The organism is Blautia sp. OF09-25XD, from assembly GCF_003482095.1.
In the GTDB taxonomy this organism is placed as follows: Bacteria; Bacillota; Clostridia; order Lachnospirales; family Lachnospiraceae; genus Fusicatenibacter; species Fusicatenibacter saccharivorans.
Genome location: NZ_QUMG01000010.1, coordinates 1 through 57,671, shown reverse-complemented (window position 1 = coordinate 57,671; position 57,671 = coordinate 1). Strand labels below are relative to the sequence as shown.

37 protein-coding genes, 1 tRNA gene and 6 pseudogenes (1 of these 44 running past the window's edge) are annotated in these 57,671 nt (G+C 45.7%); 6 read left to right on the top strand and 38 right to left on the bottom strand.

Annotation, left to right across the window (positions count from 1 at the left end; genetic code table 11):
• Positions 1-639 carry the 5' portion of a phospho-sugar mutase gene (locus DXA93_RS09770; RefSeq protein ID WP_055218946.1) on the bottom strand. It extends 1,044 nt beyond the left edge of the window, so only the first 639 of its 1,683 coding nucleotides appear in the window; it begins with the start codon at positions 637-639; its stop codon lies off the left edge, out of view.
• A gap of 397 nt (positions 640-1,036) precedes the next feature.
• Between DXA93_RS09770 and DXA93_RS20915 the strand changes: the two genes are divergently transcribed.
• The gene (locus tag DXA93_RS20915; protein WP_368249205.1) at positions 1,037-1,111 is read left to right on the top strand and encodes a DUF6783 domain-containing protein; all 75 of its coding nucleotides are present in this window, start codon (positions 1,037-1,039) and stop codon (positions 1,109-1,111) included.
• Here DXA93_RS20915 and DXA93_RS09765 read toward each other — a convergent pair.
• The 6 genes and pseudogenes from DXA93_RS09765 to DXA93_RS09740 all read right to left on the bottom strand — a co-directional run bounded on the left by DXA93_RS09765 (position 1,090) and on the right by DXA93_RS09740 (position 7,247).
• On the bottom strand, positions 1,090-1,758 hold the full coding sequence (locus DXA93_RS09765; RefSeq protein WP_119208175.1) for an SGNH/GDSL hydrolase family protein: 669 nt from the start codon (positions 1,756-1,758) through the stop codon (positions 1,090-1,092). The two genes, DXA93_RS20915 and DXA93_RS09765, sit on opposite strands and share 22 nt — an antisense overlap.
• 328 nt (positions 1,759-2,086) lie before the next feature.
• Positions 2,087-3,121, bottom strand: coding sequence for a TRAP transporter substrate-binding protein (locus DXA93_RS09760; protein ID WP_243109195.1), 1,035 nt, complete (start codon positions 3,119-3,121; stop codon positions 2,087-2,089).
• Between the two features lie 16 nt (positions 3,122-3,137).
• Entirely contained in the window at positions 3,138-4,427 is a 1,290-nt protein-coding gene (locus DXA93_RS09755) for a TRAP transporter large permease (protein WP_119208173.1), read from the bottom strand.
• The gene (locus DXA93_RS09750; RefSeq protein WP_117510066.1) at positions 4,427-5,059 is read right to left on the bottom strand and encodes a TRAP transporter small permease; all 633 of its coding nucleotides are present in this window, start codon (positions 5,057-5,059) and stop codon (positions 4,427-4,429) included. The genes DXA93_RS09755 and DXA93_RS09750 overlap by 1 nt, the downstream gene beginning before the upstream one ends.
• Positions 5,060-5,163: 104 nt before the next feature.
• On the bottom strand, positions 5,164-5,925 hold the full coding sequence (gene aroD / locus DXA93_RS09745) for a type I 3-dehydroquinate dehydratase (protein ID WP_055226275.1): 762 nt from the start codon (positions 5,923-5,925) through the stop codon (positions 5,164-5,166).
• A 108-nt stretch (positions 5,926-6,033) separates the two neighbouring features.
• A pseudogene (locus DXA93_RS09740) lies at positions 6,034-7,247 on the bottom strand (MFS transporter).
• Between the two features lie 279 nt (positions 7,248-7,526).
• Between DXA93_RS09740 and DXA93_RS09735 the strand changes: the two are divergent.
• The 4 genes from DXA93_RS09735 to aroE all read left to right on the top strand — a co-directional run bounded on the left by DXA93_RS09735 (position 7,527) and on the right by aroE (position 12,753).
• Positions 7,527-8,474, top strand: coding sequence for a LysR family transcriptional regulator (locus DXA93_RS09735; RefSeq protein WP_119208171.1), 948 nt, complete (start codon positions 7,527-7,529; stop codon positions 8,472-8,474).
• 71 nt (positions 8,475-8,545) lie between these two features.
• Positions 8,546-10,567: an oxidoreductase gene (locus DXA93_RS09730; protein WP_119208169.1), complete on the top strand. Its 2,022-nt coding sequence runs from the start codon at positions 8,546-8,548 to the stop codon at positions 10,565-10,567.
• Between the two features lie 220 nt (positions 10,568-10,787).
• On the top strand, positions 10,788-11,678 hold the full coding sequence (locus DXA93_RS09725; RefSeq protein WP_334291836.1) for a quinate/shikimate dehydrogenase: 891 nt from the start codon (positions 10,788-10,790) through the stop codon (positions 11,676-11,678).
• 202 nt (positions 11,679-11,880) lie between these two features.
• Positions 11,881-12,753, top strand: coding sequence for a shikimate dehydrogenase (gene aroE / locus DXA93_RS09720; protein ID WP_119208167.1), 873 nt, complete (start codon positions 11,881-11,883; stop codon positions 12,751-12,753).
• A 159-nt stretch (positions 12,754-12,912) separates the two neighbouring features.
• Here aroE and DXA93_RS09715 read toward each other — a convergent pair whose 3' ends face one another.
• Together DXA93_RS09715 and DXA93_RS09710 are read right to left on the bottom strand one after the other, a co-directional pair.
• Positions 12,913-14,700, bottom strand: a complete 1,788-nt coding sequence (locus DXA93_RS09715) for an ABC transporter ATP-binding protein (protein WP_055267792.1) — start codon at positions 14,698-14,700, stop codon at positions 12,913-12,915.
• Positions 14,701-14,711: 11 nt separating this feature from the next.
• Complete coding sequence (locus DXA93_RS09710; RefSeq protein ID WP_055267790.1) at positions 14,712-16,499, bottom strand: ABC transporter ATP-binding protein; 1,788 nt, start codon at positions 16,497-16,499, stop codon at positions 14,712-14,714.
• Positions 16,500-16,700: 201 nt separating this feature from the next.
• Here DXA93_RS09710 and DXA93_RS09705 point away from each other — a divergent pair, with 201 nt between their 5' ends.
• Positions 16,701-17,606: an AraC family transcriptional regulator gene (locus DXA93_RS09705; protein WP_055267788.1), complete on the top strand. Its 906-nt coding sequence runs from the start codon at positions 16,701-16,703 to the stop codon at positions 17,604-17,606.
• A 116-nt stretch (positions 17,607-17,722) separates the two neighbouring features.
• Here the strand turns inward: DXA93_RS09705 and DXA93_RS09700 are convergent, their stop codons facing one another.
• The 29 genes and pseudogenes from DXA93_RS09700 to DXA93_RS20585 all read right to left on the bottom strand — a co-directional run bounded on the left by DXA93_RS09700 (position 17,723) and on the right by DXA93_RS20585 (position 57,269).
• Positions 17,723-19,303, bottom strand: coding sequence for a glucose-6-phosphate isomerase (locus DXA93_RS09700; RefSeq protein ID WP_022462042.1), 1,581 nt, complete (start codon positions 19,301-19,303; stop codon positions 17,723-17,725).
• Between the two features lie 123 nt (positions 19,304-19,426).
• Positions 19,427-20,418, bottom strand: a pseudogene (gene pfkA / locus DXA93_RS09695) (6-phosphofructokinase).
• An 81-nt stretch (positions 20,419-20,499) separates the two neighbouring features.
• Complete coding sequence (locus tag DXA93_RS09690; protein WP_117813078.1) at positions 20,500-23,973, bottom strand: DNA polymerase III subunit alpha; 3,474 nt, start codon at positions 23,971-23,973, stop codon at positions 20,500-20,502.
• Between the two features lie 11 nt (positions 23,974-23,984).
• Positions 23,985-26,590, bottom strand: a pseudogene (locus DXA93_RS09685) (ATP-binding response regulator); the annotation flags it as partial.
• 747 nt (positions 26,591-27,337) lie between these two features.
• Positions 27,338-28,189 carry a CvfB family protein gene (locus DXA93_RS09680; protein WP_022462037.1) on the bottom strand — a complete coding sequence of 284 codons (852 nt, stop codon included), beginning with the start codon at positions 28,187-28,189 and terminating at the stop codon, positions 27,338-27,340.
• Between the two features lie 13 nt (positions 28,190-28,202).
• Entirely contained in the window at positions 28,203-29,672 is a 1,470-nt protein-coding gene (locus DXA93_RS09675) for a nicotinate phosphoribosyltransferase (RefSeq protein WP_055218976.1), read from the bottom strand.
• Between the two features lie 66 nt (positions 29,673-29,738).
• Complete coding sequence (locus DXA93_RS09670; RefSeq protein WP_055267769.1) at positions 29,739-30,443, bottom strand: acyl-[acyl-carrier-protein] thioesterase; 705 nt, start codon at positions 30,441-30,443, stop codon at positions 29,739-29,741.
• Positions 30,444-30,521: 78 nt separating this feature from the next.
• Positions 30,522-30,593, bottom strand: a tRNA-Gln gene (locus DXA93_RS09665).
• A gap of 135 nt (positions 30,594-30,728) precedes the next feature.
• Positions 30,729-31,907, bottom strand: coding sequence for a cation diffusion facilitator family transporter (locus DXA93_RS09660; RefSeq protein WP_117510056.1), 1,179 nt, complete (start codon positions 31,905-31,907; stop codon positions 30,729-30,731).
• A 337-nt stretch (positions 31,908-32,244) separates the two neighbouring features.
• On the bottom strand, positions 32,245-33,678 hold the full coding sequence (locus tag DXA93_RS09650) for an ABC transporter substrate-binding protein (protein ID WP_330422138.1): 1,434 nt from the start codon (positions 33,676-33,678) through the stop codon (positions 32,245-32,247).
• A 392-nt stretch (positions 33,679-34,070) separates the two neighbouring features.
• Positions 34,071-34,538 (bottom strand): Hsp20/alpha crystallin family protein, encoded by a 468-nt coding sequence (locus DXA93_RS09645; RefSeq protein ID WP_117801853.1) that lies wholly within the window; start codon positions 34,536-34,538, stop codon positions 34,071-34,073.
• Positions 34,539-35,009: 471 nt separating this feature from the next.
• Positions 35,010-35,543, bottom strand: coding sequence for a tyrosine-type recombinase/integrase (locus tag DXA93_RS09640; RefSeq protein ID WP_242857239.1), 534 nt, complete (start codon positions 35,541-35,543; stop codon positions 35,010-35,012).
• A 115-nt stretch (positions 35,544-35,658) separates the two neighbouring features.
• Positions 35,659-36,747, bottom strand: a complete 1,089-nt coding sequence (locus DXA93_RS09635; RefSeq protein ID WP_055268227.1) for a UvrD-helicase domain-containing protein — start codon at positions 36,745-36,747, stop codon at positions 35,659-35,661.
• Positions 36,740-38,380, bottom strand: coding sequence for an ATP-dependent nuclease (locus tag DXA93_RS09630; RefSeq protein ID WP_055268225.1), 1,641 nt, complete (start codon positions 38,378-38,380; stop codon positions 36,740-36,742). Before DXA93_RS09630 ends, DXA93_RS09635 begins: the two co-directional genes overlap by 8 nt.
• A 22-nt stretch (positions 38,381-38,402) precedes the next feature.
• The gene (gene brxL, locus DXA93_RS09625; protein ID WP_118601700.1) at positions 38,403-40,520 is read right to left on the bottom strand and encodes a protease Lon-related BREX system protein BrxL; all 2,118 of its coding nucleotides are present in this window, start codon (positions 40,518-40,520) and stop codon (positions 38,403-38,405) included.
• Between the two features lie 20 nt (positions 40,521-40,540).
• Positions 40,541-43,183 (bottom strand): BREX-1 system phosphatase PglZ type A, encoded by a 2,643-nt coding sequence (pglZ, locus tag DXA93_RS09620; RefSeq protein WP_118595775.1) that lies wholly within the window; start codon positions 43,181-43,183, stop codon positions 40,541-40,543.
• Positions 43,184-43,189: 6 nt separating this feature from the next.
• Positions 43,190-44,695 (bottom strand): RNA-binding domain-containing protein, encoded by a 1,506-nt coding sequence (locus DXA93_RS09615; RefSeq protein WP_118595776.1) that lies wholly within the window; start codon positions 44,693-44,695, stop codon positions 43,190-43,192.
• Between the two features lie 43 nt (positions 44,696-44,738).
• Positions 44,739-45,740, bottom strand: a complete 1,002-nt coding sequence (locus tag DXA93_RS09610) for a hypothetical protein (RefSeq protein WP_118595777.1) — start codon at positions 45,738-45,740, stop codon at positions 44,739-44,741.
• A 13-nt stretch (positions 45,741-45,753) separates the two neighbouring features.
• Positions 45,754-46,080 carry a DUF4357 domain-containing protein gene (locus DXA93_RS09605; RefSeq protein ID WP_118595778.1) on the bottom strand — a complete coding sequence of 109 codons (327 nt, stop codon included), beginning with the start codon at positions 46,078-46,080 and terminating at the stop codon, positions 45,754-45,756.
• A gap of 17 nt (positions 46,081-46,097) precedes the next feature.
• The gene (gene pglX / locus DXA93_RS09600) at positions 46,098-49,568 is read right to left on the bottom strand and encodes a BREX-1 system adenine-specific DNA-methyltransferase PglX (RefSeq protein ID WP_118595779.1); all 3,471 of its coding nucleotides are present in this window, start codon (positions 49,566-49,568) and stop codon (positions 46,098-46,100) included.
• Between the two features lie 15 nt (positions 49,569-49,583).
• Entirely contained in the window at positions 49,584-53,132 is a 3,549-nt protein-coding gene (brxC, locus tag DXA93_RS09595; RefSeq protein ID WP_055219000.1) for a BREX system P-loop protein BrxC, read from the bottom strand.
• 13 nt (positions 53,133-53,145) lie between these two features.
• Positions 53,146-53,706: a DUF1788 domain-containing protein gene (locus tag DXA93_RS09590; protein WP_055219002.1), complete on the bottom strand. Its 561-nt coding sequence runs from the start codon at positions 53,704-53,706 to the stop codon at positions 53,146-53,148.
• Between the two features lie 10 nt (positions 53,707-53,716).
• A pseudogene (locus tag DXA93_RS09585) lies at positions 53,717-54,261 on the bottom strand (DUF1819 family protein).
• A 74-nt stretch (positions 54,262-54,335) separates the two neighbouring features.
• Positions 54,336-54,554, bottom strand: coding sequence for a helix-turn-helix domain-containing protein (locus DXA93_RS09580; protein WP_002578407.1), 219 nt, complete (start codon positions 54,552-54,554; stop codon positions 54,336-54,338).
• A gap of 301 nt (positions 54,555-54,855) precedes the next feature.
• Positions 54,856-54,975: pseudogene (locus DXA93_RS09575) on the bottom strand (helix-turn-helix domain-containing protein); the annotation flags it as partial.
• A gap of 123 nt (positions 54,976-55,098) precedes the next feature.
• Complete coding sequence (locus DXA93_RS09570; RefSeq protein ID WP_118595780.1) at positions 55,099-55,467, bottom strand: TnpV protein; 369 nt, start codon at positions 55,465-55,467, stop codon at positions 55,099-55,101.
• Entirely contained in the window at positions 55,425-55,619 is a 195-nt protein-coding gene (locus DXA93_RS09565) for a hypothetical protein (RefSeq protein WP_118247149.1), read from the bottom strand. The genes DXA93_RS09570 and DXA93_RS09565 overlap by 43 nt, the downstream gene beginning before the upstream one ends.
• A 16-nt stretch (positions 55,620-55,635) precedes the next feature.
• The gene (locus DXA93_RS09560) at positions 55,636-56,331 is read right to left on the bottom strand and encodes a cobaltochelatase CobT-related protein (protein WP_118595781.1); all 696 of its coding nucleotides are present in this window, start codon (positions 56,329-56,331) and stop codon (positions 55,636-55,638) included.
• 6 nt (positions 56,332-56,337) lie between these two features.
• Positions 56,338-57,269 (bottom strand): annotated as a pseudogene (locus DXA93_RS20585) (AAA family ATPase).
• Between the last annotated feature and the right edge of the window lie 402 nt (positions 57,270-57,671).

Below are 57,671 nucleotides of genomic sequence, written 5' to 3'. Positions count from 1 at the left end.
GGATTCGATGGCTTCGTACAGTGCATTCTTGCAGTCATCGCCGACGAAACGGATCAGTCCCTCTTCTACTCCCTGTGCAAACGGCATATATTTTACGCCGGTCAGGATATCGGTTTTCTGAATCTCTGCGTATACGATTGCTGCAGCATCATCGGTCATCTGGCATCCGTCCGGGCCGTAGGCTTTGTAGCCGTTGTATTTTGCCGGGTTGTGGGATGCAGTTACCATGATACCTGCATTGCAGTTATAGTAACGGGTTGCAAAGGAAAGTGCCGGTACCGGCATCAGTGCATCGTAAATTCTAACTTTGATTCCGTTTGCAGCCAGAACGCCTGCTGCTGTTTTTGCGAAAACATCGCTCTTGATACGGCTGTCATAGCTGATGGCTACGGTCTGGTTTCCGCCCTGTGTTTTTACCCAGTTTGCAAGGCCCTGTGTTGCCTGACGCACTACATAGATATTCATACGGTTTGTTCCTGCGCCAAGTACACCACGAAGTCCTGCGGTTCCGAATTTCAGAGATACAGCAAAACGGTCCTTGATCTCCTCATCGTTTCCTTCAATCCGTGCCAGCTCCGGGTTCAGATCTGCGTCTTCCAGATCAGCTGCCAGCCATCTCTTATACTCTTCCAGATACATATCTTTTTTTCTCCTGTTCTATTCTTTATTTGTAACTATTCAGCGCCATGCGAAAGAGAAGAAAATCGTGAATCATGCTTGCATGAATGCGCGGTTTTCTGGAATTTCATATGGCGAGAAGCAACATCGAGATGCAGCGCAAGCGGAATCGAGATGGGGTTCTGAATAGTTACCTTTCTTTTATGTCTCACTCTTATGTCCCCATTCAGCGCCACATAAATGTATGTATAGTCATAATATACCATAACTGTCCCAAAACAGCAATTATTTTTGGTAATTTAAGCAAAATTTTACCGATTCTTTTTCTCTTTTTTCGACTCTGTCCGCCGTTTTCAGACAGAACAGGACAAAGAAAAAGCGAGGACCCCAATAACGATTCCCGCTTTTTGTCTGCCTTATGAGGGCAAGCCATACCGCAAAGTGGCGCTTTCAGATTGCGGAAATGGTTTTTCAAGCATGCTCCGGTCTGTGATTATAGTCGAATCCGCATTTTTCCAGAAATGCCCGTGCGATCACTGTAGCGCCGATCTGGTTCGGATGGATTCGATCCCAGGCGATGTAGGAGGAATGGCGGTACTGGAAGTAATCGTTGAAGACGGCCTGAAGGTCGATAAAGCGGCAGCCGTATTTCTCAGCCAGCTCGCTGCAGATCGCGCCGTAGGTGTCCATGCGTTTTCTCATCCAGTCCTCCCCATTTGGCTCCATGTAGTATGGGGTCATGAGGAAAATTCCTTTTACATTATCTTTTACGGAAAGAATCATCTTTTCGACGTTGGAACGGTACTCCTCCGGCGATACCTGCTCGTCCGGGATGGCCGGGCTGTCGAACTGTCTCCAGACGTCGTTGATGCCGATGCAGATGGATACCCAGTCTGGTTTTAATGATACGACATCGCGGTCGAAGCGCTGCAGCAGGTCACGGCTTGTGTTTCCGCCGATACCGGAGTTTGTCACGCGGAGATATACCTCCGGGTAGAATGCTGCAAGCATGTTTTCGACGATTCGGACATAACTCTTTCCGACATTTTCAAATAAACCTTCCCCCACCGGCTGTGCACTCTCCATATCCGTTACGGAATCTCCTGCAAATACAATCCGGTCCATGTGTTCAAAAATCATTTTTTTGCCTCCCTTGGTCATAATAATAGATCAAAAAAACCTTCCAAATCCCATTATAATCTTGTAATTTCGACGGTACAAGGCAGATTTTGTAAATTTAAAGCGATTTTAAAGCGATCCAGACAAAAAAAACGACTGCGAAGCACCGTTTTTCAGCGCCCCGCAGCCGGGAAATTTCTTTTTTTGCAACGATTCAGAGCCATGCGAAGCCGAAGAAAAATCGCGAAACACGCTTGCATGAATGAGCAATTTTTCCGGAGTTTCATATGGCGAAAAGCAACATCGAGATAAGGCTCTGAATCGTCACCATTTTTTTAGTGAATAACGCTCAGTTTTCAATTCCATCCATATACGCATTGTAAATCGCCGGATCAATATTCTCTTTGATCGACTCATACACGCTCTGGGATGCCTCGCGGATGTCAGCTCTTGTCTGGCCATCGAGTGTCAGAATCTTCGTTCCGCTCTCCTCGATTTTCGCGATCTTGTCGACAATACGGGCATCGGACTGCTCTCTTGCGTACTCGGTCGCAATCTTTGCGGCCTCGGTCATGATCTCCTGCTCGTCTGCAGGCAGATCCCGGAAGAAATCGTCGTTGACGATCAGGGAAATCAGATGCGGCAGATGGTTCGTCTCCACTACGTAATCCTGCTGCTCATACAGGTTATTCGAAACGATGACCTCGTATGGGTTCTCCTGCGCATCAATCGTGTGCTGCTGCAGGCCGATGTAAACCTCACTGAAGCTCATCGGCGTCGGGTTGGCACCGATGGCTTTCCAGAATGCCAGATGGTAGCTGTTCTCCATGGTACGGATCTTCTGACCCTTGAAATCCGAAAAGCTGTAAACCGGCTTATTCGTACTCATGACACGAAATCCCTGATCTGCCATACCGAGCAGGTGATAGCCTCCCTCCGTATAAACGTTGCTGATCAGCTCGTAAAACTCCGGATTATCAATCTTCTCACGGCATTCATCGAGAGAATCAAACACACACGGCAAATCAAACACGGCAAGATCCCCCATAAAAGAAACCTGCGGTGCCGTATTCTGCACGACAAACGGAATATCGCCGTCAGCACACGTTTCCAGCAGATCGCGGTCGCCGCCAAGCGTTGAGTTTGCGTAAACCTGAATTTTCATCCTTCCATCGCTCAGCTCTGAAATCTCTTCCGCAAACTTCTCAGCGAAGATCTGCGTTACCGTGTCCTCCGGGCTCGCCGTTGCCAGCGGCCAGGAATAGCGCTGTGTCGTCTCTTCTCCGGAAGAGCCGCAGCCGGCAAGCGATGCGCCAAGCGCAACGACAGCGGCAAGTGCCGTCACTTTTCGGAAAAGCTTTTTCTTTTTTGTCATCTTTTTCATTGTCCTTCGCTCCTCCCTATAAAATTCCAATCGAAATCGCCGGAATAAACGTAATCAGCAGCAGTGCCGCAAGGAAGAAACCGATCATCGGCATAGCCTTCTTTGCGATCTGCATGACCGGAACCTCGGTCAGGGAGCTTGCCACGAACAGGTTAACGCCGATCGGCGGTGTTACAAAACCGATCGCAAGGTTGACAACCATGATCACACCAAACTGAATCGGATCCATACCGATTGCCTGTACGATCGGCAGAAGGATCGGGGTCAGAATCAGGATTGCCGGTGTGGTATCCATCACCATTCCGACAATCAGCAGGAATACGTTGATGATCAGAAGGATCGCAACCGGGCTGTGGAAATTGTTCAAAATGAACTCACTGACCGTCTGCGGTACCTGCATCAGCGTCAGCACACGGGAGAATGCGGTCGATGCTGCCAGAATAAACAGGATCGGGGTGAAGGTACGAATCGCCTCAACCAGAATGGACCAGATGTCGCGGATGCGGATACTCCTGTACACAAAAAGGCTGATGATCAATGCATAGAATACGGAGATAACAGCCGCCTCAGTCGGGGAAGCGACACCGCTGTAGATACAGCCAAGGATGATCACCGGGCTGAGCAGTGCAAAAAAGCTCTCTTTTAAAACGCGAAGCAGGCCTTTGTCATGCAGCACTTTGACTTCTGCATGGATCTTCTCTTTGTCCTCCCCATACCGTTTGCAGTGATAAACGGCATAAACCATCAGCAGCAGACCGATCATCAGACCCGGTACAATTCCGGCAAGGAACAGGTCACTGACCGAAGCGCCGGAAGCCATACCGTACATGATGAACGGAATACTCGGGGGAATGATAACGCCAAGGCCGCCGGCAACTGCCACAATCGCTGTGGAGAATGTCAGATCATAACCAAGGGTAGTCAGAATCGGGATTGTCATGCTTCCGACAGCGGCAACGGTCGCCGGAGCGGAACCGGAAATCGCACCGTAAAAAAGGCAGGTGACGATAACGGCGCACGGCATACCTGCGGTGAATTTTCCGAGAAAATAGGCAAAGACATCAAACAGTTTTTTGGAGATGCCTCCCTTAGCCATGATGATACCGGAGAGGACGAACATCGGAACTGCCAGCAGAGGGAAGGAATCGAGTCCTCCGAACATGGCACGGATCAGATATTTGGCTCCTACCGTAAAAGACGGGTCAAACACCGACGGAAGCACAGATGTGATTCCAAGGGTAATCGATACCGGAACAGCGATGACCAGCAATGCAACAAAAATCAGAAATAATACTACGACTGGCATTAGCGTTCCTCCTCATTCGAATTTTTAATCGTATGGATGCGGTTGTCGATACCCGCGTTCAGGGCATTTTCTGTGGCGTTATCTGCTCCGGCATTTGCCTCGATGAAGGACTCCGGCGTATTTCGCTCCGGATGCGCCGGGTCGAAAACATTCTCACCGCGTGCCACACGGAACTCGATCATCCACCGCTGCAGAACGCGGAATGCAACCAGCACAAAGGAGACGAGCGGTGCTGCCTGGATAAAGTACATCGGAATTTTGCAGGCCGGGGAAAGCTGGCCGCTTTTAACTGACGACATCATATAGGAAAAAGCAAACGGAATCATATAGATGAAAAAAATCAGTTCAAATGTATGATTCACAATTTTGAAAATGGCTTTTCCTCTCCGCGGAAAAATCGCAACAAACTGCTCGATCTTGATGGAAAGGCATTTTTTGCTGCAGTAGCTGACGCTTAAAAAACCGCACCAGATAAAAATATATCTGGTCAGCTCTTCCGACCACGACAGCGACATGCCAAGGACGTAGCGGCAGAAAACCTGAATTCCCATGATCAGCGTCATGGCGATCAGACCGATCACAAGAAGAAATTCTTCCAAGTTTTCATCCAGCCAGTGAAATACTCTCTTCATAAAAGGCATACCTCCGTTAAATTTATAACAGAACAATAATACAAAAGGGACATCGGCATCAACAGCAAAGCTAAAAATACCGGTGTCCCATAAAGAAAAAACGGTTACATGGCTTTGTGAAGCAGATCCAGAACGGTGCTCAGATCATTCACACCCATCTGACCCGGTGCGGATGCTTTCTTTGCCGCGCCGAAGGTCATGGAAGAGCCAAACACCTCACCGCAAAGACGGCTGATCACGCCGGTGCCTGCCATCGACATGGTGATGATCGGTCTGTCCGCATAATTGGTGGTCATTTCCTCTGTTGCCGCAAGCAGGGTCAGAACGTCTTTCTTATTCTGCGGCATAACAGCGATCTTCGGAATGTCTGCGTTCATATCCTGCATCTTGCGCAGTCTGTAGATGATGTCTGCTTTTGCAGGAGTTTTGAAGAAATCATGGTTAGAGGCAACAACCTTTACGCCTGCAGCGTGTGCGCCGTCGATGATTTTCTTTACGATCTCATCTCCGGTGAAGATCTCAACGTCGATCAGATCAACGTATCCGGTCTGTGCTGCCTTGATGTTCAGCTCAGCGTATGCTTCCGGCTCGATAGCTTTCTCGCCGCCCTCTTTGGAGGTACGGAACGTCATCAGAATCGGAATATTGCCGAGTGCTGCACGAAGGTCTTTTAATGCATCTTCTACCTGTGCGAAGTCGAATACGCCTTCAAACCAGTCTACACGCCACTCTACAACGTCAACCGGAATCGAATGGAAGGTTTTTGCTTCTTCGATGATATCGTTTTTGGTAACTCCTACGATCGGAACGATGATCTTCGGTGCACCGGCACCGATTTCAATATCACGAACTTTTACTGTATTCATGTGTTTTTCCTTCTTTCTTCAATATTAACCCTGACTTTTCTTTTGCAGCTTTTCTTTTTCACGCCCGGATTACTTGGCTCTTCGTACTCCGCAATCCTTAATCTCATTTTAGTTGTCCTGCTGCGCAAGTTCAACCATTTTTTTATAGCGAATGTTTACAAACAGTCCAAGTGCAACGCCAACTGCGGTCAGAACGATGTTCATGGTCATAACGCCGGACGGCTGCATTTTAGATGCTGCGGTCAGGATCGTGTAGTTGCAAAGAGAAGATGCAATCATAACCAGTGCGGTTACGGTTCCTTTGATTTTCGGGAACAGCATGTTGCAAACGGAAGTTGCGATCTGAAGCAATCCGCCTGCGCCTGCCCATCCGATGATGAGGCACCGGCGATCATCAGCGGTTTGCTCTGTCCCATCAGGACTGCGATCATGGTTACAAGGCAGATTGCCGGGTAAACAACGATGAAACGAACGTCTTTGATTTTTCTGGTCAGGAATGCTGTTACGATCAGTGCCAGCATGGTTCCTGCAGAATAATAGGTCTGCATGATGGACGGATCAGCCCAGCCTACATTCTCTTTTGCAAAGTTCTGTGCACAGTTCAGCCACAGCTGGAATGTACCGGTGCAGGTGAATCCGATCAGGATCATGGCGATGGATTCGAAGGAGAAATGTGTATGTTTCAGACTGTCGATCAGACCCTCTTTTTTGCCGGATGCTTTCTGGTCAGCGTCTGGCAGCGGGAACAGGAATACCAGTACAAAAAGTACGATATAAGCGATTCCGCATCCGTAGAATAACGGATTGTAGGAGGTAAGGCCTGCTGCTGTAGAAGTAACAGCTACACCAAGAACAAATGGAAGCAGCATCTGAGCAATTGCGATGAAGAATTTGATTCCCATGGTAGCAACGCCAGGAGCTTTGTAAATAATCTCGGATACTGCCGGGTAAATACCGGTATCCAGGAAGGAGTTTGCGATACCGCCGATGATGGCGCATACGTAAGCGATGGTGTAACCGCCGTGTGTTCCTGCATTAAATGCAAGAGCAAGGCCGATCAGGTAAATTGCATAGGAAGCACTTCCGATTGCAGTGGAAATGCGGCGTCCGAGTTTGTCGGACAGAGGACCTGCAAATGGCAGTGCGATCAGACGGCCAAGACCGAGTGCTGCGGAAATTGCGGTAATTGCCATTGCTTCCACTCCCCAAGCTGCTGCCAGAGCCTCTTTGATGACTGCCTGGCCCAGGATGGAGCATCCAACACCGTGGATAAAGTAGTTCAAGTACAGAATTAATGCACTTGGCAGGTATTTCTTGTTCATGGTTTCTCTCCTTTTTAAATAGATTATGTTGAGGTCAAATTGTCTTTTTCCTCTGTTCGGTTCATCCTTTTGTTTTGTCACAAACAACAGATTACCAGTTTCGTGAATGTTAAAAAAATAACATTTGCCTTTATTTTAACAGTGAAAACGTGTACGGTCTAATGCTTTTAAGGGAAAAAACCAATGCATTGAATGCATTGATGTGGTATACTTGAGTTATCATAATAAGAGGAAGCAAAGACTTTCTTACGGAATCATTTTTTCAGGAGGAAAAACCACATGACACTGAATCAGATTCTCTATTTCCGAAAGGTTGCCCGGCTGGAAAATTATCACCAGGCAGCGGAGGAGCTTTATATTTCCCAGCCATCCCTGAGCCGTTCCATGGCCGCCCTTGAAAGCGAGCTTGGGATCACGCTGTTTGAAAAGAAAGGGCGCGGTGTTGTCCTTACCAATGCCGGCCGCCTTTTTCTGGAGCATGCAGACCGGATCGCAGGTGACTGTGATATTGCGGCAGGCAAGATGAAAGAGCTCGCCTCCGGTGGCGGCAAAATCAACATCGGTTATATTTTTCCACTTGCCGGACATTATATTCCGCACAATGTCCGCACCTTTCTGGACAAAGAAGAAAACAAAAACGTTGCCTTTAGCTTCTGGCAGAACCATACCCCGGCCATTGCACAGAAGGTGAAATCCGGTGAACTCGATCTTGGGTTTGGCGGCTTTTTAAAGCGCGATGACATGGAGTTTTTTCCGTTGATCCAGCAGCCGCTTGTCATCGTATCCCCGGAACAGCATCCGATTGCCGATGAACCTGAGGTTCCGCTTGTAAAACTTACCCGTTATCCGGTGATCGGCTACGACCGCGCCTCCTGGATGGGAGCTTACACCGGTCATCTCTACCGGAAATATCAGCTTCATCCGAATATTATCATGGAATGCCCGGATGAATATTCGATTGTGGCACTGGTACGCGAAAACTTCGGCATCGCGCTCATGCCGCGAACCGATATTCTGGAACAGGCAGACGGTATCCGCATCCACACACTGAAAGGTCTCGAGATTTATCATCAGACCTTTATGTTCTGGATGAAGAACCGCTACCGGCTTCCGGCTGTCGAACGGTTTACCGAATATATGAAACAGCACGCTGACATTATTGAAGAGACCGAAAATGATAGCGAAAACGTATCGAAAGTTTATCTGAAAGATATTGTTAATTTTTAGTCGAAAGAGTTATGATGGATTTGTCACAAACAGAGGATTACCGCTCATGTAATGAATAAGGAGAAATTTTCATGAAGAGTGCTTACCCAAAAATTTTCGAGCCAATTACCATCAAACGAACAACGATTAAAAACCGTATTGCAATGACCCCGATGGGAACCAACTACGGTGAGACAAGCGGTGAAATGAGTAACCGTCATATGAACTACTACTCTCTCCGCGCAAAAGGCGGCGTTGGTCTTATTATTCTGGAGAACGCCAACATCGAGTACCCGGTCGGTTCCAACGGAACCAGCCAGATCCGTATCGACCACGACAGCTTTATGCCGCGCTACTATCAGTTAGTCGAAAACCTTCATAAAAACGGTGCTACCGTAGCGATCCAGATCAACCACGCCGGAGCTTCCGCATCTTCCGCAAGAACCGGTATGGAAACCGTTTCTTCTTCCAACATCCCGACAAAAGCCGGCGGAGAAACCCCTCGCCCGATGACAAAAGAAGAAATCATGACAACCGTGAAAAAATACGGCGAGGCCGCAAAACGTGTGCAGGCCATCGGCTTTGATGCCATTGAAATCCACTGCGGCCACTCCTACCTGATGAGCCAGTTCATCTCCCCGTATTACAATAAAAGAACCGACGAGTTCGGCGGTTCTGTAGAAAACCGTCTGCGTTTCCCGCGTATGGTACTGGAAGAAGTACGGAAAAACGTCGGACCGTGGTTCCCGATCATCGTTCGTATCTCTGCCGAGGAGCGTGTTCCGGGTGGAAATACGCTGGAAGATACGCTCGAGTACCTGGAGTACCTGGATGAGTTCGTAGATATGTACGACGTATCCTGCGGTCTGAACCCATCTCTTCAGTATCAGATCGACTCCAACTTCCTGCCGGATGGATGGCGTTCCTACATGGCAAGAGCCGTAAAAAATAAATTCAAAAAACCGGTTATCAATGCTGGTAACTACCGTGACCCGAAGGTCGTTGAAAAAGTTCTCGAGAGCGGCGATGTAGATATCGTCGGAATGGGACGCGGCCTGATCGCTGAGCCGAACTGGGTGAAAAAAGTTGAGAACGGCGAGGAAGATATCCTTCGGAAATGCATCTCCTGTAACGTCGGATGTGCCGGAAACCGTATCGGCGTCAACCGCCCGATCCGCTGTACCGTAAACCCGGCTGTTCCGGAAGGCGATGTTTACAAAGCACTGAAAGTAAATAAAAACTGTAACGTTGTTGTTGTCGGCGCCGGTACTGCCGGTATGGAAGCAGCCTGCACCGCAGCAGAAGTCGGATGCAACGTTTTCGTACTTGAGAAAAACGATCACATCGGCGGTCTTTCCACTTTCATCTCCGATCTTCCAAGCAAGACCCGTATGAAAGACTTCCCGAAATACCTTGAGGCAAGAGCCGCCAGACTGAAAAACCTGTATATTTTCCTCAACACCGAAGCTACGGTGGATAAGATCAAACAGTTCAAACCGGACATCATTGTAAACTCCACCGGTTCCGTTCCGCTTGTTCCGCCGATCAAAGGCCTGAAAGAGAACATCGATGCCGGAAACGTAAATACCATCTTTGGTATGATCAACAATGTAAACGCCGGAAAATATCCGGAAGAAGCCTGTCAGGGCAAGAAAGTCGTTGTAGTCGGCGGCGGTTCCGTAGGACTTGACGTTATTGAATACTTTGCACCGAGAGGCGCCGAGTGTACCATCATCGATATGCTGCCGCAGATCGGTATGCTTGCAGACCCGATCACCAAATGCTCCATGCGTGAGACACACGACAAATACGGTGTAAAAGAATATGTCAACACCGCTCTTCAGGAAGTAAAAGAAAACGCATTCACTGTAAAGCTTCCGGACGGAACCATCCAGGATCTCACCTTCGATTATGGATTCAACTGCCTTGGAATGCGCTCCAACAACCCGATTCTTCCGGAGCTTCAGGAAGCATTCGCCGATACCCATACTTATATTTATACCATCGGCGATTCCGTACGCGCACGCCGCATCATGGAAGGTACCATGGAAGGCCGTGCGATCCTGAATGTACTGGAGTCCCAGGGATACCTGCATCTGGAGCCGCTTGAGTAATCCCCAGCATCGCTTCTTACCCAGCGAAATAACAAGTGCTTCACTGCATAAGGGAACGATAACGATTCCACTACTTTAAGCAGCCCGACAAAAACTGTATATCATCTGCTACGCTGTTTCTTTTTCAAAATGACAAGATACCAGGGTCAAAAGGTCAAAAAACCTTTTGACTCCAACATCAATGACAACAGCGCAGCATAAAAAAAGAAAAGAGGAAAATATCATGCCAAATATTACAGGACATACCGAATTAGTTGGATTAATGGCTTACCCGATCCGTCACACCCAGTCTCCGACAACCCACAACCTTGCATACGACAAAAACGGAGATGACGTCATTCAGCTTGCTTTCGAAGTTGATAACGATTCTTTAAAAGATGCTGTGCAGAGTATCCGCGCGCTGAAAATGCTCGGTTCCAATATTTCCATGCCAAACAAAACTGTTGTCCACAAATATCTGGACGAGGTAGATGAAGCAGCTAAGTTATGCGGCGCTATCAACACCGTAGTCAACCTCCGCGACGAAAACGGTCAGGTAACCGGCAAACTGAAAGGCTACAACACCGATGGTATGGGATACTGGCAGGCACTGACCGAAGAGGGCATCGATTTCAAGGGAATGAAGATGGTCCTGATCGGAACCGGCGGTGCTGCTACTGCAATTGCAGTGCGCGGTGCTCTGGATGGAGTTGCAGAAATTGAAATCTTCAACATCAAAGACAAATTCTACAGCCGTGGAGAGGAAATTGTTGATCTGATCAATAAGAACACCAACTGCAAGGCTACCATGAACGATCTGGCAGACAAAGACCTCCTGAAAGAAAAAATGCACGCAGCTGACCTGTTCTGCGATGCTACCGGCGTAGGAATGCATCCACTCGAAGACCTTTCCAACATTCCTGATCCTTCCTTCTTTAAAAAAGATCTCATCGTAACGGATACCGTTTACGCTCCGCGCGAAACCGTTATGATGAAACAGGCAAAAGAAGCAGGATGTGAGAAAGTATTCAACGGCATGGGCATGATGCTGTTCCAGGCACTCATCGCAATCAAGCTGTACACCGGAAAAGATACTCCGGTTGACTACATGAAAGAGAAACTTGGAATCTGATTTCCGGGCGAATCTTTTCCATCTTAAACCTTAATCAAAAACCAACACGAAAAGAGGAAATGAACTTTGCGTCATTTCCTCTTTTTTTTCTTGCTTTCTTTCGGCATCTGGAGTATAATTCACTTCATATAGTAGCAGTTTAAAGTGCTACAGCACGATTTATCATCATGCGGAAATACGAGGAGAGAGAGGATTTCAAACTATGTCAAAACACATCACAGGACACACCGGATTATTATGTTTACTCGGAAGCCCGGTTGCACACAGTGTTTCTCCGGAAATGCACAACGAAGCATGCGACCAGCTCGGCCTTGATTATAGCTACCTTGCCTTTGATGTACCGGAAGACAAAATGCCGCAGGCAGTCGAAGGACTCCGCACCATGGGTGCAAGAGGCTGGAACATCACCATGCCTGGCAAAAATATCATGTGCAAATTGGCAGACAAGGTTTCTCCTGCTTCGGAGATCTCCGGCGCATGTAATACCATCGTCAACGACAACGGCGTTCTCACCGCTTACACCACCGACGGTGTCGGCTTCATGAGAGCAGTTGCAGAAAACGGCGTAGACATCATCAGCAAAAAGATGACTCTGCTCGGTGCCGGCGGCGCTGCTACCGCAATCCTGGTACAGGCAGCCCTCGACGGCGTAGCCGAGATCAACGTATTCAACGTCAGAGACAACTTCTTCGGAAGAGCAGAAGAAATCGTTGCAAAACTCAATGAGCGTACTTCCTGCAAGGTTACCCTGCACGACTTCTCCGATCCGGAAGTCCTTCGCGCATCCATCGCAGACAGCGCCATTCTTGTCAATGGAACTTCCGTCGGAATGGCTCCAAAAACCGAGAACACCATCATCACCGACACAACGATGTTCCACAAAGACCTCTTCGTTTTCGATGTGATCTACAATCCGCAGGAAACCCGCCTGCTGCGTGAGGCAAAAGAGGCTGGATGCAAGACCGGAAACGGCATGTACATGCTGTTATACCAGGGAGCTGCTTCCTTTAAGCTGTGGACCGGTGAAGATATGCCGGTTGAAATCATCAAAGAGAAATATTTCTCCGGAAAATAAGAAGAACTCCTGCTTTGCCGAATTTTCCGCCTGCGGCGGGTCGCTTCGGCGACACGCGCAAAAAGCGACACGAACAAGAAACGGCAAAAGGCTTCTGCCACGGATTTTTATCCGCTGGCAGAAGCCTTTTTTATAATCTTTTTTATGATCTTTTTTTGATCAGCCCGCTTTCTGTACTTCATCAAGCTGTGCTGTATACAGTTTATAATAATGGCCTTTCTTTGCCATCAGCTCATCATGTGTTCCGCTCTCCATAATACCGCCGTTATCGATATACATAATCTTATCGCAGTTGCGGATCGTAGACAGACGATGCGCAATGATAAATGAGGTTCTGCCCTTCAGCATGGCATTGAGTCCCGTCTGCAGTGCTTTTTCGGTCTGTACGTCAATGCTTGAGGTCGCCTCATCGAGAATCAGAATGGCCGGATCGGAAAGCAGGGTACGCGCAAACGAAATGAGCTGCTTTTGTCCCTGGCTCAGCATGGAACCACGCTCCCTTACCTCCGTCTGATAGCGATCCGGCATTTTGCTGATAAACTCGTCCGCACAGACAGTTCTGCTCGCCTTCACAATCTCCTCATGTGTTGCGTCAAGCTTTCCGTAACGGATATTATCCTCAATATCTCCCGAGAAAATAAAGCTGTCCTGCATCATAATACCCATCTGCTCACGCAGGGAATGAATGGTCACCTGCGAGATATCCTGTCCATCGATCAGGACGCGACCGCCATTGACATTGTAAAACCGTGAAATCAGATTGACAATCGTACTCTTTCCGGCTCCGGTCGGTCCGACAAGCGCCACACTCTCACCCGGTTTTACCGTAAACGAAACATCGTTTAAGATCTGTTTTGACGCATCGTACGAGAAATTTACGTGATCGAAGGTCACCTCACCGCGGATTTTTGGCATTTCAACGGCATCTTTTGCATCCTTTACCGTCACCGGCTCATCCATCGTCTCAAAGATACGTTCCAGATACGCAATGTTGTTGATAAAGTTATTGAAGATGTTTCCAAGGTTCATGATCGGCTGCCAGAAATACGATGCATAGCTCGAAATCGCTACAATCGTACCAACCGACTTATTTCCCTGCCCGAAAAGGATCAGACCGGACAGAAAAATGGCAGCACGCACGCAGACGGAAATTGAATCGATACCCGGCCATACCAGGTTGGAATAGCGAACTGCTGTATTCCATGTTCTGCGGCAATCCTTGGAAAGATCTTTGAAAATCTCCGCATTCTCATCCTCTCGTGCAAAGATCTGCGTAATGCGGGCTCCGACAATATTCTCCTGCAGATAGGCATTCAGGTTCGAGTTCTTGTTCGAAACTGCCTGCCATGCACGTCTCTGTTTATTCTTGATCCAGACCATGAAAACGCACAGCACCGGCACGCCGCAGAGCACGACAAATGCCATCTGCACATCAACCAGAAACATGAAAATCACGATAAACAGAAGGTTGAAGCTCTCCAGAACGATGTTGATCAGACCATTTGACAGCATATCCGATACCGAGTTGACGTAGTTGACAACCCGAATCAGGATCTTGCCGTGCGGGCGGTCATCGTAATACTGGAACGGCAGCTCCTGCAGATGTGCAAACAAATCTTTTCGGATATCATAGATGATACTCTGACTGACATCCACCATAATGCGGCTTCGGATTGTTGTGAAGATCACGCTCACCAGATAGATGCCGACCAGCATTCCCACAAGAGAAAATAAAAGCCTCTCGTTTTTCTCCGGAATTGCAAGGTCCAGCGCCCGCTGGATAATCATCGGCGCCACATAGCCGGACGCACCGCCGATGCCACTCAAAAGGATCGCAAAAACCATCCGTTTTGCATATTTTTTGATATAGGATGAAGCTCTGAGCAGATGCTTGATGTCAAACGGCTCTTCGAGCACTTCATCCTGCTTGTATGTATTTTTTGCCATTGCTTCCCCTCCTACAGTTCATCCACACCGGTCTGCAGCTTCACCAGTTCATAATAGTAACCCTTCTTCTCCATCAGTTCCTCATGTGTTCCCATTTCTTCAATATAGCCATTTTGCAGAACAATAATCTTGTCCGCTGTTTTCGTTGTCGAAATTCGCTGTGCAATCACAATCTTGGTACATGGAAAATCAAGCTCCCGTAAGGACTGCTGAATCTGTTTCTCTGTTTCCATATCAACCGCCGATGTTGTATCGTCAAGAATCAGAACCGATGGACGGATCGCCAGTGCTCTTGCCAGAGAAATTCTCTGCTTCTGGCCTCCGGAAAGACCAACACCGCGCTCTCCGACCAGGGTATCGTAGCCCTCCGGCATCTTTGAAATGAAATCTGCCGCAGCGGAATACCTTGCAAACTTGACAACCTCGTTCATCTTGATCGAATCATCGCCGTAGGCAATGTTTCCCTCGATCGTGTCAGAATACAGCAGAACATCCTGCGTGGCAAGTCCGATCTGTTTTCGGAGATCATACAGCTTCAGCTGTTCTACAGGAATTCCGTCAATCCGGATCTGTCCTTCTGTCGGCTCATAAAACCGCGGGATCAGATTGATCAGCGATGTCTTGCCGCAGCCGGTCTCGCCCATGATCGCAACCGTCTCGTTCGGATGGGCCGTGAAGGAAATATTGTGCAGAACCGGCAAATCACCATCCTCGTATTGGAAGGAAACGTTATCAAACTCGATTTTGCCTTCAAACCGCTCCGGATGGGAAACGGCATTTTCTTCGTCCCTGATTTTCGGTTCGGAGTAATACAGCTCCATGACCTTTTTCGACGCTGCTGAGAACCGCTGAAATTCGTTCATGATATTTCCCATCTGACGCATCGGATTGGCGATTGCCCAGATGAGGCCTGAAAATGCCACATAGTCTCCCATAGTAAGCTGTCCTCTGATCATAAAAACACCGCCGACTGCGAGCAGGACAACCGGCATCAGGTTCGCAATACTCTCGACAATCGGGAAAAATTTCAGCCATACCATTCCGGTTGCCTTATTCGTCTCCGCATAGTCGGTATTGGCACGGTCGAATTTCTCGATTTCGTAATCTTCTCTTGCAAACGCTTTGACAACGCGGTTTCCGGAAATATTCTCCTGTGCGCATGTATTCATCTGTGCCAGTTTTTCACGCAGCGCCGCATGCATCGGGGCAACGCGGTTCCGGAACAGATAGATAATCCAGAATACAAACGGTGAAATCACAAGAACGCACAGTGCCAGCTTCCAGTTCGTATACAGGAAGAAAACGGCCGCTGCAGCAAACAGAGAAAATGACTCAACCACCATTCGTACAACCCATGCAACCATGTGACGCACCGCATCCAGGTCTCCTGTCTGCCGTGTCATCAGATCTCCTGTCCGATAGGTACTGTAAAACGTCATATCCTGACGCTGAAGCTTGTCGTACAGATAATTCCGCACCCGGTACAGAACACTCTGCGACACCGTCTCATAGATCATACAGCTGCCATAAACAACGATAACACGCAGGAACGTAAAGCCGACCATCGCAAACAGCAAGCGGTAAAGCAGGTCACGGTGTACCTGAAGATTTGTCGCCGCGTTCTCCCCCGTTAAAAACAGATCCACAATTTTTCCCGAAAAATAGGGAATCGTAAGCTGCAGAATATTGTACAAAACGGTTCCGAGAATACCGACAAAGTACAGCGCCCGTTTTCCCTCCATGTTTTCCCACAGCCACGCAATTTTGTTTTTCGGGAATTGTTTCGTGTTGCTTTTCATGTTTTCATATCCCCCCTTATCTTAGGAAATTGAGTTACCAAATTCAGCATTAATTTTCTTTCAAATGCTTTCGCCATTGTATCAATTTTCATTTGGATATGATATAATGCGACTGTACAAAAATAGAATGTTTCTATTTTTCCGAAACTGATATTCCCAGAAAAATACTGAATATTTTTTACCTGAAGGGGGACTTTTCCGTTGAAGAATCTTTTTGAATACAGTGACATCCTGCACTCGCCGATTGAAGCCTTTTCCTGCTGCTCCGACAGTTTTTCCATGCCGGTCAAATCCCACTGGCACTATTTTACGGAGGTTCTTTATCTGCAGGAAGGTTCTCTTCTCGTGAGCTGCAACGATTCCGTCTACCACATAAAACCGGGCTCTTTCATCCTGTTTCCTCCACAGACGGTCCACGCACTTGCCGCAGACCAGGATCGGCCATTCCGCTATTTCTGTATCAAATTCAACCTGAACCGCATCCAGCTCACCGGAAGCTACCTTCCGAACCTGAGCTTTGCTTTCCATAAAATCGCCACGATGACCTATCCTTCGCTTTTGTTTACGCAGGAAGATCTCTCAGAGCTGAATCTCCATGATTTTTTTGTAACCCTTGAGAGGGAGGCTCTTGAAAAGAAATACGGTTATGATGCCTATATCTATTCTCTCTTTTCCACACTGTTTCTCCGGCTTCTGCGTATCTGGCACTGCCAGGGAATCTGTTTCAATCCCGAATCGATTTCCGAGAGTGAGGAACAGAGTATGCAGGATATCCTCGTCTATCTCGACCGCCATTCCCAGGAAAACATCAATATCGAGGCACTGGCACATAAATACAACATGAGCTACTCCTATTTTGCCAAACTTTTTCTGAAGCATTACGGGCAGAGCTGTAAGCAGTATATCGAGTTTATCCGCCTGAACAAGGTTGAAAACCTGCTTCTTTTTACCGACTATGACCTGAACTATATTGCAGCCGAGACCGGCTTTGCGGACTGCAGTCATCTGATCCGCACCTTTAAAAAGCGGTACCAGATCACCCCGCGGCAATTCCGTCAAAAGCACCAGACCACGGTTTCCTCGTCTCTCCCGGCGAAGCTGGGATAATCTGAAAATGAAAAAACCCTGCAAAAGCAGGGCTTTGTCTATAGTCTGAAATCTCCCGGAGTTTTTCCGGGAGATTTTTTTCACAGGACGCCTTTTCTGATCAGAAAATAACGCTTTTAGATATTGAGCAGATCACTGAATACCTTCAGTGCTCCGTCTGTCTCGTGAGCCAGAACGCGTTTTGCAAGGACTTTACCAAGCTGTACGCCTTCCTGGTCGAAGCTGTTTACGTTCCACAGGAATCCCTGGAACATGATCTTATTCTCGAAGTGTGCAAGCAGTGCTCCCAGCGTCTTCGGATTTACCTGATCTCCGATAATGATGCTGGACGGACGGCCGCCTTCGAAGTTTTTGTTTTTATTCTCATCTGCTTTACCGCAGGCAAATGCAACGATCTGAGCTGCTACGTTTGCGCAGAGTTTCTGCTGGCTGGTGCTGCCCTGGATGTCGACATCGGTCTCCATCTGGTTATTGCGGAATCCTACAAACTGCAGCGGAACGATATCAGTTCCCTGATGCAGCAGCTGATAGAAGGAATGCTGTCCATTGGTACCTGGCTCGCCGAAGAGAACCGGACCGGTCGGGTAATTGACCGGCTCGCCGAAGCGGTTGACCGATTTACCGTTGGACTCCATATCTACCTGCTGTAAGTGAGCCGGGAAACGGTTCAGTGCCTGGGAGTACGGAAGAACTGCAGTGCTTGGATAGCCAAGAACGTTTCTCTCGTAAACACCGATCAGCGCATCGAGCATCTCCGGGTTCTGTAATACGTCTTTGTTTGCAGAAAGTTTATCTTCTGCTGCAGCGCCCTCGAGGAATGCTGCGAATACTTCCGGTCCGAAAGCCAGGGACAGAACAGCGCCGCCGACTGCGGATGTGGAAGAATAACGGCCTCCGATATAGTCATCCATGAAGAATGCTGCCAGATAGTCGTCGCTCTTTGCCAGCGGAGAAGTCTCACTGGTAACGGCGATCATATGCTTGGATGCATCCAGGCCTGCATTTTTCAGAGCGTCTTTTACGAAGGACTCATTGGTCAGAGTCTCCAGTGTGGTTCCGGATTTGGATACCAGAACGAAGATGGAATGTGCTACGTCGATCGAATTCAGAACAGCTGCTGCGTCATCCGGGTCAACGTTGCTGATGAATTTTGCTTCCATTTTGAAGCAGCCGTTTTTCTTTGCCCAGTTTTCCAGAGCCAGATACATCGCACGCGGGCCAAGGTCGCTTCCGCCGATACCGATCTGCACAACGGTGGTGAATTTTTCACCTGCTGCGTTGGTGATCTCACCTGCATGTACTTTGTTCGCAAACTCTGCGATGCGGTTCTGCTGCTCTACGTAGAAAGCACGTTTGTCTACGCCGTCTGCCGTAACGGTGTTTCCGAGCTGGCCGCGGGTCAGCTGATGAAGCACGAGACGGTTCTCTCCGGTGTTGATGACAGCACCGTTGTAAAGCTCCTCAAATTTTTCAGAAAGCTGTGCCTCTTCTGCCAGTTTTACGAGTGCGGCAAGGACATCCTCATTCACCTGTTTTGCTGCGTAGTTATACGCAAGTCCTTCTGCCATCGGAACGCTGTAAGATTTTACGCGCTCTGCTCCGTTTTCGCCGGACATCACCTCGGCAAGATTGACACGCTCCACTTTTTTCAGCTCCTCAAAAGAAGCCAGTTTATCAAGATTGTTCCAGGTAACCATTGTTAAGTTCCTCCTGTTTTTTTATTTTGTCTCTCTATTCCGTCCGCGGAAACATTTTTATTCCCGCTATTATACCAATGAAACAGACTGCTTGCTAAAAACAGTCTGTTTCGTGATACTTTTTTATTTCGTATAGTTATAAGAAAGAGCTCTTGCGATCTCCCACTGATATTCCGGCAGAGTCTTTGTCATGGACAGTGCCTCATCGATATCGTAATCTACATACTCACCGTTCTTGTATGCAACAACGCGGTCTGTTTTGCCTTCCAGAAGAAGGTCAACTGCGTAAGCACCCATGATGGACGCATATACACGGTCTTTACATGTCGGGCTTCCTCCACGCTGCATATGTCCAAGGATCGTTGCACGGGTCTCGATGCCGGTTGCAGCTTCGATTCTGCGCGCCATGCTGGTGGAATGGCCGATGCCCTCAGCATTTACGATGATATGATGTTTTTTGCCTTTTCTACGGTTCTCGATGATGTTGTTGATGATCTTCTGCTCATCGTAATCGTATTTCTCCGGAAGAAGAATATCCTCTGCGCCGTTTGCGATACCGCACCAAAGAGCGATATATCCGGCATTACGTCCCATAACCTCGATGATCGAGCATCTCTCATGGGAAGTGGAAGTATCTCTTACTTTATCAATGGCTTCCATTGCAGTGTTTACCGCGGTATCAAACCGATGGTATATTCTGTGCAGGCGATATCCAGGTCGATGGTTCCCGGTACACCTACGGTGTTAATTCCAAGAGCTGCCAGTTTCTGCGCTCCTGCAAAAGATCCGTCTCCGCCGATAACTACCAGTCCGTCGATGCCGTGTTTTCTGCAGACATCTGCAGCACGTTTCTGGCCTTCCAGTGTACGCATCTCTGCGCAGCGGGCGGTATAAAGGATGGTACCTCCGCGCTCGATGGTGTCGGATACATCGCGGGCTGTCATGTCGATGATTTCTTCGTTCATCAGTCCGTCGTAGCCTTTCAGGATACCTTTCATCTGAACGCCCTTCTGCAGACCTCTTCTTACGGCTGCACGGATCGCTGCGTTCATACCTGGTGCATCACCACCGCTGGTAAGCACTCCGATTGTCTTTACCTTGTTAGTCGTTGCCATATGAATTCCTCCATCTCATCACACACATTAATAAACGAGTAGTTTTATTTATTAATCACACACAGTTTTATTTTAAAGCATTCAGGCCCTTTTTTCAATACTCTTTTCTACAACTTTCACGTTTCCGGTACCGAATTTTGCCTGAAGTGACGCCACCAGACGGGCATCTGCCTGCACATTGCGGCTCGGCGGCAGTTTTTTCATCGCTTTGATCGATTTGATGTAGAGAATCACGCTGTCCTTGCCGTCGGATTCATGCAGCATCTGGTACAGATCCGCCACTTCTCTCTCGTACGTTTCCTTGTCCGGGAACTGGATCCAGAGCTCTTTCGGGATGCCAGCAAACGGGAAAATTTTCTCGCAGATCAGCTTGCTCGGCTTATCATCCTCCGCGGAAACACGGCCCTGGATGAAGACACGCGCATCGGTCTGCATCATCGGTGCGTTTTTCTCGTAATCGCGCGGGAATACGACGATTTCCATACTGCCGACGAGGTCCTCGAGTGTGAGAAATGCCATTGTCTTGTTATTCTTTGTATATTTGATTTTTTTATCCGTGATAATGCCGCCGACAATCTCTTTCGCGCCGTCGGTGACGGATGGGAAACCCGTCTCCTCATCCGGCTGGAAGTCTGTCGTTACCGCGGAAATGTTCTTCCGCCAGCACTCCTCCTGCTCCTCGAGCGGATGACCGCTGACGTAGATGCCGAGCACCTCTTTTTCGAGCGCCAAAAGATCACTCTTTTCGTATTCTCCGACATCCGGGTACACCGTTTCATACGACCGTTTGGTCGTCTCATCTACGAAGTCAAACAGACTCATCTGGCCGCTTAACGAATCTTTTTTCTCGCGCGCCACATCATCGAGCACATTGGCGTAGACGAACATGAGCTGCTTTCTCGTCACGCCGAAGCAGTCGAATGCGCCCGCCTTGATAAAGTTCTCGACGGTCCGCTTGTTGACTTCTTTTCCGCTCAGGCGCTCCGCGAAATCCTTTAACGAGCGGAACGGTCCGTTTGCACTCCGCTCCTCCACGATCGCCTCCATGACCGGCTTTCCGATGCCTTTGACCGCCGCCATGCCATAGCGGATCGCCTGGCCGTCTACCGTGAATTTTCCTTCGCTTCGGTTGATGTCCGGCGGCAGAATGGAAATGCCCATCTGCCGGGAACTCAAGATATACTCTGCGACTTTTCCCGGGTTATCGATGCAGGAGGTCATCAGAGCCGCCATGAACTCAACCGGGTAATAGTATTTCAGCCATGCCGTCTGGTACGATACGAACGCGTACGCCGCCGCATGGGATTTGTTGAAGGCGTATTTCGCGAAGTCGATCATCTCGTCGTAGATCTTGTTCGCTGTCTTCTCATCAATGCCGTTTTTGATACAGCCCGGCACGCCCTCGGCCTCGTTTCCATAAACGAAATTCTGGCGCTCTTTTTCCATGACAGATGCCTTTTTCTTCGACATCGCACGGCGCACCAGATCGGCCCGTCCAAGCGAATAGCCCGCCAGTGCCTGTACGATCTGCATAACCTGTTCCTGGTAGACGATACAGCCGTACGTCGGCTCCAGAATCGGTTTTAAGAGCGGTGTATCGTACGTAACGGATTCCGGGTTGTTTTTTCCTTTGATGTACTGCGGAATAAAATCCATCGGGCCCGGACGGTACAGGGAAATTCCGGCGATGATATCCTCGAGGCTCTGCGGTTTTAACTCCTTCATGAAGTTTTTCATTCCCGCACTCTCGAGCTGGAACACACCGACCGTTTTCGATGCGCCGATCATACCGAGCACTTTCGGATCGTTGTAATCGATGTGAAGCAGATCAATTTTCTTATTGCTGTAACGCTCTGCGAGCTTTGTCGCATTCTGAATGACGGTCAGGGTCCGAAGTCCTAAGAAGTCCATTTTCAGAAGTCCCAGTTCCTCGAGCGTCGTCATCGTGAACTGCGTGACGATCGTTCCGTCGCTTCCTCGCGAGAGCGGCACAAATTCCACCAGCGGACGCGAGCCGATGACAACACCGGCGGCGTGCATCGACGTGTGGCGCGGCAGACCTTCAAGTCTCCGTGACATGTCGATCAGATGTGCAACCTCTTCATTGCCCTGATACAGCTCCCGCAGCTCGTGGTTCATCTGCAGTGCCTTGTCGATCGTGATATTCAGCTCATTCGGAATCATCTTCGCAATCGAATCGACCTGTGCATACGGCATATCCAGCACACGGCCGACATCGCGGATGACACCGCGCGCCGCCAGTGTACCGAATGTGACGATCTGTACAACGCGGTCCTTGCCGTATTTTCTCGTTACATAGTCGATGACCTCCGGGCGGCGTTCGAAGCAGAAATCCACGTCGATATCAGGCATGGTAACTCGTTCCGGGTTCAGGAAACGCTCGAACAGGAGCTGGTACCGCATCGGGTCCAGCTGTGTGATGCCAAGGGTGTAGGAAACAATACTTCCGGCCGCCGATCCTCGTCCCGGTCCGACCATGATGTCGTGGTCGCGCGCAAATTTGATGAAATCCCACACGATCAGGAAGTAATCGACGTAACCCATCGTTTTGATCGTATCAAGCTCGTATTTCAGCCGCGCCTTCAGTTCATCTGTCGCCGGGTGATACCGTTCCTCGAGGCCGTCGTAGCAGAGCTTATTTAAGTATTCCCAGGAAGTGTATCCCTCCGGCACATCGAATTTCGGAAGTTTTGTGACACCAAATTCGATCTCCACATTACACCGGTCTGCAATTTTCTGTGTATTTTCGATTGCCTGCGGTGCATACGGGAAGAGCGATGCCATCTCCGCCTCGGATTTCACGAAATACTGTCCGCCCTCGTAGCGCATGCGGTCCTCATCCGTGATCTTCTTTCCGGTCTGCAGGCACAGAAGAATATCGTGGGAATCCGCATCTTCTGCGTACGTGTAGTGAATATCATTCGTCGCCACCAGCTCGATGCCGGTTTCTGCCGAGAGGCGCATCAGCTGCTGATTGACCATCCGCTGCTCCGAGATGCCGTGATCCTGCAGTTCCAGGAAGAAATTGCCTTTTCCGAAAATCTTCTCATACCGCAGTGCGGCCTCTTTTCCCATCTCGTACTGGTTCCGCACCATCGCACGCGCCACCTCACCTGCAAGGCAGGCGGAAAGCGCGATAATGCCCTCGTGATACTTTTCCAGAATCTCCATGTCGACACGCGGCTTATAGTAAAATCCATCGATAAAGCCCGCCGAAACAATCTTCATCAGATTGGAATAGCCCGTATTATTTTCCGCCAGCAGAACCAGATGGTAGTACCGGTCCTCTCCGCGGCTGGTTTCGCGGTCGAAACGGGAACCCGGCGCCACGTAAACCTCACAGCCGAGGATCGGCTTGATGCCCTGCGCGCGGGCTTCTTTATAAAAATCGATACAGCCGAACATGACGCCGTGATCGGTGATCGCGGCGCTGTTCATGCCAAGCTCCTTGACTCTGGCAACGTACTCTTTGATCTTGTTCGATCCGTCCAGAAGGCTGTATTCGGTATGTACATGTAAATGCGTAAAACTCATCGTTTTCTCCTCTATTTTCCAAAGGCATGTTCCGCTGTCTCCAAGATCGTCTGCACCAGGCTGTCCGGCTCGATCGGCTTGGTCAGATGGCTGTTCATGCCCGCTGCGCGGCATCCCTCTTTACTCTCTTCGGAGGACTGCGCCGTCATCGGGATGATCGGGACTTGTTTTGCTTCCGGAAGCTCCATGGCGCGGATCTGCTGCGCTGCCTCAAGGCCGCCCATCACAGGCATCATCAGATCCATTAAAATCACATCAAATTTCTGCGGATTCGCCGCATACTTTTCGACCGCCTCGCGGCCGTTCCATGCCTCTTCCACCGTCGCACCGTGATCGGTCAGGTAAAACTCGGCGATTTCCATGTTGATCTCATTATCCTCGACAAGCAGAACGTGGAAGTGGACAAGCTCTTTTCCTGCGATCCGTGTCTTTACTTCCTGAATCCGCTGTCCCTCGCAGTCAATGTAAAACGGAAGCCGGAATACATACGTCGTTCCGACGCCCTGCTGGCTCGTTACCTCGATCGTGCCCTGCATTTTTTCGATCAGTTCTTTGACGATCGACATGCCAAGCCCGTTCCCTTGTACTGCGTTCTCGCACCGGACTTCTCCTGTGTGAACGGATGGAACAGCTCTTTTTCGATAAATTCGCTGCTCATTCCGATGCCGCTGTCCATGATGCGGAACTCGTAGACGACCCGGGTTCCGTCGCAGGAGACTTCGCCCGCATACGTATCGATCATTCCGCCTGGCTTGTTGTACTTGATTGCATTGCTGAAGAGATTCAGCATAATCTGCCGCAGGCGCAGCGGACTGCCGATCAGTCTCGTGTGCGTCAGCTCACCGCGGTGCGTACAGTGGGTAATGCCCATCTCCGTAATCTGCGCATTGACAAGGGATGCCACATCATCCATCAGATGCGTCAGGTCAAAAGAAACGCTCTCGATCGTCTCTTTTCCGGACTCCAGCTTATTCATATCGAGCACATCGTTGACGAGTGCCAGCAGATGGCTTGCGGAAAGATTGATTTTATCGAGGCAGTCGTCCACTTTTGCCTCATCCTGCCGGTTTTTGCGGATGATATCCAGCATGCCCATAATGCCATTGATCGGCGTGCGCACATCGTGGCTCATGCGGTTCATAAATTCTGTTTTTGCACGACTTGCACTGTCTGCAGCTCTAAAGGCATCCTGAAGCTGTATCTTCTCCCTCTCTTCCCGGCTGTGGAACTCTGACGTATCACGGAAAAGGATCATGCCGTGTACCACAACGCTCTCCCGCTTTGTCTTTCGGTCGTAGACGGTATCCTGTGACATAAGAACCGTCTTCTGCAACCATATTCTTCTGCCGGACTCATCTGTTTCCTGATACTCCACGACTACCTGCTTATCTCCGTTTTCAAAGCGCTGCAGCAGTTTCTTCGAGGAATCCACAATGCGGTATGATTCCAATGTCTCCTCCGCGACAAACGCACTGCATTCCCCGCAGTATTTCTCGTAGGAACACGGCAGATCTATATTGAGGTCAAATTTCTTCTGCCCGCTGTGGTAAAAAATCTGCTCCAGCGAATCATTCGTCAGATCAACGGCCAACACGGCCTCGGCCGTCTCGAGAAGTGCCTCGGCGTAGTGGCTGTTTTCAATGATCGACTGTTTCATCTGTTCATAGTATTGGTCGAGCTGTTCTTTTTCATTCCGAGCAGCTTCCTCATCGGAGCGGAACCGCTCAAAGCCCATCAGAAAATGGTGCAGTCCGCCGTCCTCGGCCGCGTCGTAGAACAGAATGGTGACTTTTCCCCGGCAGAGCGCTTCCCCTTCGCTGCCCTCCCGATACTCGCACAGAATTTCTACGCTCTCTTCTCCCTTCTGATAGCACTCCTTCAGATGGGTAAGATCCAGCATTCTACGCATTTCCTTTCTCTTTTCCTCATCCGTGATGCCCTGCACAATATGCTCGGCCGCACCGGTATAGCTGCCGTCCTCGGCAAGGAAAAAGCCCGAAACGGCGCGCAGAATCCGATACTGGTCCTGTCTTGCATTGCAGTAAATACAGTTGGAAAAATGGTATCCCTTTTTCTTTACGACGTCCAGCGCTTCCAGGCTGATCTTCCGCTCTGCGGCGGCTTCTTCCATCTTCGCGCGGTTTTTGTCGATATACATGTTCTGGTCCGCATGGCGGAACAGTTCCCGGATATCACAGTCTTCAAATTCCGTGGACAGTGCATAGCCTCCGGCGTAGCTGATCGGCATCTCCGGGTGCTGGCGGGAATATTCTGCCGTCTGCGTGCGGATGTGCTTCATGCACGCTTCCACTTCTTCGCGGTTCAGTCCGCGCAGAATGGCAAGAAACTCATCTCCGCCGTTTCTTCCGACGAAATACTCCTCCGGGACTGCTTTTCGAAGCTGAACGGCAAAGGAACGGATATATTCGTCTCCCTTATCGTGACCCAGACTGTTGTTGATCGTGCGCAGATTGTTGAGGTCAAACACGCAGACCGCATACACGCCGGAAATTTCTTCTCCTCCGTCGCTTCCCTCCAGAATCTCTTCGCATTTATTTTTATTTGGCAGGCCCGTCGCCTCATCGAGATAGACTTTCTTCTGCAGAATACGGTTCATCGCCGCATAGCGGACGGCCTTGATCAGCTCCATACCGATGACAAACACCAGACCGATGATATCTCCTACTACCACCTGCTCCAGCTTCTTCAGCGAAGACGCCATTCTCTGCGAATACGCTTCCGCAAGGCCCGTCGCCTCGTCACAGATTTTGAAAAAGGTCTCACTCTTTTCGATAATCGCGGTATTCTCATATCCTTTTTCACGCACCAGCAGAATCTCTGCCTTCAGCTCTTCAAAATACGATGCCAGCTCAGTCATCTTATCCTGAAAATCCCGGTCATCCAGGCGCACCAGATCCAGCTCGCTGCTTCCGTTCTGCAGACCGTCGATATAAGCGTTGATGTCTGCAATCATCGTATCCTGCGGTTCTCCCGCATCCTCCAGCTTGATAATCCGCTGCGTTTTTCCGCGCACCAGACCGGCATAGTTGACAACGCGGGCCGTTCCCTGTATTTTCTCGACCATCGACATAATGCAGAAAAACAGAATAATCAGAATGATCGTCAAAACCGTCATTGCGGTTTTGGAAATAAAAGATGTTTTTTTCTTACTTTTCTTTTTCTTCATCTCTCTCCATCAGATCCTGTGTCATTTTTTGTCATATAGATCATATTATAAGCGCAATCCTCTCTTCGCGCAACCGCAAACCGGGCGCAGAAAAAATTTCAAAATTTTATCTGCTGTCTGACACAAAAAAACGGACACCGGAGAGGATGTGCTTCCTGTCCAGTGCCCGATTTTTTCTTATTTTGCTTTTTCTGCCGTCCAGATTTTACCGTCGCGGATGACAACCTGTTTTTCTTTCATCAGATGGCCGACCGCGCGCTTAAATGCTGCTTTGCTGAGGCCGAATTCTCTCTGAATCACTTCCGGTGATGCTTTGTCATCAAATGGAAGGACACCTGCAAATTCCTCGATCACAGAAAGAACGCTCTCTGCATCGATTGCGATCTGCTCGTACGCTTTTCCGCGTGCGGACAGGGAGAGTTTTCCGTCCTCTTTGACTTCTGTAACGCGGCACTCAAGTTCCTGGCCGACATGATAGTCTGCCTGTGCTTCTCTCTTTGGAATCAGGCCGGAGTAGCGGTCATCAACAGCAACGAAAACGCCGAAGTTTCCGCTGATCTCGTAGATTCTTCCCTTTACGATATCGCCTACGACGTACGGAGAATTGGTTTTCAGGAAATGGTAAACCTTCATCGTTGCGCAGAGACGGTCGCTCTTGTCGATGTAGAGGGAAACCAGAACCTCATCACCTGGATGGAGGCGGCGGGTCTGCTGTTTAAACGGAAGAAACAGATCTTTTTCCAGACCCCAGTCCAGAAATGCTCCGATCTTTCCGGTAGCAGCTACGTTTAAGACAGCCAGCTCTCCAAGCACCAGCTTCGGCTCTCTGGTTGTCGCAATCAGACGGTCGCTGGAATCGCGGTACAGAAATACTTCCAGCTCATCTCCCTCTTTTGTTCCTTCCGGCACCTGTTTGATCGGCAGAAGAACGCGTTCCTTCTCGCCTGCTTCCCGGGTCTCCCCAAGATAAATACCGAATTCTACTTTCTTTACTACTACCAGCTTTTGCTTTCTTCCTATATTTAACATTTGACTTCCTTTCTTACTGCTCGCCGAGAGCCTTCATGCTCATCTCCTCGAGCAGGTCGCTCTTGATGTGGTACAGCTTGTCGGACAGATCCACGTAAACCTCATGCGGATTGACCAGACGTTTGGACTCCTCCCAGAGGGTATCTTTCTCTCTGGTGCAGATGTCGCGGATCTCCATGACGGATGGAGAAGTGTAGACGCATGCGCCCTTCTGGAAAATCGGAACGAGGAGCTCGCGTAAGGTGTAGGTTCCGCCTTTGATCTTCGTCTTTTTCCAGGTCTCGATCGGGTCGAAGATGATCATATCTTTGCTCTCGTCGAAGGTCTCGTCTGCGAGGCAGATCAGGTCGGCACGGATCTTTCCGGTTTCTTTATCATAAATACGATAAATCGTCTTATTGCCCGGGTTTGTTACTTTCTCGGAGTTCTCGGACAGCTTTATCTTCGGTGTGAATTCTGCGTCATCTTTATCTTTTGCTGCTGCCAGCTTGTAAACGCCGCCGAATGCCGGCCAGTCACCGGAGGTAATCAGATTTGTGCCGACACCCCAGGAATTAATCTTCGCACCCTGGGTTTTCAGGCTGTCGATCAGGTACTCATCGAGGTCACTGGATGCGGAAATGATGGCATCACCGAAACCTTCTGCCTCGAGCATCTGATATGCTTTTTTCGACAGGTAAGCCAGGTCACCGCTGTCGATGCGGATGCCGTAGCCCTTCATCGGTAAGCCCTCTGCTCTCATCTCTTTGAAGACGCGGATCGCATTCGGAACACCGGATTCGAGAACATCGTAGGTGTCTACGAGAAGAATGCATGCTTCTGGATACATTTTCGCATACGTTTTGAATGCGGTGTACTCATCCGGGAAGCTCATGATCCAGCTGTGTGCGTGGGTTCCCTTGACTGGAACGTCAAACATCTGTCCGGTCAGGACATTGGAGGTTCCGATGCAGCCGCCGATCATGGCAGCACGCGCGCCGTAGATACCAGCATCCGGTCCCTGTGCACGGCGGAGTCCAAACTCCATGATGCCGTCGCCCTTTGCCGCGTAAACAACGCGGGATGCTTTCGTCGCGATCAGGCTCTGATGGTTGATCATGTTCAGAATCGCGGTCTCTACAAGCTGTGCCTCCATGATCGGAGCGACAACTTTTAAGAGCGGTTCTCTTGGAAATACGACGGTTCCTTCCGGGATCGCATAGATATCTCCGGTGAAATGGAAGCCTCTTAAATACTCCAGGAAATCATCGTTGAAAATATGGAGGGAACGGAGATAGTCGATGTCATCCGGTGAAAAGTGAAGATCGCGGACATACTCGATTACCTGCTCAAGTCCTGCACATACGGCGTATGCGCCGCCGCATGGATTCTTTCTGTAAAATGCATCAAATACCACGATCTGATCGGACGGGTTCTCGTAGTAGCCCTGCATCATGGTAAGTTCATATAAATCGGTTAACAGTGTAAGGTTCTGCGCTCTCATGGCAAATTCCCCTTTCCTCATTGTGTTTATTACGTTCGTATCTTATTCTTTCCGATTGTACCACAATCATTGAAATTCCACAACTACGTATGGCTGTCCTTTTTCATCGTTCAGCGAGATAAAACAGCCGTTTTCCGTCTCAGCGCGCAACGGATGCAGGACATCGCCGAGGTGCGCCTGCTGTTTGTATTCGGCGCGCATCCGGCGCACGGTGAAGTTCTTCGGAAGGCATTCACCGGCAAGGGAAATGAACTGTGCGTTGTTGACGTGGTGGTTCGTATCGAGGTTGTGCGGCCGCACCGGGAACGGTTCGCCGATGAAATCTGCTTCCGGCATTTTCACTTTGCGCTCGCCGAAATCCTCGTCGATCGGATCGTCAATGCCATAGGCGTCTGTCGTCTCTTTCGGTGCGCGGACGGGATGACCCGTTTCCATATTGACGTAAGACCAGATGGAGTTGGCACAGGCGAGCATTTCGCCGTCTTCTGTTTCCATCGTGAAGTTACGCATGCCAAGAAATCCTTTGAAGCCGCTCGCCCATGTAGTGATTTTTACCGCTTCACCAAGGGATGGATAGCGGCGCACATGAATCTGCCACGCGGACAGCACCCAGGCGCAGCCTCGTTTTTTGAGCTCCGCAACGCCCTCGCCGATCGCTTCCGACTGGAAGGTACTGCAGTCCTGAAAGTAATTGATCAGCCCCGGCAGGGTGAGATTTCCGTCCTCACCGATTTCGCTGTAGCGGATTCTGCTCGTAAAGGAATACTTCATCGTTTCGTTCCTCCTGCTGTATTTGTTTTTGAGCATCGAAAAAGGCCTCAGGTACGAGACCTGAGACCTTTTAATGAGCTGGGCTACCTGGATTCGAACCAGGAACTGACGGAGTCAGAGTCCGTTGCCTTACCGTTTGGCGATAGCCCATTGCCTTGCGACAAAATGTATAATACACTATCGCAAGAGAAAAGTCAACACCTTTTTTGAAATTTTTTTATTTTTTTCAAAAAACTGACTTTTGGAACATTTTGGAAGGGATTTGACGGCTCAACCCGGCCGTTGTCACTCTCCCGCCACGTATTTTTTGTCGATGTTGACGACGCATTCATACTTCTCATCCATTTCCTTCATCAGCGCCCCGATCTGCCCGATCACGCGATCACAGTCTTTCTTCTTATAAGAATACGGGATTTCAAGATCAAAAATCAGCTTCTTTTTCTCCGCCCCGTTGATCATACGGAAATCGTGGAAGGAAAGCTCCGGATCGAGAATGGAAATTACGTTTCTTACCTTCTCCTTTGTCGCAAGAACCGTCGCATCGTGGATCTCCACCGGATCCATGTGGATGACCAGCAGAATCCCCAATTTTTTGCCGACCTCATGTTCAATGCGGTCGATAATATCATGCGATACCTCGATATCGACATCTCGCGGCACCTCCGCATGGATCGATGCCATACTTCTGCCAGGCCCGTAGTTGTGGACAATCAGATCATGGGTTCCTACAATTCCTTCATAGGAAGCAACCTCTTTCATGATCCGTGCATACAGATCCGGATCCGCGCCCTGCCCGATCAGCGGTTCCAATGTATCTTTTGCAATGGAAATACCGGACCACATAACGAGTACCGCCACAACAAGTCCTGCGATTGCGTCGATATTAACCGAAAGGAAATGGCAGATCAATATAGAAGCGATCGTTGCGCTCGTCGTGATCACGTCGCCCATGGAATCCGCCGACGTTGCCAGCATCACCTTCGACTGAATGCGGTTTCCCAGTTTTCGGTTGAAAAGCGCCATCCACAGCTTTACACCAACCGAGAGCACCAGAATCAAAAACGGAACCATCTGAAATGTGATCTCTTCCGGATTGCGAATTTTCTCCAGGGAGCTCTTTAAAAACGTAAAGCCGACTTCAATAACCAGAAACGAAACGATCAGCGCTGCAATATACTCGATCCGTCCATGCCCGAACGGATGCTCTTTGTCGGCCGGTTTGTTTGCCATCTTGACACCAACAAAGCTGATGACCGAAGATGCCGCATCGGAAAGGTTATTGAACGCATCCGCCATGATCGCCAGAGAATGCATCCCAACACCGATCAGCAGCTTGGCGGCAAACAGCAATACATTGCAGCAGATTCCTACCATACTGGATAAAATACCATATCTCGTCCGCACATCCGCATTGTCAGTGTTCTCATACTCTTTTACAAAACATCTTACCAGAAAATCTGTCATGGGTTCCCCTTCTTTCCACAATACATTCAGAAACATTAGCTTAGATAAAAAGGGCCTCACGCATCGCCGCGAAGCCCTTATGTTTTTTCTGTCTTTTTCTATAGTAGGCAGTGTTGAAAAAAAAGTCAAGCCTAACATATTTTCGGAGATTCTATCGACAGAGAGAAAAAGCAACGCAGACTGCTTCTTTTCAGCAATTCTGCGCCGCTTTTTCTCTGTTTTTTCAGATTTTATCTCTTTTCAGGCAGATTTGACAATCGAATGAGAGTTTTTCTTTTTCCTGCCTGAAATAGCGTTACCGCCCACCGGTACCCAGCGAGCCGTAACGGAATAGCTACTATTTTACTTTATAAATTTTCGCCATATCCTGCACATACAGCGGATAGAACCGATAGCCCGCAAAATCGCTCCGAAGTGCAACCTCACATGCCATATCCTCGATATACAGGTTTGCCGCATCGTCACAGAGCAGTGTTTCCATTTTTTTGTAAATCTCAACCTGCTCCTCTTCATCCGTGCTGGTCTTAACCTGCTGATACAGTTTATCATACTCTTCGTTGCTGTAGTTGATAAAGTTCTTGGATGATGTTGAGGTAAACCGTTCCAGCAACGCGCGTCCGGTCAGATATGCCGCATCAACGCCGACAACCGTGGACTGGAACTTCCGGTCTGCATATACATCCGACAGCCAGCTGTCCCACTCGACCTGCTGAATTTTGGCAGTAACACCGATCGCTTTAAGCTGCTCTACCAGAACCTGGGCTGTATCGATATGCTGCTGATAATTGTTCGGCACTGTAATCGTAAGCTCAAATCCATCTGGGTATCCGGCTTCTTTTAACAGTTCTTTTGCCTTCTCAATATCCTGATTATATCGCTCTGACAGTTCCGGCACATAATATTTTCCAAATGCCGGGAACATGCTGCTTCCGATGATCGTTCCTTTTCCGTCCGCAATCATATCCAGCACTTCCTGGCGGTTTGCCGCATAGCACAGCGCCTGGCGCACCTTCACATTGTTGAGCGGTTCCACGGCATTGTTCAGATACAGCGCCTGTACCAGGTTCATACCGCCGTCATAAATCGTAAAATCGGAATCTTCGGCAAGCTGCGCTGTCTGTGTGGAACTGAGACGTGCATACATGTCCAGTGTACCGGATTTCAGGTTTGTTACGACTGCATTGCTGTCCTTGACAATTCGAAATGTTACCTTGTCCAGATACGCCTGATTTTCCGTATCCCAGTAATCGCTGAATTTTTCAAGGACAATGTTTTCCTGCGGGGACCGTGATACATAGTGGAACGGGCCTGTTCCGACCGGATCTGCTTCCAGATCTTCCACATGCTCAGGTACAATCGCTACCGTCAGATAGGCAAGAAACTCGGTGTCTGCCTCTTTTAAATAGATGTCGATCGTGCTCTCGTCCGGAATTTCAACCTTGTCCACATTGGAAAATGCCTCTACCAGAGGCGTTCCGTCTCCGTTGATACCCGCACAGCGTTCGATTGAATATTTTACATCCTCTGCAGTGACGGTCGTTCCATCGTGGAATTTGACACCATTCCGGAGCTTGAAGGTATAAACCTTTCCATCCTCCGAGATCGAATGACTCTCTGCCACCGCATCGTTCAGATTTCCTTCTTCATCGGGCTTTACAAGGCCCTCATAAATATTGAATAGGATTTCTTTCGTTCCTGCCGCAACAGATTTGTGTGGGTCAAGACTATCCTCAATGTCCTGAGGAATTCCTACCGTGATGGAACCTCCCATAACAGGTTCCCCTGTCGGGGTTGATTCCGTTGATACCTGAGAACTTGTGGTATCGGAAGAATCTGCTTTCCCATCCTTGCCATCCTGCATCCGCCAAGTACAACAGTAAGAGCTGCAACTAAAAGCAGCGCAAGTACGCTTCTTCTTTTCTTCATGATTTCTCCTTTTGATACGAGTTCTCTCATTTTGTAATTGTCACGCCTATTGTATCCGACCTGTTCCCAAATAGCAAGTACATTATTGTATACAATTTATTTTCCGAATCCGAAAATCACGTATATCCGCCCGCGTATTCCGGATTCTTTCCCTCGGGATGTACCAGAAAAGATAAAAATTTTGCCGCCCGGGAATTTTAACATTCCCGGGCGGCAAACGCTTTTGCTTTTTTTCTTTTATCCTTCAATGGAGATTGTCTTTTTCTGCTCCACAGCCGGTTTTGCTTCCTTCTTCGGTACGAAGAGTTTCAGCAGACCGTGTTTAAATTCAGCCTTGATATCCTCTTCGGTAATATCTTCACCTACATAGAAGCTTCTGCTGCATGCACCTGCGTAACGCTCTTTACGGATGTAGCGGCCGTTCTCTTTTTCTTTCTCGTCTTTGTCAAGACCTTTCTCTGCACTGATGGTCAGATAACCATTTTCCAGTGTGGCCTGAACTTCATCTTTCGTGAAGCCCGGAAGGTCAACCACTACCTCGTAGCCATTATCCAGCTCGCGAATATCTGTTTTCATCACATGGCTGGCTTTGCGGCCATACAGTTTCTTTTCTGTATTCTTCATCTCTTTGTCATAATCATAGAACGGAAAATCGTTGAAAAAGTCATCAAATAAATTTTCTCCAAAAATACTAGGCATTAACATAAGTCATCGCTCCTTCTTATTCTTCTCATGGAACCTGATCCATGCTTTTTCTCCGGTTTTTCTTTTCACCGGATCTTTTTGTTTACCTGTTTCTTTGGAACGGAAAGGCTTCCGGATACCGGAGGTTTTCTTCTTTTCCTCTCTTTATATCCCTCTTCCTTTGTTCTAGCTGTAATATAACACTTATTATTAGCACTGTCAAGAGGTGAGTGCTAATTATTTTGTGAAGATTTTGTGAAGCCTTGATTTTACGGGCTTCACAGGGATTTTTCACTTACTTTCGCACTCGATTTTCTTGATTTGACCACATTTTGACCACAAATTCTTGGAAAAATATATTCGTCTGATTTTCTTACCACATTTTACGACAACGACTTCTGGTTTATACCACAGCAGGTACGGTTTCTGGCAGATTCATTTTAGACATCTCGTTCTCCACATGAGACTTCTCTGCAATATGATTGTAGACATTCATTGTGATCTGTGCATCTGAATGTTCTTCGCTCCGCTACGGTCGGTGCTAAACGGATGTCCCCCGGACATCCAGCACCCCATCACATACTGCATAACTTTGGGATTGACATTATTCTCACCCAGTCTGGTACATCCCGTATGACGAAGGGTATGCGATGAAATAGGAGGCATCAGCTCCGGCTCTCGCTTCTCTCCTTCTGCCAGTTTGCTTTCTTTCTTATTATAGGCATTAACAATGTTTTTCAGAAAGCTGTTCACTCCCGCTGGCATAATCGGACGTCCATACTTTGTATTGAAGATGAATCCACTGCGTCCACCAATCTCTACATTACTCTGCAAACCAAGCATCAGGTTCAGCTCTCTCTGTTTACGGAACGCATCATATACCATCTGTGTCATAGGAATGTCTCTGATTCCTGCATCCGTTTTGGTTTCTGAATCATGGAAACAATATCCTTCTTCACCTTCATAATATACAAGCTGTCCACCTACATGGATCTCCCGACAAACGGTTTTCAGTGCTTTTTTCATGTTTTTCCTATTAAATTTTCCTCAGACACCTACATAAGTGAAACTTAGATTATGCCCAATACACAGTATTATTACTTATAACAACTAAATTACTTCTTGTCGTGCAATCTATTATTTATTCCAATACATCAGGTGTCCACCTTGTTCCAATATCGTTAGTTGGAAGTCGTTTTGTCTTGTATACAAAAGCCACACTATACCGTGCTCTCGTCACTGCAACATAAAACTTAGAAAGACTTTCATCCTTCATGTCTTTGGACTTTCCTGACAACCAATCCAGCATTGGTTTCGTCGGGTATATCAAGACTCTATTAAAAGTAAGTCCCTTGGACAATCCAAAATTCATCGTTTTTGGGATGGGATTTACCTTGGTTCTTTTATCATACCGCAACTGAACAGGATTATATATATCTACATATTTATCAATATCATTCTCGTGAACCCAAAATATTCCATCATGTCCCGTTTTTTCATTCATGGCAGAATCGCATGGCTTCATATCAGGATACATCTGATTTGCAAGATCACATATAATCTGATTATTTCTATGAGATGTCGATAATGTTGTGGTATCAATATTCATTCCGGCAATATTATCCTGCACAAAAATCACTATTTTCCCACCTGCATATTTTTTATATTTTGCTTCATAATGAGTTCGATACGTCGTCTGACGAGGATCTCCTACTAAAGTCATGTTGCAACCAACCTCATGCAACTTTTTTATAACTTCTAAATCATATCCAACAAAATCTTGTATTTCATCTACAAAAACATAAGAAAAAATTTTTCGTATTCTGCGAAATACACATCCATTCGATAATTCGTCCAAAACACAGGGCAATTTTGAAATCATATTTGAATATACATTACCGGAAGCCGTGACATATTTTTTCTCATTTGTATCCTTTAGTCTCAACAAATTTTTATCTGCCTTATTCACTAATAACACACCGGATACCCTATTATTTATAAGATAGCTTTGGTAAGGTCGTATACCATGCTTGATTAGCAGCAAAAACCACGGCATAATAGTTACATTAGATGGAATACAACCATTTATTTCGTAAAATTTGTCTCTAATGCTTTGTTCATTAGCATCGGTATAAGTTGTTATCAAAACATTTTCAGAAATCTCCAATGCCTTCTTTACAAGAAATGTTGTTTTTCCTGCCCCTGCCGCCGCAATAATTAGACTACTCATTTTTTATCGCCCTCATTATATACTCAGGATATTTAATTTTCGTAGCCGATTCAAAAATTGCTATGGCACAATCCGTCTTATGAGCGTGCATATATTTGTGCATCTCATCATCCGTATCGTAGTTAGTTCCAAAAATATTGTTCATTGCTTCTCGTCCATTTTCTTTTAATATTTTCGGCTCTAAGGTATTATAATTAAAATCCTTATCTGACAGTTTCAAATCACCTGTATCCACTACCTCATCAACACATATATGAATACATTGTATTTCTTCATATTCTTTGTACTTTTTCTTAACAGCTTCAATATTTCCATCATTATCCGTAACAACAGCTGTTTCTTTGTTTAGTGTCTGTGCAATTTCAAGATACCGCTTAAATGTCACCCCACCTACGGTCATTACATCTATTCCATCTTGGATAGGAAGCCGCCCCTCATGAGTATCCATATATGCCCGCTGAACAACCAGCTCATCTGAATCGCCCTCTACTAAGATTGATTTTTTACAAAGAATCAATCGCAGTGTATCATAACCTGCCACTTTTTTGAAAAATTCAAAAGTTTCCTTTTTGAGCGATTGCATCGAGCAACAATTATCGCCTGAAAGCAAAATTAAATTTTCCAGTCCGAGTTTATTAGCGACAAAGCTACTATGCGTTGATGCTATAATTTGTCTACCAGATGCAGCCTTTTCAATAACTCCCATTAGTTCGCTTAATCGGGAAAAAGACAAATGACTTTCAGGTTCTTCAATCAAAATAATACTTGCTTTTTCTGCCTGTTTATGACTTAAAGCTAATTGTGTTTTTATGATACATTGTGCACCTTTTCCAGCATGAGCAAACGGGATTCCATCCACCTGCGTAACCAAACTTGACTCCCAAGAATTTTGAACTCCCTGATCGGCACTCAATGATAATTTTCCATTCATAACAGTAGACGCTGCACTAATTTTCTCATTGATTGACTGAATTGCTTCATTTTGTGCAAACTCATCTATCATATTTCTATGGGCTTGTGTTATTGCTGTTATGTCCTCTGGTTCAAGGAAATCCTTTACTACTCTGGAAATATATACATCAGACCCATTTTGGTATCTGTAATTTGACGAATCAATCATTACAGACTTTATTGGTATGAATCTGGGCATTTTTTCATCTCGGCTAAAAGAAAACCATTTAGCTTCATAAAATTCAATAGGCAAACTTATAATTTTTTCTGTTTTCAGCAAACTTTCATATTCTGAATTAAATTTATCAGAAAAACTAATTGTGAATCTGATTCCCTCTATACCATCACTTTTTTCGGAATTACCATTTCCTTCATATTCAGGCAATGTTCCACTTTTGAAATATAACTCAATCATTATTTCTGGAGGTGCAATCGGCTGTCCATTTTCCACTGATGCCAGGTATTCCTCAACTGCTTCTCTATTAAATAAATATGTTGATAGCTGATTTCTAATATTTCGACCAGCATACATACCCGTTAAAGCCACATGAATGGCTTCAAGAATAGTAGATTTTCCAGATTCATTATCACCAACCAGAAGATTGATATTTTCATTAAATTTTACTTCAAACGGATTTTTAAACTTCTTAAAATTTTGAATGATTACCTTCTCAATAGCCATTCGTAGCCTCCTATCTTCGATTTTACTCTACCCCTAACGCCTTAAACACTGCATCTTCCGCACTCTGATACGGAATCAGCTGAAATGCACTCATCAGATCAGCTGGAACACTTGCAAAATCAACAAACGATGTACTTGGAATCAGCACCTTCTTTGCGCCGCTATCCAGACACACCTGAAGTGTATTGGCAAGTTCATCCACCTTTATCATTGTGCCACTAATTGTTATATCTCCCAACACTGCCAAGTTGCTGACAACAGGCTTTCCAAGAGCAATCGAACAAAGTGCTATCAATGTTGGAAGTGCCAATTTGTCTGTCATACCGATACCCTGCAAATCCTGATAATTGATGATGTAATCCTTGGTCGAGGTGCTGATAGAGCCACTGATCCGATTGCCGTTGGCTTTCAGATAATTAAATGCCGTGTTCACCGCTTCCTTGCATTTAGAATCACTGCCTAAGCCAGTCCGTTCAATTTTGCCATTGCCTGGAAGCATCTGACTTTCCAAACGGAATACACCAATCATGCCACTTTTTCCTCTGGATACGGTATAAACCTGTCCCGGATTACACATTCCATCCGGTATCAGCTTACCACCACCCTGTTCTGGTACGGAAACATAATGTTCTGACATATCTTCTAGATCTATATAAGAGAAGTTCACATCATAAAACTCCATACCACCCAGCTTCTTCAATTGCTCCTTGACACGGCGACGCATTTCCAATGCAATCTGAATAATTTCTTCCAGTTCTTCTTTGGTAAACTCACCATTTGGGTACATCAACTTCAGATAACCGTCTATCATACGACGAACCGCAATTGTATCACGCTGATTCAGATTTCTCCCCAGACGGAAGTAGTGATCAAGTGCATCTCCATACTGCTCCTTGCGAAGCTCTCGGATGAACTCTGCCAAATAGTCACTGATAAAACCATAATCATTAGTAAAATGCTCCGGTCTGAACTTCGGTATCTCCCATCCTGGAAGATAACAGTGCATACGATCAAGAAATGCTGTATCTGTTCCCATTTCCTGCGGGAAAGGTGCAAACAGACTGGATGTTTTCAACAGCACGTCCACACTCTGATTGATATTTCCCACAAATACCATGGACGCAGTAGCAGCTTTTTCTTCTTTGCCACGGGCAAAAGAGCCGGATGCCATGTAATCCTTCATAATCTGAATGCCATCTTTATCTTTAAACTTGATACCTGCCACTTCATCAAAGGCTACACAGTCCCATAAGCCGACCAGTCCGACCGTTTTGCGTCCCATATTGTAAAACAGGTTTGCAACCGTCGTCTGTCCACCGGAAATCAAAATACTGTTTGGTGAAATCTCTTTGTAAAGATGAGATTTACCGGTGCTTCTCGGTCCAAGCTCACAAAGATTAAAGTTATTCTCAACTAATGGAATCATACGGGTCAAGAGCAACCATTTCTCACGGTATGTAAATTCATCCGGTTCCATTCCGATAGAACGAAGAAGGATATCCAACCATTCATCTTTCGTAAAAGCTTTTCGTCCCTGCTTCAGTTCATCAATATCAATGTGCGGCATCTGGATCGGTGTCAGCTTACGGATACTGATTGGTGAAATATCTTTCTGCTTTTTCTGTTTGGAACGAAGTGGATTTCCATCAATATCCTCAATGCCAAAATTATTGTCGCCTTCAACCTCATAATCCAGCTGAACAATACACCAGATACCGCCGCAGAGCAGGCGATCAAATTTTTCTGGATATTCATCGGCAATCGGTACATTACCAATGCCCAAATTAGAAAACTCTGCAAAAAAGCAATCCTTTTTCATATCCAGTCGAACAGTCACCATATCAATGATTGTGTAACTGCCTTTTTTACGCAGCTGAGACAGAATTTTCTGTGATTCATCCGGGCGTACAAAGTTGTCAGCAAGAATACGCTTCACATTCTGTACGCCTTTCTCTATAACCGTCTCATCATCTGAACTGCAATACTGTCCCAACAAGAACTCAAGAACATACACTGGGACATTCGCCCCTTCTTTAATTTTCTTTGTCAGGTCTTTCCGAACAATCTTACCGTCAAAGTTCTGACGGAGCTTGTTCTTTATTTCTTCACGGGTACTTTCACCCTCTGCAAATTGCTCCATCTTTCTCTCCTCCTGCGGCATTAACTAAAAAAATCAAACTCGTCCACCGCAAAGGCGATGTCAATCTGGAATGGCTCCCGCTGTGGCAGCTGTAATCCCTGTTCATCTGCAATTACCAGATAATAAGTAGCGGTATTGCTGTATTTTAAAGATTTTAGATTAAACTGACAACGGAAAGTTCTTTCTGCACCGTTATCGCTGGTCTTATCTGCAATAATCTTCTGAATATCACTAATCTGTTTGCCGTCCTCATCTGTAAAATAAACTTGATAGGTTGCTGCTTCACGATTTGTACTGACCGCATCTTTTTGATAGAAGTTCAACGAAAAAATCATATTGCTGATCTTACGGTTTGCGGACAGTAAATTAACCGTTACCGGCTTAGTATCATATTTCTGCTTATTTCGCTTATATTCCATAGAATCGTTGCGGAGATAATGATACTCAATCACTGGAACAACCATTTCCTGCAAACTGATACCACCATGCACAAAATTCATACCGCCGCCATTCATTTTGATACGAATACTTTCTCTCGGTGCAAATCCATCAAATTCCGTATTTCCGCCCAGGAATTTTACAGGCATCAAGTAATCTGGTTGCACACCTTTCTGCATAATTGCATATCTTCTGCCATATTCTACACATCGCTTGATACTTTCTTTTTTTGTAATGTCAGAGTTTGTTACATCCACATCAAAAAATCCTCTTTTATCTACTTTGTCCTCTTCCTTCAAAGGACTGTATGTATAAAGAAATCCATGATCTGCCGTAATTAAAATATTCGTTCCACCAAATTCATTTACGATAATACGCACAAGATTCTTCAATTCTGAAATCGCCTTGTCACAGGCAGCAAAAACAGCAGTATCCGAAGTGTGGCTGGCTTCATCTATGGTATCGTGGTAAATATAGACCACATCCATCCCTTTCACCAAAGCACTTCTTTCCGCTCGTTTCATAGCAATGATGTCATTATACTTTAAAGCCACGCTTGCCGAATCTTCTGTTTTCAGAACCTTATCCCTATAAGTACTTGCCGTAGACTGTCCATCTGCCAAAACCGTCAAAATATCGTTCCGAACCTCTACTGTCAGTTCTTTGTGCGGCAACAAAGCTGCCATACCAAACTTTGTAGTAGAAGGAAAGATGCTCTGCATACTGCTGATAGAAACCTTACTTTGCGTTTCTCGCTGAAGCTGATCTGCCATCGTAGCCGCCACTTCATAACGCATGGCATCTGAGATAATTACAAATACTTTCGTATCTGAGGTTTGGATACGGGAACGGTAAAAATCCTCCTGTTGCGGTACTTCCAGAACTTTACCGTAAGTTGCCAGTTCATCCGCACATACATCCGACCAGTTGTTGCCCAACTCACCTAAGAACCAGTGTGTATAAAGTCCTTCCACCTTATCGACAACATGCTTGAACAAATCATCCAGCAGAATATTGGAAGTCTCCAAACTCTTTTGAAAACTAAGATGGAACAAACGGTAATAAGTGTCCATCTGATAGTAGCTCTCAGTATATTCTTTCCAGATACTTTTCGCTTCTGCGGTATGGAATCCGGCAGAATGTTCCTTAAAGAAACTTTGCATATTCGCCACTTGTAAGATACCGTCATAAAAATTCTCAAATGGCTCATACCATACACAAGTTCTCCGTTTTTCAACGGTATTCGTAATGGTATCCACATCAATAATATGGTCACTGATCTCTGTCATTATCTTTGTCAGAATCACTTCATTAATACACGGAAAGCACTCTGTTCCTACCAAATCTTCTACTGTCAGCTTTTCAAAACGCTGATACAGACAAGCTTCATCCTCAACATAACGTGCCACATCATATAATTGCGGAATGTTGTCACTATGAAGCCATTCAGAAATAAAATCATAGCAATATGCCTGATGTGGTATGGAAATAAAACTGTCTAGTCCGGCAAGATATTCCTGCCGCATGGTACGGGTCGCCGCGGTTAAAAGTAGATGAATTGCTAACCGCTCAAGGTCTGGTTCCTCCTCCACAAATCCGCATCCCTGACGAACCATCGCCCAAAATGCTGCGTCTGCATGATATTTTACAAAATCCTGATAAACCGTATTATTATTCAAATCCAGTCCCGCCTGGAACACACTACGGAGAATCATATTAGGCTGTGCATCTTTCAATCCACAGATTGCCGCCATGACAGCCATGTGTAACTGTGCCGGTGTTTCCGGAACTTTATTCTGTGTGCTGACTTTCAAACGACGATCTTTCGCATTGAAATAAGCACGATAATTTTTAACCTGTTTCCTCATTGCCGGATTTGATATAAGTCCCATCTCATCCATCCAAATAGAAATCAGATCCGCCCGAAACTCTTCGCTGTAAAGCTCCACATCCAGAAGCCAGTTATCATCTGGGCGGTTATAGACACACGGACTGTAAACCAGATAATTTGTGGTCAAATCATCTACTGAAAGCAGTTTTTTTACAGAAAACGCATTATTTCCTGTCAGCGCAATCACCTTTGCATTTTCCAAAACCACTTCATCCAATTTATCCTCAAATTCCTTATCTTCATCGTACCAGAAAATGATACGACGCTGATAAAACTCAGGAAGAGGTGCAGCAAACCTGCGATTTAAATCTTGTATTATTTTGTCTGTATCCATGCTGCATTATCTCCCTTCCGTATTTTTTACATAAATAGTGCTTCGTGCCGCACCCTCTTTTCTCAAATAACCATCCTTAACCATATTCAGCAAGACAGCTCTGGCTCTACGATGTTTTACATCTAAAATCTCTACTGTTTCAGCAGTAGTAATAGAGCCATTTTCCAATACATATTTATAGATTTGTTGTTCCTGTTCACTATCCGGCATTTTCTTTGTCGTATCTGGCACTGTTTCTGTTTTATCCGGCACTTCATTGCCACTATCTGGCATTTTATCAATAGTATCCGGCACTTTAATGGCGTTATTGAGGTCATTGAGGTCAACAGTGCCGTCAACCTGACCTCGATAAATATTGATACGCAAATCCACTTCGCCACCAATAAACTCCGGCTCCCGAAGTCCGGCAGCTTTCACTTTATCAATAATTCTCGGAATACCGCTTCCCCAATGCTCGATCAGATTCATGTAAGCAAACGCATGGGCAAGGGCTTCATTTCTGATTTTGGAATAACCTTCTTTCATACGCTCCATCGTTTGTCCCATTGGCAGCTTCCCAGGAGAAGTGATTTCCAATCGGTTGTCATATACCGCTACCTGTATCGTACCATGATCCAGATAACTACGATGTACCATAGCATTGATAATCAACTCACGAATGGCATCCGGTGGAATCTCATAAACATCCTGGCGATAAATTCCCACAATAGTAGCACCCAGATGAATATTTCTTAAGACAAACTGAAATGCTTCGTCTATCTGTTCCCAAAGCGGTCCGGTATATTCTCTACGATCAACAAATACCGCTTTCGTTGTACCTTTGAACACACCACATTGCGTTGCAACATGAAGGCCTCCGTTGCCTGTCAAAATTGCAAACGCATTGGATGGAAAATCTTTTCCATCACGCTCGATTAAAATTCCCCAGGAACGCAACTGCTGTCTGCCTACATCTTTAATCGATGCTTTCTGTTCCTCTGTCCGAGCATTTCTGACAGCCTGCTCTTTCATAGCTTTGCAAAGGGTATCAATATCTTCATCTGTAACATTTAACCCAGTACATAAAGCCTGATCATAGTAGCGGTTACTGCCCTCAAACAACAACTCCTTTACCATATACTCATCGGCAAGGCGGGTAGTTCCGGCAACACGGACATATACACCGCCATCTCTACCAAGGGCTTTGATATAATACGGGCGCTGTCTGCCCTCAAAAACCTCTACCACAATGACAGTCTTACCATCAACCGTCTGTAAAGTGATATCTGGGATAATTGCCGGTTCACAGCTGTCTGATACGGCATTGGCAATGGCATCCATTTTCTTGAACACATCTTCCTTGTCAAAGCCAACAACCTCTCTGGTTTTATCGGCAATTCCGAAAATGATTTTTCCGCCGGTTCCATTGGCAAAGGCAACCACAGATTTCATATATTTGAGGCTTTTCTCCGGCAGGTTCTCTTTGAACTCCACATCCTTCGATTCTCCTGCAAGAATTTCTTCTATAGTCATTGTAACACCTCGCTCTCTTTGGCAGCTATTGCCACCATTCATATTATAAAATACCCGCAGTTTTCTTATTTACCACTTTGGAAATCAGCTCATTCATCAAGTCGTTCTTAATATCAATCCACGTTTTCGTATTGTCGATAGCGAGCTGACATTTAGATTTCTGCATAATTGCAGTAATAGTCTGACGAACATAATTTTCCATTTCAATGAGTTCTTGCTTTGAGATATTGCTTCCATCACCTTCATGTAAGGATTCTGAGCGATAACGATAAAAGTCCAGCATCTTATCATGTATTCCTACAACTTCTGCATCATTCTTTCCAAGCAAAACTGCAATGCGATTGGATAACATTTGTTTTTTACCTGGTTGATTTACCGGCAAAAGTGCCATTTCTAATGCTGTCGTATACTGTTCAAATCCAGTTGGAGCATCTGTCTGCTCCAATCCCCACACAAACTCATCAATAATAGGTTTCATCATGGAATAAATTTGTAATTTATAATCTCTTAAAAACTGATTACAGCGTTCAACATCTTCTGTTGCAAGTATATATTTTCGTTCATCATAAGCATTTCTGGTACTATTCTTGCTCGTATGGTTCTGAGTATTATTTATAAAACCCAACACCTTAAATCTGTAATTGAAAAATGTTTGATATAATCCAATGTTCCCGTTTTTATATAAACGCAACAACGAAAATATTTTATGCAAATATTGTACCTCTTGCTCTTGGTAAGCTCCAATTTCATCTTCACATTGGCAAGTCTTATTCGTGATTACAGCACCCGGAACAATCTGAGGACCATCTATCAAAAATACATCTTCTTTTTTTAGGCAGATAAAGTATGAACCATTTTCATCATGTAAACGTGAGCCTATATACTCAATACATAGTTGATTTTTTCCATTTTCAATTTCTGATTTGAATGGGAAATCATCATAATAGCACTTCTCGATAGTATAACCATTTCCCAATTCAAGATTAAGTATACTTTCATCGCAATACATTATAATCGCTGTAATTTTCACAGTAACATCAATCAAAATACCACCCCCATTAACGCAAGCCCTTATCCTTCAAATATTGACCAAGACTAAGTTTCTTTTCAACTTTCCAAGCCTTATACCCATTTGTACTTCGCCCCGTCACAAACTGAGCCGCTGTTGAAGAGCTGGTAAACTCACAGTTTTTAAGAATATTACCATTCTTATCCACATACTCTGGATTGTCTCGATATGCTTTAGCGGTTTTCCCACCTCTGATATGATTTGCAAAATCCGGACTTATTTTGCCACCTGCCAGAACAGTAATTATCTTTCCATCATATTCTGCCGTTGCATATGCAACTCCTGTACGCTGTGTAAGTGTAACCATAATTTTCATGATTCTTCGTCTCCTATTTATAATTTTTTTAATACTGTATCAAATATTGCATAATTCTTCTTCACACCATCATCCAGATCAATGGAAATCATCTGGTCGGCAAGGTGATGAATCTTTTCCTCGTAAATTCTGATTTCAGTATCCTGCGCCTGCAAGGTATTCAACTTTTTGTTCAGCTTCACACGCTCGCCAGTGGAAGCATTGACCATACGCTGTTCCAAATCCGCAATAGCAGTACGATAACGAGCCTGCTGTTCATGCACATAATCGGTACGGATACGGGCAATGGTGTCCGGCTGATAGCGGTGCATATAAATCAGAGCCTTAAATCCATTCTTCTTGCCGCTGTCAAATAGCCAGTAAATCGGGCGTTTCTGATAAATCTTACAATGATCTTTATAAAAATCATTCAGAAAATAATTCCGAATCACATCTTTCGGCTGACCTTTTCCCCCCAGTGCATCGGCAATGAATTTCAGGTTTTCGTCTAAGGTATCTACACCGTAAACAGTTTTTACGAACTCCACGAATAGACCGACAATATCATCCTCAAAATATTCATCGTCGCAAATCGGGATAATGTTATCCTTATCCGCAGCAAAAGAACTATATTTGCTGTTATCCCATTCTCCACCTGCATAGACAAGACCATCCGCATCCAGAGAGTGGCGACCGAACATACAGCCAACCGCATAGGAAATGAACGAGCGAATATCTCTGCCAAGATCAGCTTTGCGGACAGTAACGTCCTTGTCCTCAACCTCTGGTGTCAGCTCATCCTGTAAACCGTAAATGTCGATGAAAATACGGTTCAATTTTTCCTCATTGGCTTTCAGCTGGTTAAAACGGTCATTGCATTCAGTCTGCCACTGGTCAAAGGCTTCCGCAATGGTAGAAACTTTGCGAAGCAGTGGATGCTTTTGAAAATCCCATGAGGTTTCAAAAGCATCCCAATCCTGCTTTGAAATACTAATATTATATTGGACTAAGGATTTAACCTGCGGATAAAAATTCATATCTTTGATAAATGGCATATTGAGTATATCTTTGATATTATTATTCATTGTCGGGTTTATAATTCTTAAAAGTGCTTGTGACACCTTGGAATTTAAAAATCCTAACACATAATCTATAATAGTTTCATCATTAAACAATATTGTTGCTGCCGCTTTATTAAATGTCAAATTTTTACCAAGTTCTCTTACGCCAAACAAAGGATTCATCGAAACAAGGGTCCATGTGATTCCTCTCCTAAAAAGGATTTCATCTTTGGGGAATCGTGCAATTTTATCTCTTTTATAATGCTGAATCGTGATTGGATCAAACTTTACTACGGTATCAATATTGCCATACCATCGCCTAAATTCACCTCCTTTAGCGTGTAACGCCCACTTCCTTGCTTCAATATCATGAGCATTCACTTCCCACAACAATTTCAAATACTTGTCATTATTACCAGTTAAAATTTGTCCATCAGAAAATGCAACTTTCTCCAATAACTCATTATCATAACAATTAGCAAACTGTTCACTAATCCAATAAGCTATCGGTTCACCTGGTATCTTTTGAAATCGTAGTTGATTAGATATATACCGTTCTTTTCCTTTAATGAAGAGTTCCTCTTTTCCAGTTTGTGTCGTCGGATCAACAAGTCTGCAATATGTACCAAGATAATTGTTCAAAAATGTGTTTCCTATTACAAAGCTGGTTGTTTGTACAATTTCTCCACCAATTTCTTCAAAGGCACGAGCTCCCAAATGCGCCATATTTATAATAGCTTTTTTAGAAATTTTCTTTCTAATATTCTCATAACTTGCAAGGAACATCCAAGCGTGTTGTGTAATCATTGCCTGACAGCCATTTTTCTTTGTCATTTGTCCGCAACGTTCAATAAACACAGCAAACAAATCACTTTTACTATCTGGGTAATCACTTTTAACATAATCAGAGAGCTTTATACTCATACCAGAGCTACCCATATACGGCGGATTTGTCACTACCACATCATACTTCTGCGCCAGTGCTTCTGCCACCTGCACCAACGGCAACAATTCTCTCAGTGCCGTCTCACGGGACATATTTATATCTTCCGTAATCTCTGCAAAACGGTCATACAGTGTAGACCAATCCTGCGGTGTTACGGTCAGAATCGAGCCGTATTCTTTTGCATCATGCAATTCTTTAATGATGGTATCCATAGCTGTCGTGAGCTTTGCATCCCCATTGCAGAAATAGTCCACGGCAAATTCATCTACATGATTGCTCTCTACAATAGCATACACATGGGGCTGAATGCCACGGCTGAAGAAGCGTCGGTCATACTGACGGGCTTTCATCATTACCGCAAAGTAAGCCAGCTGTGTTGCACGGTCATCAATATCCAGACCATAAATATTGTTCTCTACAATGCTTGCCACTGCTTCACGGGTGGTATAACCGTAAGATTCATATATCTTCATCAGCACATCAAACATATACGCAAGAATATGACCGGAACCGGAACATGGATCAATAACTTTCAGCTGATCCGGTGTCAGCGCGGCGTATTCCTTGCGAATCTCGGCAAGCTGTGCCTGCACTTCCGGCTCCTGCTCAGCTTCTTCCAGATAGTAGTGCCATTTGGTATCTTCCGGATCACGGTTTCCGGCAGCATAGGCAGACTGTTCTTCCTCGGTAGGAAGAAGCTGCTCTTTCACATCCGGATGTCCCTCCAGCCATAAACGACCAAGACTGTTCTCTACCATGTAGCGAACAATCCAGTCTGGTGTGAAAAGCTGAGTTGCTGCGGGGATGTTTTCTTTTGTGATTTTCACATTCTTTTTCAGTGCTGCGAAAACGTCATCCTTTTTCTCACTGTTATAATACTGATACAGCCAGCCGATGATCTGGACAGCATCCTTCCAGTCATCCTCCGGTATCAACTCGATCATCTGCTGAATGACACTGCCTTCACGGAGCAGATTGTCCGGCAGAAGAAGCTCGGTGTAGTCCGCAATCTTCTGGAACATTCCCGGCAGAATCTTATTCAAGGCGTTACACTGCACGATCAGCAGATATTTATACAGTTCTTCGGTCTTTTCGGCATCTTTCAGTTCATAGACCTTTTCCATATCCAATCCATCCAAATCCAGATGAATGGCTTCGGTTATAATCTGCGGCTTAAAGTTGTTTTCCTCGTCCGTGAATACACGCACATGGGAAGGAATGTAACCGTTGACTTCCATAAATCGTAGAGCAGAGAAGCGGTTGAACCAAGTGTAGGCAACCTCCTCCATGACCTGCTTATAGCCTTTATCGTTAATCTCGGCAATCAAAGCCTGACGTTGTTTCTTTTCATCAGCAGTGAGGACTTTGCCGCCAACGCTGTCCGCATTGGCGGCCTCGATATTATCCTCTGTGATACCGTATTCCACGCCTTTTAGGGAAACACGGGCGATCAGCTCTGTTCTTGCCCAGACAGCAAATTTTTTAATCGCATTCTTATCCATACTCGTCTCTCCTCGTTAGTTCAGCTTGATCTCATCGCAATTTTTCAAGAGTTGCTTCAGCTGAGAACGAATCTTCTCTACATAATCATCAATGTCTTCATCCGTTTGTAAGGTCTTTGCCTGGAATACAACCTGTCGGTTATAAGCACGGACAACCTTTTTCTTTGCCGGAGCAGTTTCTTTTCCTGGCTGTGTCGGCTGTACCTGCGGCTTCGGTGCAGGCGGAGCCAGAACTGACTCGATATTGCTGATAGTATCATCCTTGTACTGGCACATCGGCAAGAACATAGCATCCAGAAGGGCAAGGCTCTTTAATTCTGCGATTTTCTCCTTGCACTGACTGAAATACCGATCCGATTTTTCAATCAGATGGGATGCCTTGGAATCGCCGTTTGCAGCAGTATGGGTCGCTTCCATACACTGACGAACCGTTTCCAGAACCTCAGCACGTTTTTCTTCCAGCATCTTGTCATGGGCGGTGCGAACCGTATCCATCAACGGATTCAGTTCACGAATCCGGTTATAGTTGAACTTGCTTCCGGTCTGAACCATCGTAATCAATCGAATAGTATTCAGTGCCTTATGTGCTTCCTCATTTTCTGCAATCCGGTCAAGGTCATCATGCAGAGATTTTTCAAACTGCACTGCCTGGTCGAATACTGTTACCTGGGTTTTGAAGAAGTTTTCAATGCCGTTGCTCATGGCTTCTTTATTGTTGAAAAGAGCATCCTCTTTTTTCAGCACACGCTCAATCAGGGCAATATTGTCTTTCTTCTGAGAAAGAACATCATCCATCAGATGAATAGCTTCCTGCACTAATGCACGATCCGGGTATTTATGTCCGTCATAACAAGCATCCAAAGAAGCATAGTAATCACGCTGCTCGGTAAACTTCTCCGTCACAAAGCGAATCAGACCATCTTCATCATCCGGCACATCCATAATGTCGAAATACTCTCGGAGCATCGCTTTTACATCACGCATCATCGTAGCAGAAATGTTTTTACGCTTGCTGATGGAAGTCTTGCCGATCTCACTCTTTTTGCGGAGCATATCCGGCAACTTCGGGTCATCCGGCTGAATGGTATTGCCTGCATACTTGATGGTTACTTTCTGGGAATAAATCAGTTGTGCCGCAACCGCAGCAATATCGATTTCTTTCCATCCATACGGAATCGCACTGTATTTGCTTTGCACATCTGCCATAGAAGTCGGCAACTTTTTCACATCCTGCATTTCCAGATATTCTTCCATAGCAGAAGCAGCATCACGGTTCGGTTCCATGCCCGGAAGTGCCGTTACCGCACCTGTCAGAATCGCAATAATATCTACATCACTGCCTGCATTATCTGTAATCAGGTCGAGCTTGCTATATACATGGGCAACCAGATATTCAAGCGACTGGTCAATCTTGCTCTTAGCATTTCCAGCTCTGATTTCCAGATGCTCACCGTCTACATAGAACTGCGCCCCTTCAATAGCATTTTGCAATTCGCTCATGGCACTCAGCTCATATTTTCCGGCTTCGTCTTGCTGGTCACTGATAATTTTCTGCACAGTTTTTGGAAGCTGGCTTACATTTCTCTGCTTTACGTACTTACGAATCTTCATAGCAGATTCCAGAGATTCATAGTAAGGCGTATCAGCCAGAACCACGATTGCTTCATTACCTTTGGACTCCGCCATCAGACGGTAATCTGTTTTTTCAATAGCATCGGTAGCAACGGTCAGGAAACGCAGACGCATACCACCTGTTGCCACTCCAACTGTAATGCCGTCCACCATCTGATCGAAAGCAAAGTCATATTTTCCATAACGGAACTTCTTGGTTGTGAAAATATCACCGTAAATCATCTGAGCGATACGCTCTACGATAGAAGCGGTATCTACATTGGTATCCCGGATTTCACGCTGAATATCCTGTTCTTCATCCGTCAGGAAGTTATAAGTGTCTCCGGTTCTGCCGATATAGTTCTGGCTCATCAGACGGTCAAGGCATCCACGGACAGCTTCACGCATGATAATCTTATCCACACGAATATCATCTGCCATAAGGATAACGATATTGTCCAGATTGGAAGGAATATCATCAATATACCGAATCAGATACAGGAGTTTCAGTACATCTACATCCTGCTGTTCGATGCCATCACCGTTGTCGGCAGCTTTTTGGCAACGTTCAATTACACGACGAATTGAACCATCCAGAAAAGTATGTACGGTATCATAAAAACGGAAGAACGGAACAAGTGCATACTCATCCTTCTCCTGAATTTTCTGTGCAGCTTCCTGGAAACCGGACAGCATGGAACGCTCACCACCGGAAAGGTGCTTGCCGGAATTTCCGTGCTTGCGGATTTCAGCAAATACCTTCTGCATAATAATAAACTGATACGGCACGAACGGGAAGTTCTCAGTAAATTCCCTCGGACCGGAATAGCCTTTAATATCCAGAATAGAGCCATTGAAGCTGAACAGGTTACGCAGGACAGAATCATTCTGCTCATAAACGGTTTCCAAATCCATTGTTGCTTCCGGTTTCTTTTTCAGAATACGCTTCTGGATGACTTCATCCACGGAGGAAGAAGATAAGCTCAGTCTTGTTTTGAAACGAGCCTGGATACGGGAGAACTCATCGGCACGAACTTTGATGATTTCATCAATGGCTTCCTGTCCGGTGCAGATCACCCAAATCTTTCCTTCACACTCACTTCCGATTTTTTCTGTCAAAGACTGGAGGTTCAAAAGCATATCGGTGTCTGTGCCGACATACTGACCAACTTCGTCGATCATAAACAGCAGACGGAAGTTCGCTGGTTTAGTATCCACATAGGCTTTCATATCTTCCACAAGCTGAGCAATAGATATTTCTGTTGCCGTTTTATCATTGAACCATGCCTTGGCATCGTCCTCACTCATATCCAGAACTTCCATTAAAGTCGGAATAATAAACTTTCCATTGAATGCAAAGGCACGGCGCATTTCCATCCAGGACTTGCCTTTCTTTTCTTCAAAAACTCTGCGAAACTCCTCAGTTTTTCCCTGCTGGTCAATATAACGCTCCATCATGGCAACTTTCAGATTCTCACCGTAAAATCCCAGATGGTTGTAGAACATTTTGGCAAATACACGAAGAACCGCAGTCTTATCTTTATTGCTGAATCCCTCAATATCAATATTGAACAGAATTGTCTCGGTCTGTCCCTTTGTGGCACGATCAATCAGCATAAAGGTTGCCGGGTCGTCCTCAAACTTTTTACGGAAACGCTCCACACTGCGAATGCCTTTTACCTCTTTATTTTCCAAAAGGTAGGAAAGCATTTTCAGGAAGTGAGATTTACCACTTCCAAAGAAACCGGAAATCCAAACACCCATATCGGCTGTCGGCTGGTCAAAAGCATCACCGTAATAATTGAAGAACGTAATGAAATGTTTCTTCAATTCTCTGGTAATGACATATTCATTTAACTCCTGCTCGATTACATCATCAGCAGCCTGATCTACTTTAATTACACCATTGATTTTGCGGTTAATGTCATCCGCAAACATATCTCGAATCATCATGGCTTTATCCCCCTTAATCTATGACATTGAATGCCCGGTAATAATCATTTGGTGTCAGACGATTAAACAGTTTTACATGACGACCATCAAACTCACCCGGATACATAACCAAAATCGGAACATCCGAAAAATACGGTTGCAAGGCTTCCAATAACGTATGGATTCTCATAAACGGGAACACCTCGCCCACACCTGTCAGCATCAGCACATCACCCGGTTCGTGTGGCTCATACTGGATTTTATCAATGAACTCTCCATTGCCGATTGCGGAGTTAAGCTGCTCCAGAAGATAAGCACTTCCGTCAGCTTCTTCCATATCGGGAATTGCATCTGTGATGTCCATATCATCGCAGATAGAGAGAAATGTTTTATATAAATTACAAACGATCAAATGGCAATCTAAGGACTGATCAGTTTCCAGCTGATTCACAAAATGACGGACAACCATTTCATTCTCCGGTTCATAACAGAAGATTCTGATATTCACCTCATTGCTGAGTCCTTTGCCTTCCAGGAACTCCGGTTCCTGAATCAATGCCCGAACTTTGTCCAGGCGTTCTTTTATGTCACTCATTGGCTACCTCCTAAGAAAAGCAATTAAACGCCGGCAGTATCGCCATATCACCATTGCTTCTGATGGCATTCTCCAAAACAGGATGCAGCCATACTGGATTCAAATGATCTGCCCCCCGGTTGTCGAGATATTCTGTTTCAACAAGCACTCTGGCAATTATCTGTTTTAACTTTGTTATTGTAGTATCGCTCCAGGAAGCCACGGTATCATTCTGCTCCTGCAAGCGCATAAAAAATGTATTCAAATCTATCTTACCAAAAGACGTGTCCCTTAATCTGTACTTCTCGCCAATGACGGTCAGCATAAATTCCCAGACCAGTCGGCTCTGCTTCATCAACGCATACAAACAAATCTGTTTTGCCACATCCGTCGGCTGTGAAGCAATCGCAGAAACCAGAGAATCATCTTCCAGTGCCTGAAGCCGTTTGATGCAGCTTTCGCCATGCGTGTAATAGATTTTTCCGTTGGATACTGAAAAAGATTCTGCTCTACAATTTCTTTAACAATTGCATCATCGGAATTTCCTTCTGCCATTAGCTTTGCGGTAGAACGCATTTCGTAGAAAAGGAACGGCTCTCTGGTCAAAGACGCAATATAAGGATAAGAATGATCCATGTTCCCGTACCTCCTTACTGCTCCTCTTTTTTATCAGGAACAAATTCCATGATATCTCCCACATCACAATTCAAAGCAGAACATATCTTTGACAGAATCTCTGTACTTACATTTTCATCTTTTGATAATCGAGACATCGTTGTTGTACTAACTCCTGTCATTGCACGCAAATCTTTCTTCATCATTTCTTTATCAATTAACAATTTCCACAATTTCTTGTAACTAACTGCCATTTTTTCACCTCAATCTTATTTGCTTGAAATATCTGTTCACATGGTATTTATCATCATATCATAAAAATGCGTTTCAAACAATCTAATCTACCAAAAATCGTAATTCAATTCTGAAATATCGCATTTAAAATCACAAGAAACACATCTTAATAAGACAAGCTGAAAGTACAAGTGCCACTATATATCCGATTCCACAGAAAAATTTTATCTCGTTTATTTTCTCTGATTGCAATCTTATCCTTTTTTTCAATTTTTGCACTTCGTTCTCAGCTGTCTTTCTATTCTGTTCCGCCTGATACTTTAAACTTAACATCAGCGATAATAGACCTTTCGCTTTCAATGTCAGATTCTTATTCTTGAAATGATGATTACTCATTACCGTAAAATTCTTAGTTCTCTCTACACGAAAAATCTGTGCCATGCTCCCATCCTTCTTTCCAGTTCAAAAGGAAAAGACGCAAGCCATATCTTATGACTCACGCCTTACTTCGCTCACAATATTCTATTTTTATCAGTTACCTGCCAGATTAGTTACTGGCAATCCTTATACATAAATCAATTCTTTCAGGATAATCTCTTCTGCAATCGCTCTGTGCTGATTGGCAGCTCTTACCCATGCCATCTGATCTTTCTCCTTATCCGGCAGTGGTTCTTTTTCTTCCAACTGTTTCAGAATCACTTCTTCCCGTTCCCTGGCTGCCTTGTCCACTTCCAGAAGATGCTCTCCTATCGTATCCTGCAGAAGCATCACCTGATAGGTTGAATTTCGATGGTTTTTCAGATAATCTCTGCGAAGAAAACCATACTTGCCAAGTTGCTCCATCTGTTCACCGGATTTATAGGTGAGATTCGGGATTACTTCAAACTGTTTTACTCCACTTCCTCCAGTTCTGTTCCTTCTGGAAGAATATATCCGCAGTTATCACATACTCCATCCTCTGCAAGTATCCCGTCTTTCACAAAGGCTTCAATGCCTCCCGGTTCATGACAGTGTGGACAATCTAATTCCTGTATCTTTTTCTGATTTCTTACATCCTGGCAATTGGCAAATTCAATTTTACCCATAGTGATTCCTCCATTTTCATTCCATATCAATTTGTCTTCGCAAAAAAGTTCCTACTATACGGGAAAAATTGCTGATATTACGAATATAGGCAAAGTCTTTTCCATAGATTCTCTTTTCCACGGAGAGCTCTTCTTCATTCCCTACAAAAATACCAATTACGAAAATTCCCTGATTTCTGGCCCGACGTACCTCATATGCAGTATCTTTCACAGCTTTTTCTCCGTCATAGATCTTGGGCTGGCGGGTTCCTGGTCGTTGTATGCTCATATCACAGGGTTTTCCATCACTTAATACGATTAAAATCTTATTTTTTTCCGGTCGCTCCATGAGAGAGGAACCGACTGTTTTCAGTGCAAGCCCATCTCTGTTATTGGCATATGCACGAAATTGAAAGATTCTTTCATTTGTTTCCCTTGGTTCTTCATAATTCCGAAATCTCTGAAGAGGCAAAAGCATATCTTCTCCAGCAGAAAAATGTAATTTTTTCATCAAATACATGCCAAGTTTCTTCTGATCAAAATATCGTGCAAAGGCACCCTGCTTCACTGCCTCATACAGAACCGTTTGTTTTGAATAAACATATTTTTCTGTATCCGGTTCAAATTCCGTATCATAATCACCACTGACTGTCCAAAAAAGATTTCTGATACGATTGCTGATCTCCAGATGATGTTCTTCCAGTTGTTCCGCCGGCCATCTGACATCCTCCATACAAGTTTACCCCCATATGTCTTTTCCGGTCCAGGAAGATGGGATTCTGGTAGAAACCACATCTTCTACGATCTCTTTTTCAAATACATCAAAACTTTTATTTATGATTCCCATCTGGATTGCATCAATTGGAGAAAGTCCGCTTCTTGTTGCTTTTACAGCAGAAACCAATCCTCTCAGGTCAAGAGATTTTGTTGAGATTTCTCCATGGTAAGCTTTGATCTGCAAATCCAGAAACAGTCCTGCAAAAGCTTTCAGTGCACTTTTTTCCCCATCTGGAAAATGTTGCCTTAATACAAAAAGAACACTATCCTCATCCATTTCAGGCATATCGATTACCATAAACCTTGAAACCAATGCTTCATTTAGCTCTCTGGTACCTGCGTAACCATAATTCATCGTGCCGATAAATCGTGTTGCCGGATGAAGTAAAATCCTGTTATATCCTGGAATATTGATTCTGCGCCGATGATCCAGTGTGGCATGCAGTACAGAAACCGCATCATTTTTTGCCATATTGATTTCGTCCAGGATTCCAAATCCTCCAAATTCCGCGCATTGGTAGATGGAGCCTTTCCGAAGGCGAACCTCATTATTTATAAAGGTGTCCGTTCCAATCAGATCGGCACTGTCTGTATTTACATGAAAAGAAATATCGTATTCCGGTCTTCCGAATATCCATGCCAATGTCTCACATAGTACATTTTTCCTGTAGCTTTTGCACCGGAAAGTAACAGATTATCTCCCTGAAGAAGCGCTGCTGTTGACATTTCCAGAATCTTTTTCCCATAAAATAGGATATCCGGTTTTTCTACTCGTTCCTTTACCTGATCCTCTACCTCATAACGCATGTGAAAATCTCTCAGTTCTCCAATCAGTTCCTGCGCTACCTTCTGGTCTTCTAAATATTTTTCTATTTCTGTCCAATGACTTCTCATGAAGATTTTCCCTTCTTTGCAATTGGTTATATCAAATCAGATAATATTTCTGTTTACTCAATCGTGAACCTCACATGACTAAAGTCACGTGCTTCCGGCCGCTTTAAGCGGCAGACCAAATATCGGCGGATACGCCTGTTACTTAGATTTTGCACAGATATGTGCTTCTTCCATGCCGGATACGGCGGGTTTCCACATAACAGGTAATCCACTGCATATCTGCCTGTGTTTATGCTGCTTTACGCAGTTCCATTTCTGAAATCAGTTCTCTCAGATCTGCATAAACACATGAGGTTCTACGCTTTACTGCAGGAACTTTTGCCTCCAGCAAAGACCTTTCCGTTTCCGGCAAGGGTTTTAAAATTTCACGGATAAAATATCTTGCTCCGATATTATACGATG

Coding starts and splice junctions, on each gene's coding strand:
- pglX (WP_118595779.1), bottom strand. CDS start 49,568: ATGGATAAGAATGCGATTAAAAAATTTGCTGTCTGGGCAAGAACAGAG.
- DXA93_RS09730 (WP_119208169.1), top strand. CDS start 8,546: ATGAAGAGTGCTTACCCAAAAATTTTCGAGCCAATTACCATCAAACGA.
- DXA93_RS09735 (WP_119208171.1), top strand. CDS start 7,527: ATGACACTGAATCAGATTCTCTATTTCCGAAAGGTTGCCCGGCTGGAA.
- DXA93_RS09700 (WP_022462042.1), bottom strand. CDS start 19,303: ATGGTTACCTGGAACAATCTTGATAAACTGGCTTCTTTTGAGGAGCTG.
- aroD (WP_055226275.1), bottom strand. CDS start 5,925: ATGAATACAGTAAAAGTTCGTGATATTGAAATCGGTGCCGGTGCACCG.
- DXA93_RS09645 (WP_117801853.1), bottom strand. CDS start 34,538: ATGTTAATGCCTAGTATTTTTGGAGAAAATTTATTTGATGACTTTTTC.
- pglZ (WP_118595775.1), bottom strand. CDS start 43,183: ATGGATACAGACAAAATAATACAAGATTTAAATCGCAGGTTTGCTGCA.
- DXA93_RS09715 (WP_055267792.1), bottom strand. CDS start 14,700: ATGGCAAAAAATACATACAAGCAGGATGAAGTGCTCGAAGAGCCGTTT.
- DXA93_RS09670 (WP_055267769.1), bottom strand. CDS start 30,443: ATGAAGTATTCCTTTACGAGCAGAATCCGCTACAGCGAAATCGGTGAG.
- DXA93_RS09560 (WP_118595781.1), bottom strand. CDS start 56,331: ATGGAGGATGTCAGATGGCCGGCGGAACAACTGGAAGAACATCATCTG.
- DXA93_RS09565 (WP_118247149.1), bottom strand. CDS start 55,619: ATGGGTAAAATTGAATTTGCCAATTGCCAGGATGTAAGAAATCAGAAA.
- brxC (WP_055219000.1), bottom strand. CDS start 53,132: ATGATGATTCGAGATATGTTTGCGGATGACATTAACCGCAAAATCAAT.
- DXA93_RS09630 (WP_055268225.1), bottom strand. CDS start 38,380: ATGGCTATTGAGAAGGTAATCATTCAAAATTTTAAGAAGTTTAAAAAT.
- DXA93_RS09640 (WP_242857239.1), bottom strand. CDS start 35,543: ATGAAAAAAGCACTGAAAACCGTTTGTCGGGAGATCCATGTAGGTGGA.
- brxL (WP_118601700.1), bottom strand. CDS start 40,520: ATGGAGCAATTTGCAGAGGGTGAAAGTACCCGTGAAGAAATAAAGAAC.
- DXA93_RS09605 (WP_118595778.1), bottom strand. CDS start 46,080: ATGAAAATTATGGTTACACTTACACAGCGTACAGGAGTTGCATATGCA.
- DXA93_RS09635 (WP_055268227.1), bottom strand. CDS start 36,747: ATGAGTAGTCTAATTATTGCGGCGGCAGGGGCAGGAAAAACAACATTT.
- DXA93_RS09690 (WP_117813078.1), bottom strand. CDS start 23,973: ATGAGTTTTACGCATTTACATGTACATACCGAATACAGCCTTCTGGAC.
- DXA93_RS09680 (WP_022462037.1), bottom strand. CDS start 28,189: ATGTTAAATATAGGAAGAAAGCAAAAGCTGGTAGTAGTAAAGAAAGTA.
- aroE (WP_119208167.1), top strand. CDS start 11,881: ATGTCAAAACACATCACAGGACACACCGGATTATTATGTTTACTCGGA.
- DXA93_RS09650 (WP_330422138.1), bottom strand. CDS start 33,678: ATGGGAGGTTCCATCACGGTAGGAATTCCTCAGGACATTGAGGATAGT.
- DXA93_RS09660 (WP_117510056.1), bottom strand. CDS start 31,907: ATGACAGATTTTCTGGTAAGATGTTTTGTAAAAGAGTATGAGAACACT.
- DXA93_RS09750 (WP_117510066.1), bottom strand. CDS start 5,059: ATGAAGAGAGTATTTCACTGGCTGGATGAAAACTTGGAAGAATTTCTT.
- DXA93_RS09760 (WP_243109195.1), bottom strand. CDS start 3,121: ATGAAAAAGATGACAAAAAAGAAAAAGCTTTTCCGAAAAGTGACGGCA.
- DXA93_RS09590 (WP_055219002.1), bottom strand. CDS start 53,706: ATGAGTGACATAAAAGAACGCCTGGACAAAGTTCGGGCATTGATTCAG.
- DXA93_RS09710 (WP_055267790.1), bottom strand. CDS start 16,499: ATGAAAAGCAACACGAAACAATTCCCGAAAAACAAAATTGCGTGGCTG.
- DXA93_RS09580 (WP_002578407.1), bottom strand. CDS start 54,554: ATGGCAGTTAGTTACAAGAAATTGTGGAAATTGTTAATTGATAAAGAA.
- DXA93_RS09755 (WP_119208173.1), bottom strand. CDS start 4,427: ATGCCAGTCGTAGTATTATTTCTGATTTTTGTTGCATTGCTGGTCATC.
- DXA93_RS09675 (WP_055218976.1), bottom strand. CDS start 29,672: ATGAGAGCGCAGAACCTTACACTGTTAACCGATTTATATGAACTTACC.
- DXA93_RS09615 (WP_118595776.1), bottom strand. CDS start 44,695: ATGACTATAGAAGAAATTCTTGCAGGAGAATCGAAGGATGTGGAGTTC.
- DXA93_RS09765 (WP_119208175.1), bottom strand. CDS start 1,758: ATGATTTTTGAACACATGGACCGGATTGTATTTGCAGGAGATTCCGTA.